Raw genomic sequence first — 57,671 nt, forward strand, 5'->3', positions numbered from 1 at the left:
GCAGGAACCCACCCTGCCGGGTGTACGAGGTACCCGGCCGGTCCGGATCCGGATCGTACAACTCCTCCAACGCCCAACCACGATCCGTGGGGAACTGCGAGACCGCGTCGGTACCCGACTCCACCAACCGCCACAACTCCTCCGGCGAGGACACCCCACCGGGGAAACGACAGGCCATCCCGACGATCACGACCGGGTCGTCCTCGACGCTCCCGGGCTCCGGCGTCGGGGCCTGCGGGGCGCCGCTCGGCGGCCCGGCCACCTGGGCCTTCAGGTAGCCGACGACCGCCGCGGTGGTCGGGTGGTCGAAGACCAGGGTGGCCGGCAGTCGCAGGCCGGTGACCGTGCCGAGCCGGTCGCGCAGCTCGACTGCGCTCAGCGAGTCGAACCCGAGCGCCTTGAAGGGGCGTTGCGGATCGACCCGATCGGCCGAGCCGTGGCCCAGCACGGCCGCCACCTCATTGCGGACCAGTGCGGACAGCGCCCGTTCCCACTCACCGTCCGGCAGTCCGGCCAACTGCTGCTCCAGCAGCGAGGTCTCGGGGGCCGCCAGGGGCGAACGGGCCGCCGAAGCGGCGGCCGGCGCGGCCGGGCCGCCCGCGCCGGCCCGGGGCAGCGGCAGCCGGACCAGGCTGCGCAGCACGGCCGGCAGGCCCGTCTCGATCCCCCTGCTGCGAAGCGCGTCCCGGTCGAACCGCACCGGCAGCAGGACGGGTTCCTCCAGTGTCCGGCCGACCCGCAGCAGGGACAGTGCCTCCGAGCGGTCCAGCGGCAGCAGACCGTCCCGGGTCAGCCCGGCCGGGTCGACCGGGTCGGGGCCACCGGTCGGGCCCGAGGGCTGCAGCCAGGGGCCCCAGGCCAGCGAGACCGCGGGCAGCCCGGCGGACCGCCGGTGCTGGGCCAGGGCGTCCAGGAAGCTGCTCGTCGCGGCATGGTGGGCCTGCCCCGCGGCGCCGAGGGTTCCGGCCACCGAGGAGAAGAGCACGAAGTCGGAGAGCTTCAGGTGCTTCGTCAGCTCGTCCAGGTGCAGGGCCGCGTCCACCTTCGACCGCATCACCCGGTCGAACCGGTCCGGCGTCAGCGACCCGGGAGCCCCGTCGTCCAGCACCCCGGCGTCCAGCACCCCGGCGGCGTGGATCACGGCGGTCAGCGGGCGATCGGCCGGGAGTGCGGCCAGCAGGGCGGCGACCGCGTCCCGGTCGGCGAGATCGCAGGCCGCGAGGGTCACCTCGGCTCCGGCGGCCCGCAGTTCGGTGGCGAGCTCGGCGGCGCCGGGGGCGTCGGCGCCCCCGCGGCCGGCCAGCAGCAGATGCCGGCGGCCGGGTTCGGCGGCGAGCTGCCTGGCGACGACGGCACCGAGATCACCGCTGCCACCGGTGATCAGGACGGTGCCGCCCGCCTCCCAGCCGGCCGCCGGCGCACCTCCGGTCGGCACGGCGGCGAGCCTGGGTATCAGCAACTCCCGCTGGCGGAGCGCTAGTTCCGGCTCACTGGAGGCGGCCGCGCGGGCCAGGCCCTGGAGCGAGCCCGGTTCGAGGTCGAGATCCAGCAGGGTGAACCGGCCCGGGTGTTCGGCCTGGGCCGAGCGCACCAGCCCGCGGACGGCGGCCAGCGCGAGGTCCGGCAGCCGATCGGCAGGGCCGGTGGCGACCGCACCGCGGGTCACCAGCAGCAGTCGGGAGCCGGCGAAGCGCTCCTCCGCCAGCCACTCCCGGAGCAGTGCCAGCGCCTCGGCGGTGGCGGTGCGGACCGCCGCCCCCACGGAGTCGGCCGAGCCGTCGTGAGCGGGTGGCGTGAGCGCGACCAGCACCACGTCCGGGCGGGCCGGAGCGGTGGCGAGCGCGGCCAGGCCCGGGTGGACGGTGACCCCGGAGGTCGCGGTGGTCAGCGCGGTGGACAGTCCGAGACCGTCCCTGCCGACCACCGCCCAGCGGGTGGAGGGGAGTTCGGCGGTGGTTGCGGGGAGCACGGTCCAGTCGAGCCGGAAGAGGGCGTCCGGTGCCTGCTCCCGGTGCAGCTCGGCCGCCGGGCGCAGGGTCAGCCGCTCGACCGTGAGGACCGGGCGGCCGGTGCCGTCCGCCAGCGCCAGCGACAGCTCGTCCGCGCCCCTGGGGGTGACCCGGACCCGAAGGGCGGTCGCTCCGGCCGCGTGCAGCTGGACGTCGTGCCAGTCGGCGGGCAGCCGGGGCGAGCCGTCGGCGGCGGGCACGACGGTGTCGTAGGCCCGCAGCGCGGCGTCGAGCAGGGCCGGGTACAGCCCGTACCGGGCGGCCTGCACCGCCGGCTCACCGGTCAGGGCGAGCTCGACGAAGACCTCCTCGCCGCGCCGCCACAGACCCGCGAGCTCCGGGGTGGTGGCCGGCTCGGGGACGGCACCGGCGGGCGGCCACGCCGTGAGGTCGACCCCGGCGCCGGACCCGGCCGGGGCGAGCCATCCGGTGGCATGCTCCGTCCACGGGCTCTCGGGCTCGGCGTCGGCCCGCCGGGCGTGCAGACCGAACGGCCGGCGGCCCGAGCGGTCGCCCGCCCCGACCACGAGCTGGACGTGCGAGTCCGCCTCGTCGGTGAGTACCCGAGTGGTCCGCAGGCTCAGCTGCTCGACCCGGGACGCGTCGGACAACGCACCTGCCTGGAGAGCGAGTTCGAGGATCGCGGAGCCGGCCAGCATCCGCGGCCCCGGGCCGGTCGGGTCGGCCGTCCAGGGGCCGTCCGCCGCCGACAGCCGGCCGGCGAGCAACAGTTCCCCACCGTCCGCCCGGGGTACCGCGGCGCCCAGCAGGGGGTGATCGGTGGGCCGGAGCCCGACCGAACCGAGGTCGCTACGGCGCTCCGGAGCCCGAAGCCAGTGACTCTCGCGCTGGAAGGCGTAGGTCGGCAGGGTGGCCCGGCGGGCGTCGGCGAGCAGCAGCGGGCTCCAGCTCACCGGGGTGCCCTGCACATGGAGGGCCGCCAGACAGGCCCGTACGGTGGCGGACTCGGATCGGCCGGCGCGCGCGGCCGGGACGAAGACGGCGTCCTCCCGGGTGACGCAGTCACGGCCCATCGAGGACAGCACCGCGTCCGGGCCGAGCTCCAGGTAGGTCGTCACGCCCTGTTCCTCCAGGGCGCGGACGCCGTCGAGGAAGCGGACCCCGGCCCGGGCGTGCCGGACCCAGTAGTCGGCCGTGCCGATCTCCTCGGCGGTGACCGGCCGGCCGGTCAGGTTGGACACCAGCGGGATCCTCGGCGCCCGGTAGGTCAGGCCCCGGGCGATCTCGCCGAAGGCGTCGAGCATCCCGTCCATCAGCGGCGAGTGGAACGCATGGCTGACCCGCAACCGCTTGGTCCGGCAGCCGCGCTCGCTCCAGCGCCGGGCGATCTCCAGGACGGCCGCCTCCTCGCCGGCCAGCACCGTCGACAGTGGACCGTTCTCCGCGGCGATCTCCACCCTGCCGGAGAACTCGTCGAGCTCAGAAGCAAGTTCGGTCGCAGCGAGTTGGAAGGACACCATGGCGCCACCGGGCGGCAGCTCCTGCATCAGCCGGCCGCGCGCGGCCACCAGGACAGCAGCGTCGTCGAGCGAGAGCACCCCGGCGACGTGGGCGGCCGCCAACTCGCCGACGGAGTGGCCCAGGAGGAGATCCGGAACCACCCCGAACCGCTCCAGCAGGCGGTACAGGGCCACCTCGAACGCGAACAGCGCAGGCTGGGTGTAGCCGGTCCGGTCGAGCAGCTCGGCCTCGGCCGATCCTTCGGCGGCGAACATCAGCTCCCGGAGCGGGCGGTCCAACCAGGGGTCGACGGCGGCGAGGATCTCGTCCAGCGCCGTGGCGAACGTGGCCGAGGACTCGTACAGCTCCTTTCCCATGCCGGCTCGTTGACTGCCCTGGCCGGTGAACAGGAAGGCCAGCTGGCCGGGCCGGACCCGGCCGGTCACCGTCTCCGCCGTGGTGTCGCCGGCGGCCAGCGCGCCGAGCGCGGCGGCCAGGCCGGCCCGGTCGTCGACGAAGGCCACCGCCCGGTGCTCGAATCCGGTCCTGGTGCCGGCCAACGCGGCGGCGAGCTCGGGGAGTTCCAGCTCCGGGTGATCCTGGAGGTGGCCCAGCAGCCGGTCCGCCTGGGCCCGCAGCGCCTCGGGGGTGCGGCCGGAGAGCAGGACGGGGAGCGGGCCCGGGGCGGTGGCCTCCGTGGCGGTGGTCTCGGTGGGTGCGGCCTCGGTGGGTGCCGTCCCCGTGGGTGCGGGACGCGGTGCGTCGGAGAGCACCAGGTGGCAGTTGGTGCCGCCCATTCCGAAGGAGCTGACACCAGCGAAGACCGGCTCGTCGCCGGCCGGACCGAACGGCAGCAGCTGCCCGTTCACCCGCAGTCCGAGCCGGTCCAGGGGGATCCCCGGGTTCGGGGTACGGAAGTTGAGACTCGGGGCGAGCGAGCGCTCGCGCAGGCAGAGCACCGCCTTGATCAGGCCGGCGATCCCGGCCGCACCTTCCAGGTGGCCGATGTTGGTCTTGACCGATCCCACCAGCAGCGGGGAGTCGGCGCCGCGGCCCGGTCCGAACACCGAGCCCAGTGCGGCGGCCTCGATCGGGTCACCCACCGGCGTGCCGGTCCCGTGGAGTTCGACGAAGCGGACGACGGCCGGGTCGACCCCGCTGTCGGCGTACGCCCGGCGGAGCACCTCCTGCTGGGCCGGGCCGTGCGGGGCGGTCAGGTTGTCGCCGCCTCCGTCGTTGTTCACCGCGCCGCCCCGGATCAGGCCGTGCACGACGTCGCCGTCGGCGAGGGCCCGCCGCAGCGTCTTGAGCACCACCAGGCCGCCGCCCTCGCCCCGGACATAGCCGTTGGCCCGCTCGTCGAAGGTGTACGTGCGCCCCTCGGGGGAGAGCGCACCGAACTTCTCGGCCACCGCGAAGCCCTCGGCCAGCAGGTTCAGGCTCACCCCGCCGGCCAGCGCCGTGACGGACTCGCCCGCCAGCAGGCTGCGGCAGGCCAGGTGCACGGCCACCAGCGAGGAGGACTGGGCCGAGTCCACCACCAGGCTGGGGCCGCGCAGGCCGAGCCCGTAGGACACCCGGTTGGCGATCACACCCCGGCTCAGCCCGGTGATGGTGTGGTTGGTCGCGAGCTCGGTGCCGTACTCGTGGGCGAGCTTGGCGTAGTCGTCCCAGATCGCGCCGACGAAGACGCCGACCTCCGTACCCGCCAGCTCCCCCGGCACCACGCCGGAGTTCTCCAGCGCCTCCCAGGCCAGTTCGAGCACCAGGCGCTGCTGCGGGTCCATCGCCGCCGCCTCCCGCGGCGAGATGCCGAAGAACTCCGCGTCGAACCCGTCCACCCGGTCGAGGAACCCACCGGGCCGGATCTCGCCCCGGCCCATCCGGCGGGGCCCGGCGACGGGGGCATCGGTCACCGCCTCCACACCGTCGCGGAGCAGCCGCCAGAAGCTTTCCGGGTCCGGGGCACCCGGAAAGCGGCAGGCGATCCCGACGATGGCGACAGTGCGGTCGGGATCCGGGTCGGCGGGCCCCCGGGAGGGAGTGGAGCCGGGTTCGATGACCATGATTCGGTGTTCTTCCTCTCGGCGGCAGCGCATGGCGGAGCCCTCCGCGGCGCGTGAATCGGCACTGTGCCGGCGGTTCTGGACCGTCCGGCCATCAACTCGACGGCGGTTACGGGTAGCTGTAGAAGCCCCGGCCGCTCTTCCGGCCGAGCAGCCCGCCCTCGACCATCCGCAGCAGCATCGGCGGCGGCGCGTAGAGCGGCTCCTTGAGTTCCTCGTACATCGCCTCCGCGATCGAGACGGTGGTGTCCAGACCGATCAGGTCGGTCAGCTTCAGCGGACCCATCGGGTGCGAGCATCCGCTGACCATGCCCTGGTCGATCACCTCGGCGGTGGCGATGCCCGACTCGACCATCCGGATCGCCGAGAGCAGGTAGGGGAAGAGCAGCGCGTTCACCAGGAAGCCGGCCCGGTCGGGGGACCTGATCACGGTCTTGCCCAGCACCTCCGCCACGAAGGTCTCCACCCTGGCCGACAACTGACTGGACGTCAGGATCGAGTCGATCAGCTCGACCAGGGGAAGGGCCGGGACGGGGTTGAAGAAGTGCACCCCGATGACCTGCTCCGGACGGCCGGTGGCGCGGGCCAGCCGGACGATCGGGATGGAGGAGGTGTTGGTCGCCAGCACCGCCTCCGGGTCCTCGACGATCTTGTCGAGGGTGGCGAACAGCTCCAGCTTCAGCGGCTCGTCCTCCTTCACCGCCTCGATCACGAACTGACGGTCCGCCAGATCGGCCAGCGTGGTGGTGAACTCCACCCGGCTGAGCGCCGCATCGCGCTGCTCCGGCGTGATCCGGCCCTTCGCGAGGCCCCGGTCCAGCGAGCGGGCGAGCCGCTGCGGGCCCCGGGCCAGCGAGTCGGCCGAGGAGACCGCCACGGTGACCGCCAGGCCCGCCTTGGCGCACAGTTCGGCGATGCCGAGACCCATGATGCCGCTGCCGACCACACCGACGCGCTCGATGGCGCCGTCGAGGCCGGTGCCGTCCGCAGGGTTCGTCCGGTCGTTCATGCGGCCCTCCAACGAAGCAGCGCGGAACCGATCGACATGCCGCCGCCGAAGCCGGCGAGCAGCACCAGGTCACCGTCCGCCAGCGCGCCCGTGCGGTTCGCCTCGTCGAGTGCGACGGGCACCGACGCGCTGCCGACGTTGCCGTACTGACGGAGCGTGCGGTGGGTGACCGCGTTCACCAGCCCGGCCCGCTCCACCACCTCGGTGAGCATCACGCCGTTGGCCTGGTGCGGCACGAAGTGGTCCACCCGGTCGAGCGGGACCCCGACCCGTGCCGAGAGGGACGCCAGCGCCGGCGGAACGTACTCCGCGACGAAGTCGCGGACCCCGCGCCCGTCCATCCGGAAGAAGTGCCGCCCCTGCGCCACCGTCTCCGCCGAGGCGGGCAGCCGGCTGCCGCCGGCCTCGACCCGGATCAGCCCGTGCGCGTCGCCCCGGCTGGCCAGGTCGACGCCCAGGATCCCGTAGGGCTCCGGCACCGAGCCGACCACCGCGGCCCCGGCGCCGTCCGCGAACAGCACGGCGGTGCGGTGGTCGGTGAAGTCGAGGATGCGCGAGTACAGGTCCGCACCGATCACCAGGGCCCGGGTGCCCGGGGTGACCGAGACCAGACTGCGGGCCAGCGCCAGCGCGTAGACGAATCCGCTGCACACGACGTTGACGTCGAAGCAGGCGGCCCGGTCGGCCCCCAGTGCGTCCTGGACCAGATAGGAGGTCGGTGGCTGCGGGAAGTCGCCGGTGGAGGTGGAGACGATCAGGTAGTCGATCCGGTCGGCCTCCAGCCCGGCCTGCTCCAGCGCGTTCCGGGCCGCCTTGGTGGCCAGGTCCGAGGTGGCCTCGTCGCCGGCCGCGTAACGCCGGGACCGGATCTGGGTCTTGCGCTCGATCCACTCCGCGGTGACGCCGGTCAGCGCCGCCACCTCCTCGTTGGAGACCTCCTCCTTCGGCAGGTAGGAGCCGGTCGCCAGGATCCCGATCTGTTCGGCCATCTCAGACACCTCCCACGGGTACGGCGGATCCGGCCGTCCCGGCGGCGACGTCCCGGAAGGGATTCAGTCGCTCCACGCCGATCCGGGCCCGCAGCGCCGGGTCGGTGACGCCCAGCCCGGGCTCGGGGGCCAGACAGAGCACCCCCACCTTCCCGACGTGGCGGTTCTCCTGGACGAGCCGCGCGGCCTCGGCCACCTCGGCCAGCGGGTACACCGAGGACAGCACCGGCGACAGGTGACCGAGCTGGAACAGCCGGTTGCACTCGGCCTGTTCCTGCAGGTTGGCCGCGTGACTGCCGATGATCCGCTTCAGGTTCATCCAGAGGTAGCGGTTGTCGAACCGGTGCTGGTACCCGGTGCTGGAACCACAGGTCACCACCACCCCGCCGCGGCGCACCACGAACACCGAGATGCCGAAGGTGGCAGCACCGATGTAGTCGAACACCACGTGCGGGTCCTCACCGACCTCGGCCCGGATCGCCCGGCCGAGCCGTTTGCCCATCTCGACGGTCCGCTCCGGGGTGAGCGGCTCGTCGCCGCCGAGCCCGATCTCGTTGCGGTTGATCACCACGTCGCAGCCGAGGCGGCGCAGCAGCTCCGCCTTGCTCTCCGAGCCGACCACACCGACCGGTATCCCGCCGGCGTTCTTCACCATCTGCACCGCGAACGCGCCCAGGCCGCCGGTGGCACCCCAGATCAGCACCACGTCGCCCTGCTTGATCCGGGCCCCGTGCTCGCCGACCAGCATCCGGTAGGAGGTGGCCGCGGTGAGCAGCACCCCGGCCGACTCCTCCCAGGTCAAGTGGGCCGGCTTGGGCAGCAGTTGACTGGCCCGCACCACCGCGTAGTGGGCCAGGCCACCGAAGTTGGTCTCGTACCCCCAGATCCGCTGCCCGGCCCCGAGCATCGCATCCCCGTGGGTGGCGGGCTCCTGGTCGTCCACCTGGACGCAGCTCACCACCACGTGGTCGCCGGTCCGCCAGCGCCGTACCCCGACACCCGCCCGGACGATCACACCGGCCGCGTCCGAGCCGACCACCTGGTAGGGGAGGTCGTGCCGGGCGGCGAACCCGCCCTCCCGGGCGTTGCGTTCGAGGAATCCGAAGGTCGGCACCGGCTGGAACGTCGCCGACCAGACCGTGTTGTAGTTGATCGAACTGGCCATGACGGCCACCAGCACCTCGTCCGGTGCCAGCTCCGGCATCGGCACCCGGCCCACTCTCAGCGACTTTCTGACGTCCGGGTCGGCGACCCCGTCGAACATGCCGACGTCCTCGGCCCGAATGTGCGCGGCCAGGTAGTCCCCGGGGATCTCCTCCTTCGCGAGCTGCTCCGGACCGGCGCCCGTCATCACAGCTTCCGCCAACGAATCCATGCCGTCCTTCCCTACTGAGCGATCGGGGCCCCGTCGAAAGGCGACGGGGAGCACGGCGGCATTCGGCAACCAGGGATCAGCGATCGGCAATTGGCCATCGACATTGATGACAGGCCGTCGTCCGAGGCCCACTGGGGTGTGCATGCGCCGACCCGGCGTCGGTAGGTGTCACCCGGTCCGCCCGGTCGGGGTGCCCGGCCGCTGACACTCACCGTACGCACACCCCCTGTACACCCCAACCCTTAACAACCCCCTAGTACGCCGCCTGCGCCGGCCCCACCCCCTGGGCACGGGGGCGGTCCCGGCCCCCTAACCAGCCCTCCCGAGGCCCCTGCTCGGCCCCGCACCACGGGAGGGGGAGGACGGGTGCCGCCGCCCGTCCGGAGGACGTCGGGGGTGCTCGGAGCCGGAGGCCGAGCGCGCCGGCGAGGCGGACGAGCACCTGCCCACGCGTCACCACCGAGCCGCGAGGCCGGTCGGTGACGCCGCCCGCTCGCCCTGGGCAGGCCCGACCCGGCCTCGCTCGGACCTGCTGCCGGCCCTCGCCGGCCGACTCACCGACGACGAAACGGATGTGGAACGAGGGCATCGAGTCCGGCGACGGCACGATCACGCCGGGGCGGCAACGGCTCGACGTCCGTCAGCGACGGCGGCGGACGTTGAGCCGGGCGGCCTGGCGCGTGAGGTGGTCGCGCTCGGCGAGGTTGGGTGCCCGCCGGGCCGCCTCGGCGTAGAGCCGGGCCGCCGTCGCCAGGTCGCCGTCGCGCTCGTGGAGGTACGCGGCGACCGCCGCGTGGCGGGGCAGGGAGTCGTCCAGTCCGGCGAGCACCGCCAGCCCGGCACGCGGTCCGTCGGCCTCGCCGACGGCGACCGCTCGGTTGAGCCGGACGACGGGACTGTCGGTCAGGAGCGCCAACTCGTCGTACCACTCGACGATCTGCACCCAGTCGGTCTCCTCGGCGGTGGCCGCGTCGGCGTGCAGGGCCGCGACGGCGGCCTGGGCCTGGTACTCGCCCAGCCGGTCGCGGGCCAGCGCCGCCTGGAGGATCTCGACGCCCTCGGCGATCGACCGGGTGTCCCACCGGCGGCGGTCCTGCTCGGCGAGCGGTACCAGGCTGCCGTCGGGTGCGGTCCGGGTGGCGCGCCGGGCGTGGTGGAGCAGCATCAGGGCGAGCAGACCCGCCACCTCGGGGTGGTCGATGACGGCCGCGAGCTGCCGGGTGAGCCGGACGGCCTCGGCGGCGAGGTCGACGTCGCCGGAGTAGCCCTCGTTGAAGACCAGGTATAGGACGCGCAGCACGGTGGCGACGTCGCCGGGCCGGTCGAGCCGGACGCCGGAGACGGTGCGCTTGGCCCGACTGATCCGCTGCGCCATGGTCGCCTCGGGTACCAGGTAGGCCCGGGCGATCTGGCGGGTGGTCAGCCCGCCGACGGCGCGCAGCGTGAGCGCGACCGCGGACGACGGCGTCAGCGACGGGTGGGCGCACAGGAAGTAGAGCCGGAGCGTGTCGTCCACGGCGGGCGCGGGCCCGGGCGGCGGCTGCTCCTCGACGAGGTCCTCGCGCCGGCGGCGGGCGGTGTCCGCCCTGGTCGCGTCCAGGTAGCGCCGCCAGGCCACGGTGATCAGCCAGCCCTTCGGGTCCTGCGGCGGCCCGGCCGGCCAGACCCGGACCGCCTCGACCAAGGCGTCCTGCACGGCGTCCTCGGCCGCCGCGAAGTCTGCTCCGCGGCGGACGAGGATCCCGAGCACGGCCGGCGTGAGGCTCCTGAGCAGGAGCTCGTCCATCGGGGAGGTCACTCCGTGACGGTCGGCGGCGCGGACAGGAAGGGGCGCAGTTCGAGCCACTCGTGGATCGGCCTCCCGCCGGCGCCCGGGGCGGCCGACAGTTCCCCGGTCAGCTCGACGGCGCGCTCGTAGCTGTCGACGTCGATCACCATCCAGCCTGCGATGAGGTCCTTGGTCTCGGCGAACGGGCCGTCGGTGACCGGCGGGCGCCCCTCGCCGACGTAGCGGACCCATGTCCCCTCGGGGGCGAGCGCCTGACCGTCGACGAACTCGCCGGTCCCTTCGAGCCGGGCCGCGAAGTCGTGCATGTACTGCATGTGGGCCGAGATCTCCTCCGGCGTCCACTGGTCCATGGGCACGTCGTTGACCGGAGCCGGGGCGCCGCGGTAGTGCTTGAGAAGCAGGTACTTGGCCATGGCGGTTCTCCTAGGTACTCGTGCGACCCATTGTGGTCGCGTTCACACCGGGGACGGAGCCGGCCACGGGATTTCGACGTCGCCGCCGAGAATTCCCTCCCGACCCTCGTGGACGGGCGTGGACGGGACGTCGCCGGCGGCTTCCCCGGGCCGCGGCCCCCGCCGGCCCGGCCCGCCTCACACCAGGTCGAAGCACCACTGGCGGTAGGTGCTCGTGTCGGCGGGGCCCACCTTGAGCGGGGAGCCGGAGGCGACCGCGCCACCCCCGTCGAGCAGCCGGCCGGTGGCGCGGTTGGCGACGGTGCAGACGCCGTGGCCGCCCGCGTCGGTGATCAGCCACTGCTGGCCCTTCCCACCGGTCCAGGGCTGCTGCTCGGGCCTGCCGCCGCCGGTGGTGCCGGTACCGTCCACGACCAGGCCGTTGGTGCGGTTGACCAGCCGGTAGTAGCCGGTGCCGAGGTCGACGGCGTGCCACTGCAGGTCGGTGCCGGCACCCGGGTCCAAGACCTTGAGGGCGGAGCCGGCCGGGACGTCGCCGCCGCCGACCAGCAGGGCGTTCTTGATGTTCCGGATCCGGAACCAGGCCGCGGGGTCGAGGGTGACCCTCAGCGAGGTGATGCGGTCGTTGGCGCCGGCGGTGCGCAGGTCGGCCGTGTCCCCGGCGAAGGTCCAGGAGGTGCCGGTGAAGTCGTCGCCGGAGTAGCCGACCACCCGGTAGCCGGGCGGGACCTGGAGCGAGGAGATGCTCGGGGCCGGCAGTCCGGCCGCCCGGAGCCGCGCCGCCGTGTGGCCGCCGAGCCGTAGTTCGGCGAGGGCGCCGCGGTGGTCGACGTCCTTGAAGGCGGTAACCCGGGTGGTCGGCCGCAGCCGCGGGATGCCGCCGGAGAAGGCGAGCCGGAGGGTGTACGCGGCGGCGGCGAAGGGGGCGGTGGCGGGCAGCGGGACGTGCAGGCCGTCGCCGTCCTGGGTCCAGCCGGTGAGGGCGGTGCGCCGACCGGCGTCCGGCCCGAGGAGCTCGACCGAGGCGAGGGTGGCGAGGTCGATCCGCCGGGAGGTGAGGGTGGTGCTGGTCAGTCCGTCCGCCGGCCAGCCGAGGGCCGTCGCGTACAGCACGGTGGCGGCCTTGTCGCGGGTGAAGCGGATGTCCTGCGGGGTGCCGAGGGTCGGTTGGAAGAAGGATCCGCCGCCCATCCTGGTCGGCCCCTCGCCGAAGTCCGTCCAGGCGCGGGTGTCGTAGACGGCCTCGCCGAAGCGGGCGAGGTGGTCGCCGATGGCGAGCAGGACGTCGCGCTGCCCCTGCGGGACGACGCCGTCGGCCGTCGGGGCGATGTTCAGCAGCACCGTCCCGTTCTTGCTGATCCGGTCGAACAGGGCGTGGGTGAGCTGGGCCGCGGTGTAGTAGCCGATGCCGGTGGTGTAGCACCAGCTGGAACTGCTGATGGAGTCGTCGGTCAGCCAGTACGGCTCCCGCAGGTCGGTGGGACCGCCGCGTTCGTAGTCGAACACCTCGCCCTGGTCGTTGAAGCCGTCCTTGTACGTGGCGACGACCTCCTTGCCCCAGCTCGCGGCTTGGTTGTAGTAGTAGGCGAGGAAGTTGAGGCGCTGCCGCTCGTCGACCGCGTTCAGCTTGAAGTCCTGGTAGACGATGTCCGGTCGGGAGCGGTCGACCACCTCCTTGAGCTTGTCGTACCAGAGCTGGTTGGAGGCCGCGCTGCCCAGCTGGCCGTACAGCTTCCTCAGGCTCGGGTCGGACTGGGCGGGGACGGAACCGTAGTAGCCGGCGAAGTTGTAGGCGTGGTGCATGGCGACCAGGAGCTTCATGCCCTGGCCGCGGATCGCGTCCGTGAAGATCAGTAGCAGGTCCAGTCGCGGGCCCCGCGCGGCGGAGTTCCACTCGTTGACCCGGCTGTCCCACATCGAGTAGCCGTCGTGGTGCTCGGCCACCGGACCGGCGAACCGCGCGCCGGCGGCCTTGAAGAGGGCCGCCCACTCGCCGGGGTCGAACGCGCCGCCGGCGGAGACCGGCCGGGGGGCGAACTGGTGGCGCCGGCCGGCCTTGTCCGTGCCGCCGTCGATGAAGTTGTGGTACGGCCAGGCCGCGGGTTCGCCGAAGGTCTCGACGTGGTGCGCGTGGGCGGCCGTCCCGGCCGTGTACATGTTGTGGGGGTACCACTCGCTGCCGAAGGCGGGGACGCTGAAGACGCCCCAGTGGAAGTAGATGCCGAACTTGGCGTCCTGGAACCACTCGGGGGCCGGGTCGTGCCGGTTCACCGACGCCCAGGTGGGCTGGTAGGGACCGGTGGCGGCCCGGGCCTGCCGGGGGTCGAGGACCTGCGCGAGGGATGTCGCGGCCACGACGGTTGCGGCCCCGGAGAGGAAGCCGCGGCGGGAGACTGCCATGAGCACACTCCTGATCGGACGGATGCCGGTTCGAACGGTGCCGGTCCCCGGTTCGGGCGCCTGCGCGGGCCGGGGCCGGGAGAAGCGGCCCGGCGCCGGGTCACGGGGTGACGCGGCGCCGGGCGCGAGGGGAGGGACGTCAGCTCGCGCGGACGGTGATGTCGTCGCACCAGCCGTAGCCGGTGCCGGTGCGGGCGTAGCAGTAGATCTTGGCGGTGGTGGCGTCGGGGCCGGTGGTGAAGGTGGTGGAGCGGTTGGTGAAGGTGCTGGTGGTGAAGACGGTGCTGGTGGAGCCGGTGGCGGCGTACTGCTTGGCGCCGAGGGAGAGTTCGGTGCCGCTCGCGGAGACCTTGCCCCAGCCGCTGAGGGTGTAGGTGGTGTTCGGCTTGACCTGGATGATCTGCTCGGCGGCCGCCTGGGCCGGGCCGACCTTCACGGCGCGGCTGCCCGCGTACCTGGTCGTGGTGTCGAGGGTGACGCCGCCGTAGCTGCTCCAGGGGTTGAGGGCGGAGTTCTCGAAGCCGGAGTTGCGCACCAGGTTGACCGGGGTGCAGGCGGTGTCGTCGAAGGCGGAGTCCTGGGCGAAGCCGCGGTCGCTGCGGCAGACCTGCGGCAGCGGGTTGCCGAAGTAGTCTCGGCTGCCGAGCGTGGGGATCGGGGCTCCGACGGCGCGGGCCGGGGACGTCGCGCCGAGCCGGTAGTCGTTCGGGGTGGTGCCACCGGCGTTGGTGAACTGCGGGTCGGTGGTCTTCTTCTCCGGGTCGGCGGGCTCGTTGACCGGGTGGTTGCCGTAGAAGGTGTTGGCGGCCCAGGAGAAGTCGGCCGGGTTGTAGGTGCCCTGGTTGTTCAGGCCGTCGAAGCCGCCGCTGCCCAGGTTGACGAACAGGTTGTTGGTGAAGCGGGCCTTGGTGGTGCCGTAGCCGTCCTGGACGATGTCCGCGGTGGAGCCGGACGGGAGGTAGACGGTGTTCTGGTAGAGGTCGGCGCTCGATTCGCCGGAGGCGACCAGCCAGCGGTCCTTGTCGTGGTGGCTCAGGTTGTAGCGCACCACCGTGCCGGTCGAGCCGGATCCCGCGCCGCAGGCGCCGCAGAACAGCATGAAGCCGCCCTCGTTGTCGTGGCTGTGGTTGAACTGGAAGACGGCGCGGTTGTTGCCGTAGTCGGAGTCGAAGGCCATGCCGTCACCGTTGTCAGCCAGTCGGCGGACGTGGTGGACCTCGTTGTACTGGATCAGGCTGTCGTCGGAGTTGATGGTCCAGATGCCGGCGTTGGAGCCCATCGGCCGCATCGCGAGGTCGTACGCGGTGTTGTGTTCGACCAGGCCGTGGTCGGCGGCGCGCAGCACGATGCCGTCGCCGCCGGTGTTGCTGATGGTGTTGCCGCGGAAGACCAGGCGGGTGCTGGGGCGCCAGTTGTTCTTGGTGCCGCAGTCGTCGCCGGTGCCGTACTGGGGTCGGCACATCCAGGTGGTGCGGTTGGTGAGGCCTTCGCGGTCGACGTTGTCGATGCGGGAGTCCTCGACGGTGACGTCGTCGAAGTTGGTGGGGGTGGTGGTGCCGGAGACGCGGAACTGGATGCCGTTGGACCACTTGGTGGCGTCGCCCCGGACGTCGTGCACGTAGACGTCCTCGACGCGGTAGTGGGTGCCGACGCCGTCGGGCAGGTCGGCGACCTCGACGAGCAGGCCGTTGCGCTCGCGCTTGGTCGCGTTCGCGTCCCGGAAGGTGATCTCCAGGTCGTGGATCTCCCACTGCTCGACGTTGTAGAGGTGGACGGCGGCCTTCTCGGCGCTGGTGCTGTCACCGGCGACGACGGGGCGGGCGGTGCCGGTCCCGTAGGCGGCGAGGGTGATCGGTGCGGCGGCGGTGCCGGAGCCCTGCGGCTTGAGGGTGCCGGTGCAGGTCGCGCCGCGCTTGAGGAACAGCTGGTCGCCGGGGCCGAAGACCTGGGCGTTGGCGGCGGCGAGGCTGTTCCAGGGGCTGGCCTGACTGCCGTCGCCGTTGGCGGCGGCCGAGCAGTCCAGGTAGCGGACGGTGCCGCCGGCGGCAGCGGCAGCCGTCGACGGGACCGCCGGAACCACGAGCGCGGCCACGGCCGCGGCCACGAGGCCCGCACGTCTGAAGGTGGGGGGGACGAGCATGGGGTACTCCCGAGGTGGGGGAGGAAGTGGGGAGGTGGGCGCCCGTCCGCACCATAGAACGGCCATCTGATCAGGTCAATCCATTGTGGTCGCTATTCGCACTTTTTGATCGAATGATCGCAGAGTGGGGGTGTGCCGGGAGGGCGCGGAGCCAGCTCGGATGGCGGCAGGAGGTGCGGGCGCGGTCAGCTCAGGCGGCGGGTCGGCTCGGGCCGCGGTCAGGTCAGGCGGCGAGAGGGACGGCGGGGCGCCTCGACCCTTCAGGAGCGGTGCGGCATGCGAAGTCCCGCCGTACGGCACCACCCTGACGGCGAGTTCGCTCAGGCGCCGGTCGCGTCGACCGGCTGCGTCAATCGGTCGCGTCGACCGACCGGCTCAGACGGCCGCGGCGCCGCAGGACTCCCGGACCTGCAACGTCGGCAGCAGCAGCACGTGGTGCACCGGAGCCGGGCCCTCACTGCCGAGCCGCCGCAGCAGCAGCGCGACCGCCTCGGACCCCACGGCCTGCTTCGGAGGGGCGACCGCCGTCAGCGGCGGAGCCCCGAGGGCGGCGAACACGTCGTCGTAACTCACCACGGCCAGCTGCTCGGGCACCTTGAGGCCGCGGGCGCGCAGCAGCGGCAACAGCTGGATCGCGTCCTGGTCGTTGTGGACCAGGACCGCCCGGACGCCACGGGAGGAGGCCTCGACCAGGCTGTTCGCCACCGCCTCGGCGTCCACCGTCGGCGTCACGATGTCGATCACCTGCTCCGGCGGCAGGCCCAGCAGTTCGCAGCCCTCGGCGTAGCCGCGGCGGATCTCGTGCGCCGTCCAGGTGTCCCGGCGGGCGACCAGCGCGACGGCCCCGTGCCCGAGCGCGGCCAGGTGCCGCAGCGCGAGGAGCACGCCGTGGCGGTGGTCGGAGGCGACCGAGTCGAGTTCCTCGGCCGGGCTCCCCGGCGCGGGCCGGCGCTCCACCAGGACGGCGGGCACCGGGAGGTCCTCGATCCAGGCCCGGCCGCCGGGAGCGTCCGCGGGCGTCCAGTTGGGCGCGAGGAGCAGTCCGTCGACGCCGGACTTCAGCAGCTGTTCCACCTGGACGTGGTCGGCGTTGGCGTCGTAGGAGGAGATGCCGAGGACGAGCTGGGCGCCCGCGTGTCCGGCGGCCGTCCGGGCTCCGGCGATGACCTCGTCGAAGTACTGGCCGACCGCGGGCACCAGCAGCCCGAGGGACGGCCCGCCGCCGGACCCGGAATCCCGCCGGTGGGCCGTCGTCGACACCGAACCGTGGACCCGGTGGAGGAGACCGGCGTCGGCGAGCGCCGCGACGTCCCGGCGCACGGTGACGGCGGGAATGCCCAGGCGCTCCGCGAGTTCCGCCACGCGAACCGACCCGAGGCCCTGCACCGCTTCGAGAATGCGGGTGCGGCGTTCGTCGGCCGAGATCGACATGTCACTCCCCTGCGCCGTGGTCCGGTCTGGGCGAGGCGTGCTGCCCGGACGGACAGGAATCTATCAGTCGGTCGGGATGCGATCACCGGTCGAGCGCCGCTTCGCACCGGACGTGGTGGACCGCTGCGGGGACGAGCCGGCACGGCGACCAGCCGCTGCGGGCGGCCTGCTCGGAACCGGCGTGATCAACCATCGACCGCCGGGTGGAGGAGAGCGAGGGCACGGCGATCAGGTGGTCAATCAATCGGCACACACCACGAGTCTTGGTCAACATTCGATCGAACGATAGTATTCGATCTGCTTGACGTAGACCTTGACGTAGACCTTGACGTCGACAGAGACCCGGGAGGGGCAGGATGGCCGCGGCAAGGGAAGAGCGCCACAGACTCATCATCACGGCGGTCGGCGATCTCGGTGGCCAGGTACGGCTGAAGGACCTGGCCGACCGGCTGGGCATCCCCGCGGTGACCGTCCGGAGGGACGTCGCGGTGCTGGCCGACGCGGGGCGGCTCAGCCGCTCGCACGGCTTCGTCTCGCTCGACCGCCCCGACACCGACCGGAGCACGGGCACCGGCGGAGTCCCGGCGGCCGGCCGCACCGTCGGTTTCCTGGTGCCGTCCGTGGGCTCCTACTTCGACGAGGTCATCTCCGGCGCCCGCGCCGCCGCCACCGCCGCCGGCGCCCGGCTGATCCTCGGCATCGCGCCGTACCGGGCGGGCGACGACCGGGTCCAGGTGGAGCGGCTGCTGGAGTCCGGCGCCGAGGGTCTGCTGCTCGCCCCGGGGCTGCTGCCCGGCCGGGCCTCCCGGGACTGCCGGTGGCTCGACGAGCTGCCGGTGCCCGCCGTCCTGGTCGAGCGCCGCTCGCCGACCCCGGACGGCGCCGGCTCGCTGCTCGACGCGGTCGGATCGGACCATCGGTACGGGGTCCTGCGCGCCCTGCGGCACTTCGTCGACCTCGGTCACGACAGCGTCCTCCTGGCCGCCCGCAGCGACTCCTGGACCGCCGAGGAGGTCAGGACCGGCTACCAGGAGGGCACCCGGCTGCTCGGACTCCCCCGGCTGCCCGTCCTGGACACGCTCTCCCCCGAGGGGGTCGCGACCGACGCCGACCTGCTGGCCGACCGGATCGCCGAGGCCGTCGCGAGCGGCACCCGGGCAGTGATCGTCCACAACGACCAGGACGCGATCCGGCTGCCGCCGCTGCTGCGTGCGCGAGGGCTCCGGGTGCCCGACGACGTGGGGCTGATCGCCTACGACGACGTCTTCGCCGCGCTGGCCGCTCCCCCGCTCACGGCGGTCGCGCCGCCCAAGCGCGCGGTGGGCAAGGCGGCGTTCGACCTGCTGCTGTTGCGCCTCGCCGGGGGCCCCGAGCGGCCGATCCACCGCACGGCGCTGCTGCCCGCCCTCCGTCTTCGCACCTCCTGCGGCGGCTGACCGCCCCGCCGCACGGTGGAGCGCCCGTTCGATCCTGTGATCGAACGGGCGCTCGGGTATCCGGGCGGGCCCGGGGCGCGGGCGGTGCTGCGCCCGCGCGGACGACCGGGCCGGCCTAGGGCCCGTCCTGACGGCGCGGCAGCGCCGCCAGGTGGCGGGCACCCGCGCCCAACCGCGGCGCCAGCGGGGCGGCGGCCGGGTGCCAGGGCGCTTCGTACTCCCAGGCGACCCAGCTGTCGCGGGGCAGCAGCCGCACGCAGGCGGCGAGCGGCAGCACCCCCGCGCCGAGTGCCAGCGGCGTGAGGTCCTCGACCGAGGCGACGTCCTTGACCTGCACGTAGCCCAGCCGGCGGGCGAGCACACGATGGGTCTCGGTGGGGTACTCCCCCGCCAGCCAGGTGTGCAGGAGATCCCAGAGCGCCCCGACGGCGGGGTGGTCGACCCGGTCGAGCACCCCGCCGAGCGCGGCGGCCGTCCGGTGCGAGTCATGGGTCTCGACCAGGATCCGCACGCCCAGCGACCAGGCGTGCCCGGCCACCTCGCCGAGCCGGTGGACCGCCCTGGCATCGGCGGCGGCGGCCGGCCCGGGCCCGCCGTGCGGAAAGACCCGCAGGTGGCGGCAGCCCAGATCGGCGGCCAGCCGCAGATGGGCCAGCAGGTCCGCGACCACCGGCTCGTCCGGCCCCGGCCCCGCGATGCCGACGTAGGAGGCGAGGGTCAGCGGTACGACCCCGGCCCGGGTGAAGAGCCTGGCCGTCGCCCGCCGTTGGGCCGGGGTGAGCTGGAGGCGGACCGGCTGGTCGGAGGCACAGCGCAGTTCCAGGCCGTGCCAGCCGTGGTCGGCGGCCAGTCCGACCACCCGGTCGAGCGGAGTGCCGGGCAGGCCGAGGGTGGACAGGGCCAGGGGCATGGCGGGCGCCTAGCCTTCTCGGCCGACGGAGACCGAGCCGGCCCCGATGCGCATCCGCGTGACCTGGCCGTCCGGCCAGGTGATCCGCAGCAGCGGGGTGTCCCCGGGCCGTACGGCCAGGTCCAGGGCGTCGAGCGGCGGCAGCCCGGCGGCGGCGGTGAGTCTGGCCCCGCAGACGAGCAGGTCCGAGCCGCCGGCGAGGACTCCGGTCAGGAGCGGGACGGCCGCCTCGGCGCCGAACGCGGTGCCGCCCGGAACCGCGGCGACCGTTGCCCCGGTGAAGCCGTGCAGCGCGCGGAGCTCGCTGCTGAGGCGCCCGTCCGCGCGGGCCGCCGCGCCGACGCCCGTCGTGCCGGCGCCGGCCCCGGCCTGCCGCCCCGCGACGGCCCAGCCGCCCTGGCGGACGGGGGTTCCGGCCGCCGCGCCGGTGACCAGGTGGACGCGGACCTCGTCCGGGCCGTGCGCGACGGTCACCGAGGTAACGGTGACCCCGGGCAGGTCACGGCCGCCGGTGCGGGGGTGCGAGAGGGAGGCCGCCCAGTCGGCGCCGGCGGCCAGCGGGACGATCCGGCCGCGTTCGGTGGGCTCGCCCCCGATCAGGAGGGCGAGGTGGTTGTCGGCCGGGCCCTCGTGGGTGGGGCCGGTTCCGGTGGAGTGGGCGAGGCGCGCGTAGTGCGGGTTGTCGGGCTGGACCAGGTCGGCGGGCTGGTCGTCGCTGCCGTGGTTGTGGAGGCGGACCAGGCCGTCGGCGGCGGTCGACTGGACCAGCCATCCGGGCCGGGCCAGCAGACGCACGGTGTCCCGGATCTCGGACGGGGCCGGCTGCTCGGGCTCCGTCCAGACGGGGTGGTCCGGCGGGAGCAGCAGGCCGAGGAAGCCGCTGCCCGCCCAGTAGGGGGAGGCGGGGCCGGAGTAGGGCTGGATCAGCCGGGGCTCGGGGCCGTGCCAGCCGAGGGTGAGCAGGCCCCGTTCGTCGACGGCGCCACGGTCGAGGAAGTACCGCAGGGCGCCGGAGGCGAGCCGGCGGGTGGTGCCGGGGCCGAGCGGGGTGTGGCCGGTGAGCGCGCCGACCCACAGCGGCGCGGTGGCGGCGAACCGGTAGGTGAGGGAGCGGCCCTGGTGGACGGGGGCGCCGTCGGCACCGAACAGGTGGGCGTAGTCGGCGAGGTGGGCGGCGAGCCGGGCACCGTGGTCCGCGAGCAGCTCCCGGTCGTCGGCCAGGTGGGCGTGCAGGACGGGGTAGAGGTGCAGGGCCCAGCCGTTGTAGTGGTCGAAGGCCCGGGGGCGGCCGTCGGTGTACCAGCCGTCACCGAGGTACATGCGGTCGATCTTCTCCAGGCCGCGCCGCACCGCGGCGCGCGCGTCCCGCTCCTCGATGCCCGCTTCGGCGAGGAAGCCGCCGACCGCCATGGGGAAGAGCCACCAGTTGTTGTCGTTGGGGGCGCGGTGCAGCGCGTCGACGAGCCAGCGGCCGACCCGGTCGCGGACGCCGCCGTCGAGGCGGTCCCAGAGCCACGGCCGGGTGAGGCGGAGCGCGAACGCGATCGAGGCGGCCTCGACCATGGCCTGTCCGCGGTCGGTGACCGGCGGCCAGGAGTCGCGGTCGCCGTCGGCGAGGTCGCGCTCGGCGCTGGGGCGGCGGGTGCCGGCGTCCAGGCCTGCGGCGTACCGGTCGAGCAGGCCGTGCGGGTCGCTGCCGCCGGCGCCGGCGATGCGCAGTGCGGCCGGCAGGAAGGTCCGGGCGTAGCCCTCCAGGCCGTCGGAGCGCCGGCCCGACCAGCTGGGGCGGGCGCCGGGGAGGTCGATGAGCGCGTGGCCGGGGCTCGCGTACGGGCGGACCGCGGCGAGCAGGTCGTCGGCCGCCGCTTCCCAGTGAGCCCTGGTCCAGCCGGTGTGGGGGCTGAGGCGTCGGTCCGCCGGGGGCAGTGGCATGAGGGCGTCCTTCACGGGTGGGTCCGGGGGCGGGTGGGTCCCTGGCCGGAATCTAGGGACCGGGCGATCATTCGTCAAGACATCCGATCAAATGAGCCGCTTGATCAGATTGTGACTTTGCCGGAGTTTCGCCGAAATCGCCACCATCACACCAGGTGAGAGCGGTACGAGCGGGACCGTGCAGCCGATCGCCCAGCTGATCAGGTCAGATCATTCGATCTGATTCTCTTGACTCCGATCCGCACGGTGCTCAGGATGGCAGCCAGTCGCCCCCCACCCCTCACGAGTCCGTCACCGGGCCGCCCACGGGCCGTGACATCCCCTTAGGAGCCGTGCCATGACCTCACCCGCGTTCTCCCGCCGCAGAGCCCTCCGCGCCACCGCCACCGCCACCGCGGCCGCGCTCTGCGTCACCCTTCTCGCCGCCTGCGGCAGCGACGGCGACAAGGCGGCCGGCGCCGACGACGGGAAGCCCGTCACCCTCTCCTTCTGGGGCTGGGCCAAGGGCACCAAGGACGTCGTGGCCGCCTTCAACGCGAGCCACCCGAACATCCAGATCACCTTCGAGGAGATCCCCTCCGGCAACGCCGGCGGCTACGCCAAGCTCTCCAACGCCGTCAAGGCCGGCAACGCCCCCGACGTGTTCAACGTCGAGTACCCGCAGCTGCCCGACTTCGTCAGCCAGGGCGCCGTCCAGGACATCAGCAAGCTCGTCGGCGCCGACCTGAAGGCCGAGTACCTGCCACAGGCCACCCAGCTCACCTCGCTCGGCGGCAAGACCTGGGCGCTGCCGCTGGACGCCGCGCCGCAGGCGTTCTACTACCGCAAGGACCTCTTCGAGAAGGCCGGCATAGCCGTGCCGAAGACCTGGGACGAGTTCCGCACCGCCGCCCAGAAGCTCAAGGCGGCCCAGCCCGACGCCCGCATCGCCACCTTCTTCCCGGACGACCCCACCGCCTTCGAGGCGATGGCCTGGCAGAACGGTGCCCACTGGTTCACCGCGGCCGACGACTCCTGGAAGACCGACCTGACCGCGCCCGAGACCAGGAAGGCCGCCGACTACTGGCAGAAGCTGCTGGACGAGGACCTCGTCCGCGTCCAGCCGTCCTTCAGCCAGCAGTGGACCGCCTCCCTGCAGAAGGGCGAGACCGCCGGCTACCTCGGCGCCTCCTGGGGCGGCGGCGTCCTGAAGGCGAACCTCGGCACCACGCCCGACGTCAACGGCAAGTGGGCGGTCGCCCCCATGCCCACCTGGGACGGCGCCCCCGCCAGCGGCATGCTCGGCGGCACCACCTTCGCCGTCTCCAAGGACAGCAAGAAGGCCAAGGCCGCCGTCGAGTTCGCCACCTGGGCCACCACCACCCCCGAGGGCTTCCAGGCCCGGATCGCCTCCGGCACCTCCTCCTCCTACCCCGCCGCCACCGCCCTCGTCCCCGTCGCCAAGCAGGCCTTCAACACCGACTTCTACGGCGGCCAGGACCTCTACGCCGTCTTCTCCGACGCGGCCAGGTCCATCAAGCAGGACTGGACCTGGGGCCCGGTCATGGGGGTCACCAACAACTCGCTGAAGGACTCCTTCGGCAAGGTCGCCGGGAAGACCGGCACCATCGACGAGGCGCTCACCGCCGCCCAGCAGGCAACCCTCGCCGAGCTCAAGAACCGCGGGTTGAAGGTCGCCCAGTGACGACCCGCACCAGGGCCGCCCGCGCCGCCACCGTCAGGCGGCGCGGGCGGTACGGGGCACCGGCCGTCCTGCTCGCCCCGTTCCTCGCCCTCTTCACGGCCTGCACCCTCGTCCCGGTCGGCTACGCGCTGGGGCTCAGCCTCTACACCGAACACAGCTCCGGTCTCGGCTTCGGCGGCAGCGAGAGCGTCTTCAGCGGACTCGACAACTACACCCGGGCCCTGGGGGACGAGGCGTTCCGCGACGGATTCCTCACCATCGCCCAGTACTGCGTGCTCTACATCCCGCTGATGACGGGCCTGGCCCTACTGCTGGCCCTGCTCCTGGACTCGGCGCTGACCCGGGCCAGGCGGTTCTTCCAACTCGCGCTGTTCATCCCGCACGCCGTGCCCGGCATCATCGCCGCACTGATCTGGATGTACCTGTACACCCCCGGCATCAGCCCGGTGCTCGACGTGCTGGACGCCCTCGGCGCCCAGCCCGACCCGCTCGGCCACCCGCTGCCGGCCGTGGTCAACATGGCACTGTGGCAGTGGAGCGGCTACAACATGGTCATCTTCTACGCCGCGCTCCAGGCCATCCCGCGCGAGGTCCTGGAAGCCGCCGTCGTCGACGGCGCAGGACCCCTTCGCACCGCCCTGAACATCAAGATCCCCCTGATCCGGCCCTCACTCGCCATGGTCGGCCTGTTCACCGTGATCGGTTCGCTCCAGCTGTTCACCGAGCCGATGATCCTGCACAACACCGCACCGGGCGTCACCTCCACCTGGACCCCCAACATGTACGTCTACACCGCCGCCTTCGAGCGGGGCGACTACGGCCTGGCAGCGGCCTCCTCCGTGCTGCTCGCGGTCGCCGCCGCCGGGCTCTCCTTCGTCGTCACCCGGGTGACGCGGTCCCGCTCCGAGCGCACCCCGGAGGCCCGCCGGTGAACATCCGCCGCCCCTGGACCCTCTCGAAGGGCGCCGTCAACGGCGCCCTCGTGCTGGCCACCGCCTACACCCTGCTGCCGCTGGGCTGGCTGCTCACCGCCGCCGCCAAGAACACGGCCGACCTGCTCGGCGGACGGCCGCTGACCGCCGCCAACCTCAACCTCGGGCAGAACCTCGCCGACCTCGCCACCACCGGCGACGGCATCTACTTCCGCTGGTACCTCAACTCCCTCCTCTACGCGGGGATCGGCTCCGTGCTCTGCGCGCTGGTCTGCGTGGCCGCCGGCTACGCCTTCCACGTCTACGCCTTCCCCGGCAAGGAGAAGCTGTTCGGCCTGGTACTGCTCGGCGTCCTTGTGCCCACCACCGCGCTCGCCCTGCCGATGTACCTGCTCGCCTCCGAACTCGGCGTCGTCAACACGTTCTGGGCCGTCTTCCTGCCCTCCCTGGTCAACCCGTTCGGGGTCTACCTCGCCCGGGTGTTCTGCGCCGGGTACGTCCCCGGCGAGGTCCTGGAGGCCGCCCGGATGGACGGTGCGGGGGAACTGCGCACCTTCTGGTCGATCGGGCTCAAGATGGTGATGCCCGGCTTCGTCACCGTCCTGCTGTTCCAGTTCACCGCCATCTGGAACAACTTCTTCCTGCCCCTGGTGATGCTCTCCGACAACGAGCTCTTCCCGGTCAGCCTCGGCCTCTACACCTGGAACACCCAGACCAAGGCCTTCCCCGAGTACTACCCGCTGGTCGTCACGGGCGCGCTGCTGGCCGTCGTCCCGCTCATCCTCGCCTTCGTCCTGCTCCAGCGGCACTGGAAGGCCGGTCTCACCGCGGGGAGCGTCAAGTGAGCAGCATCCGCCCCGCCCTCGCCCCGGAGACGCCCATGCCCGACACCCGCCCCGCGGGCACGACCGGCGGCGTCCACCGCCCCCGTGCCGTCCTCGCCATGCACCGGGACCTCGTCGGCCGACTGTTCGACGACCGCACCCTGGCCCGGCTGGCCGAGCTGGCCGACCTCGACCCCGCGCGGGTCCTCGACGACTTCACCACCCAGGAGGCCGTCACCTCCCTCGCCGAGGTCGAGGTCATCGTGTCCAGCTGGGGCTGCCCCCCGATCGACGACGCCGTCCTGGCCGCCGCCCCCCGGCTGCGCGCCGTGGTCCACGCGGCCGGATCGATCAAGCACCACATCACCGACGCCTGCTGGCGGCGCGGCATCCGGGTCACCTCCGCCGCCTGGGCCAACGCCCTGCCCGTCGCCGAGTACACCGTCGCCGCCGTCCTGCTCGCCAACAAGCAGCTCCTGCGGATCCGCGAGGACTACCGCAGCCGCCGGGCCCCGTACGACTGGCAGAGCGGCTACCGCGGCGCCGGCAACTACCGCCGGACCGTCGGCATCGTCGGCGCCTCCCGGATCGGCCGCCGGGTCATCGAACTGCTGCGCCCCCACGACCTCGACCTGCTGCTGCACGACCCGTACGTGGACGCGGTCGAGGCCGCCCGCCTCGGTGCCCGCGCGGTCGGGCTGGACGAGCTCTGCGCCGCCTCCGACACCGTCAGCATCCACGCCCCCGAGCTGCCGGACACCCTGCACCTGATCGACCGGCGCCGGCTCGCGCTGATGCGCGACGGCGCCACCCTCATCAACACCTCCCGGGGCGCCCTGGTCGACCAGGGCGCGCTGGAACGCGAACTCGCCTCCGGGCGGCTCGACGCCGTCCTCGACGTCACCGTCCCCGAGGTGCTGCCCGCCGACTCGCCGCTCTACGACCTGCCCAACGTGGTGCTCACCCCGCACATCGCCGGCTCGCTCGGCGGGGAGCTGCACCGGATGGCCGCCGCGGCCGTCGACGAACTGGCCCGCTACGCCGGCGGGCGGCCGTTCGCCCACCCCGTCCTCGCCGAGGACGTCCACCGCACCGCGTGATCCCCGCACCGCCCGATCGTGCGGTCCCACGCACCACGCACCACGCACCGGAGAACTCCCCGGCAGGACCCGCGGGCGGCCACGGCGACCACCGTGCCCGCCGGCGGGTCCTGCCGGCGTCTGCACGGTGTGGCGGTCCGGTCGTCCCCCCGGCGACGTCCGGGGGCGCCGCCGCGAGGGAGCCGCGTTCAGGCGGCTCGGGCCGGTTCGGGCAGGGCCAGGGTCCGGTGCAGCAGCTGTCGCCGCACGGTCGGGTCGTCGGAGGCCAGCAGCGCGCTGAGGACGGCGATGCGGGCCTGGCCCGCGCGGAGCGTCCCGGCCGGCAGCGCCCCCGCGGCGACCAGGTCGACCGCCCCTCCGTTGGTGTAGAGCTCGGCGACCGGGCCGCTCGGCACCCGGGTGGACAGGGCCACGAGCACGCCCTTCGCGCTCGCCTCGGCGACGGCCGCGACGAAGGCCGGGGTGGCGTTCCCGGCCCCGGTGGCCACCAGGACGACGCCCTGGGCACCGCCGGCGACCGCGGCCCTCAGCAGCATCGGGTCGGCGTCGCAGTGGTGCATCACCATGTCCACGCGCACGGGCGACCGGGTTGCCGCCGGCGGTGCGAGCAGGATCGGCTCGGACCTGATCGGGCGCCGGTGGAGAATGACGGTGTCGTCCCGGACCTCGCCGATCGGGCCCTCCTCCGGGTTGGCGAAGGCGTCCTGCGCGAGGGTGTGGAACTCGACCGTCCCGCGCGCGGCGAACAGCTTGCCGCCGAAGGCGACCAGGGTCCCGACACCGCTCACGGCGGAGGCGGCGAGCAGGGCGCCGCGCAGGTTGCGCGGCCCGTCGTCGCCCGGGAGGTCCAGCGGCTGCTGGGCACCGGTGAACACCACCGGGCGGGGGTCGTGGTGGTGGAGGTCGAGCAGGAACGCCGACTCCTCCAGCGTGTCCGTCCCGTGGGTGACGACGACCCCCTCCACGTCGGTCCGGGTGAAGAGCCGGCGGACGGCGCGCAGCAGGGTCAGCTGGTGGGCCGTGGTCATGAGCGGGCCGTCGAGGGTGCAGAGCTCGACGACCTCGACGGACATCCCGGGCGGGACCACCACCCTGGACAGGACCTCGCGCCCGCTCGCACTCGCCGCCCACCCTGTTTCGCGGCGGCGGGCGGCGATCGAGCCGCCGGTGGTGATGACGACGATCCGTCCCATGGTCCCCCCTGTTCCTCGATCGCCGGCCGGTCGTCGCTCGGGGACGGGGCCTGTCGAGAAGGCTAGATCCGACTCCCGCGATCCGACCCACCGGTTTGCCGCCACTGGCGGGAACCCGACCGGCAGCCGGATCAGGCGGGAAACCGGGTCGCGCTCAGCAGCCGACCGTCACCCGGGCCGTGCGCCCGCCGGTCGGACCGCCCCGGCGGGCACCCCGTGGCGCGAGCTCCACCACCCGGCATCCCCGCGCGCCTCCAGCTCGGCGACGACCGAGGCCGCCTCCGCCGCGTCCAGCGAGAAGACGAACGGCCCGGGCACCAGCACGGCGTCGATGACACCCGCCTCCGCCAGGCGCAGCAACCGCTCCCTCCCCGGGAGGCCGTCGGCGATCCGCAGTCCGTTGTCCAGGATCAGCAACGGCTCCGACACCCCGATCCCCGCCGCGACCTCCTGCAGGGCGCGCACGTGGCAGTCCATCCCCATCGGGTCGTAGGGGTAGCACCGGAGATAGATCGCCGGCCGCGGCTGCACGGCTCCGTCGACGCGTCGGCCGATCATGCTGTCCATTTCTCACCTGCAAGGTTTCGAACGGGGCGGGCGGAGGACTCGGATGCCTCCGACTGCTCCTCCCAGGTAATCCGCTCGGCCCGTAGGTATTCAATGAGGGCCACTACCCATCCCGCGGTATGTACGGATGGCCCGGTGGTCCGGGTGGCCCTGCTCCCGGTGGTCCGGGTTCCGGCGGGCAGTGTTCCGGCGGGCGGGGTCAGCAGGCGGGCGCCGGTCCGTGGTGGGCGCCGACGGCGGGCGCGTCGGGCGAGGCCGCCAGGACACGGCGCAGGACGGCTCGGCGCCCGGCCGGGTCGGGGGTGGCGAGCAGGGCGGCCAGCACGGCGATGCGCGCCTGGCCCGCGCGCAGCGTTCCGGTGGGAAGGGCGCCGGCGGCGACCAGGTCCACGGCGCCGCCGCAGGTGTAGATCTCGACCACCGGCCCGGCCGCCACCCGCGTGGTGAGGGCGACCGGGACGCCGCGTCCGGTGAGTTCGGCGACGGCCTCGACGAAGTGCGGGGTGGCGTTGCCCGCCCCGGTGGCCACCAGCACGATCCCCTCGGCCCCGGCGTCCGCCGCGGCGCGCAGCAGCAGCGGGTCGGCGTCGGTGTGGTGCATCACCATGTCGACCCTGAGCCGGGTGCGCGGCATCGGGGGCAGCGGCAGGGCCGCGGGCCGGGGCGACGGGTGACGGACCACCGCCCGGACGTCGCCGACCTCGCCGATCGGCCGGCCCGACGGGTCGGCGAAGGTGTCCAGGCGGAGGGTGTGGGTCTTGACGGTGCCGCGGGCGGCGTGCACCGTGCGGTCGAACACGACCACCGTGCCGACGCCGTCCAGGGTGGCCGCCGCGACCACCGCGTCCTTGAGATTGCCGGGTCCGTCCGCCTGCTCGGAGTCGGCGGGGAGCTGGGCCCCGGTGATCACGACCGGGCGGGAGTCGGCGTGGTGCAGGTCGAGCAGGAAGGCGGTCTCCTCCAGGGTGTCGGTGCCGTGGGTGACCACGATCCCGGCGACCTCGGGGCGCGCGAGTTCGCGGTGGACGGCGTGCAGCAGCGTCAGCTGGTGCGCCACCGTCAGGCGGGCGCTGTTCACGTTGAACAGCTCGGTCACGGTGACGGCGACGCCGGGCGGGAGCGGTGCCCTCGCCACCAGTTCCCGTCCGGGCGTGTCCGCGGCGTAGCCGGATCCCTGCCAGCGGCTGGCGATGGTCCCGCCGGTGGTGAGGACGACGATCTGCTTCTGCATGCGGCCGGGCCTTTCGCGTACCGGTGGGGTCGCCGCAACAGTAGGTGTTCGGGGCCGCAAGGCGATCGCCAGTTCTTCCGGGATCCCGCTGCTCCGTGGTGGAATATCGCGCCATGGACGAGATCGACAGACACATCTTGCGCGAGCTCCAGGCCGACGGGCGGCTCAGCAACCAGGAGCTGGCGCAGCGGGTCGGGCTGACCGCGTCACCGTGCATGCGCCGGGTCCGGCAGCTGGAGCAGGACGGGGTGATCGAGGGCTACCGGGCGATCGTCAACCCGGAGGCGGTGGGCCGGGGTTTCGAGGTGCTGGTCTCGGTCGAGGTACGGCGCGAACGCGAGTGCGTCGAGGCCTTCGAGGCGGCGCTGCGGGAGATCCCCGACGTGATCGAGGCCTACCGGCTCTTCGGCAGTCCCGGTTGCCTGCTGCGCGTCGCGGTCGCGGATCTCAAGGCGTACGAGCGGCTCTGGATCGAGCGGCTGACCTCGCTCGCCGGTGTGACCGAGGTGAACTCGCAGATCATCATGAAGCGGGTCAAGGAGTCCGCCGGCCTCCCGGTCTCCGCGGGCGCCCGCCGCAGCGGCTGATCCCGTCCCGTCCCGCCCCACCGGCTGGTTCCGCCCGGTCCCGTCGCGTCGCGGGTTCGCCGGCGCGGCCACCGGGCGCGCACGCCGGAGCGCCCGGCCCACCGTCCGCCGACGGCGGGCCGGGCGCCGACCACGGCACCCGCCCGGGCGGGGCGCTACCCGGCGGGCCGCACCATGATGATCGACTCCAGCTTGTCGGGGCTGTTCCACAGGAGTTCGATCCGGGTGCCGGTGTCGGGCACCCGGACGCTGCTGTACGGGTTCGCCGGGTCCCAGTACGAGCCGTTGTGGTCGTCGAACACCGGTACGCCCGGGGCGCTCGGAACGGTGGTGGGCACGTCGGCCCTCGGGAGGGTGATGCTCTCGGTGGCCTCGAAGCCGAAGGTCGAGTCGTAGCTCTGGACGCGGGTGCGCATCAGTGCGCCGTCCGACCAGCGCAGCGGAGCGGGGTGGGCGTCGACGGGGAGGACCAGGCCGCTGCCGGGGTGGTCGTAGACGTTGTCGTCCTCCTGCGAGCTGTCCCAGTACCAGATCAACAGGCCGTTCTGGTAGGGGAAGTGCTCCACCCGGTTCGGGTTCGCCTTGGACCCGAACACGTACGGCCCGGTCTTCAGGGTGGTGTCGTAGGAGGTGTACTGGCGGTTCTCGGCGAGGTAGTACTGCGGGTGGTCCTTGGTGAAGGTGCCGGTGGTGCGGGAGAAGCCCGCCGCCGTCCAGCCGTTGTCGCCCTGTTCGGCCCCGTCGGTGAAGAGGGTGGCGCCGTCCGCGACGGCGGTGAGTTCGTCGAGGGCGAGGCCCTTGAGGTGGGTGCTGCCGTCGGTCGTCACGTGGAACCGCACCTTGACGGTGTGCCCGGCGTACGCGTCGAGCGGGTAGGCGAGGGTGCCCCAGGCGCCCCCGGAGCTCCCGGTCAGCGCGGGGGTGTCGCTGGGGTTGGCAGGTATGGCGCTGCCGTTGAAGGTGCCGGCCAGTGCCGTCCAGGTCTCGCCGTCGTCGGCGGACGCCTCCGCGTACCCGTAGTCGAAGTCCTGCTCCAGGTCGTACCAGGCCTTGGCGGTGAGGGTGGCGGAGGCCCGCCCGGTGAGGTCGAGGTCGCGGGTGAGGGTGACGTTCTGGTTGTCGGCGCTGCCGCTCCACCACTCGACTCCGCCGGCGTACGGGTCGTTGACGTGGGTGGTGACGGTCTTCTTCGGGAGTTCGACGAGGAGTGCCTGCGGCAGCCGGGAGTTGAACTCGGCGGGGCCGGTGTGGTGGACGGAGGGCTGCCCGGCTGCGGCCTTGTCGTAGCTGAGCCAGCCGAGTTGGAGCTTGCTCCAGGCGTCGAGGTCGGCGGGCCGGTCGCCGATCTCGTCCTTCCCCTCGCCGAGCCAGGAGCCGGAGTTCATCAGCGACCAGTAGCCGACGGAGTTGTCGACGCCGTGCCCGCTGGTGTCGTAGAGGTCCGGCAGGCCGAGGTCGTGGCCGTACTCGTGGGCGAACACGCCGAGGCCGCCGTTCTCGGCCTGCATGGTGTAGTCGCCGACCCAGAGGCCGGTGTCGCCGACGGGGGTGCCGCCGAGCCTGTTGTGGGCCGGGCCGGTCTTGCCGGCGCCGGAGCCGTAGACGTAGCTGCGGTGGGCCCAGAGCGCGTCGCTCCCCTGGGCGCCGCCGCCCGCGGACTGGTCGACGCCGGCGTGGACGATCTGGAAGTGGTCCAGGTAGCCGTCGGGTTCGTTGAAGTCGCCGTCGTGGTCGTGGTCGTTGCGGTCCCACTGGTCGTACTGGGCGAGGTCGGCCTTGATCTGCGCGTCGGTCCGGCCCTTGGCCTTCTGGTCGGCTACCCAGGCTCCGACGGCGTCGCGGACGAGGTCCTGGGCGTTGGCGCAGACGGTGGCGCCGCAGTAGTCGGAGCCGTAGCGGGCCTCGTTCCAGGGCACCCTGACCCAGTCGGTGACGGTTCCGTCGACCGAGTAGCGGCCGGAGGACTGCTTCTCGTAGTAGGTCCGCAGGGAGTCCCCGGTGCTGTTGAAGTACAGGTCCTGGTAGTGCCGCCGGTCGTAGTCGGCGCGCCAGGCGGTGGAGTTGTCCCTGGCGCGGTCGGGCCGGGCGATCTCGTTGTGCGCCGGCCCCGGCGTACCGCCGTACTTGACGGTGCCGTCGGGGAGGGTGGTGGTGCCGTCGACCTGGTCGCCGAACTCCACCAGGACGGTGAAGATCCGGTCGGTGCGCTGGCGGGCGAGTTCGACGTACCGGCCGTCCCCGAGGCGCACCGAGCTGCCGGCGCCGTGCCGCTCCACGGTGGCGGTGCCCGCGACGAGCTGCTCGACGGCGGCCTTGCGGTCGGCCTCGGCCTTCTCGGTGAGCGGGCCGGGCAGGTTGTGCTCGGCGGACCGGGCGGGCGGCGCGTCGGCGGGGTCGTGCGGGGCCGGGGCGGCGGCTGCGCGATCGGCCGCCGCGGCGGCCGTGGCCGGGAGCAGGACGGCGCCGAAGGCGGCGGCGACCGCGATGGCGGTGGCCGCGGCGGTCATGGCGGATCTCTTCACGTGGGTGCGGTCCTCCGGTGATACCGGCGCGCGCGGTGCGCCGCCGGTGGCGGGATGAGGGACGGTGGCCCGAGCGGGTGGGGACGGGTGCGGTGCGGGCGTCCCGGTTCGCGTCCCTGCGGGACGGCCGGCGTGCGCCCGGTGGGGCCGGCCGGCCCGGTGTTCCGGGCCGGCCGGTGTCGGTGGGGCGTCGTCAGGACGCGGTGCAGAAGGTGATGTAGGTCTGCTTGGTGCAGCTGACGGTGGCGGTGGCGGTGCCGGTGGCGCCCCTCTTGTCGGTCACGGTGAGCCTGGCCGAGTAGGTGGCGGTCGCGGCGGGGTAGGTGTGGCTGGGCTTGAGGTCGGTGCCGGTGGTGCCGTCGCCGAAGTCCCAGCGGTAGGTGGCGACGCTGCCGTCCGGGTCGTAGGAGTCGGTGGCGTCGAAGCCGCACCAGGCCGCCGCGGTGCAGAAGCGGCTGAAGACGGCCACCGGCTTCTCGTTGACCGACGGGTCGGTGGCGCGCACGTAGGCGCTGTTGCCGCTGGTCCGGCCGGTGCTGTCGGTGACGGTCAACCTGGCGTTGTAGAGGCCGTAGTTGGCGTAGCTGTGGACGGGCTTGACGCCGGTGCCGGTGGTGCCGTCGCCGAAGTCCCAGCGGTAGGTCAGGCCGCTGCCGGAGGACAGGCCCGCGTCGAGGGTGCAGTTCCTGCCGGTGTCGTCGCAGGAGGCGGTGAAGGTGGCGTCGGGGCCGGCGGTGCCGCCGGCCGGGAAGACGGCCGGGTCGTGCAGGTCGAGGAGGGGCTCCTTGACGCCGTCGCCGGAGGTGTCGTTCCAGTTGGAGCTGCCGGAGTTGACGAGCCGGTCGCGGATGGCGAGGACGCCGGCCCGGTCGTGCGGCTTGGCCGCGCCGCGGGCCAGCCAGGCGGCGGCGCCCGCCACGTGCGGGGCGGCCTGCGACGTCCCGGAGTAGTTGGAGTAGCCGCCGTTCTTGAACGCGGACTGGATGCAGTCGCCGGGGGCCGCGATGTCCACGCCCCGGCCGAAGTTGCTGTAGTCGGACAGCGAGTCGTCGGTGTTCCGGTTGTTCTTGTTGCACCAGGCGAAGCTTCCGAGGCCGCCGGGCTTGCCGTCGGCGTCGCTGAGCGAGGAGACGGTGATCGCGTCCGGCACGTTCGCGGGGCTCTGGTTGGACACGTCGCGGTGGTCGTTGCCGGCCGAGACGACCACCACGACGCCCTTGGCGACGGCCCGGTTGACGGCGTCGACGACGGCCTGCTCGGTGCCGTCGAAACCGAGGCTGAGGTTGGCTACCTCGATCTCGTCGGAGTGCGCGGTGACCCAGTCGATGCCGTTGACGATCTCCTCGGTGGAGCCCTCGCCCTCGCTGTTGAGGACCTTGACCGACCACAGCCGCGCCCCGGGGGCGACGCCGACGTAGCCGATGCCGTTGTCCAGGCCGCCGATGATGCCGCCGACGTTGCTGCCGTGCCCGTTGTCGTCGGTACCGGCGTTCTCCACACAGGAGTTGACGCCAACGCAGTTGACGCGGCGGACGACGTTCAGGTCCGGGTGGTAGTAGTCCGTGCCGGTGTCGATCACCGCGACGTCCACGTCCGCGCGCTGGTCGCGGCCGTCACCGACCTTGAGGCCGGTGTTGGCGGGGGCGAGGGTGCGGCTGGTGCCGTTCGGGGTGGTCTGGCCGTCGGCGTGGCCGGTGGCCGACGCCTCGACGTACTTGACCGCCGGGTTCAACCGCAGGGCGGCGACCGCACCCGAACTCAGCTCCGCGGAGAAGCCGTTGAGGGCCGATCGGTAGACCGACCGGAGCCGGGTGCCACCGGTGTCGGCGGCGAGGGCCGCGGGATCGATCGTGCTGCCGTCCTTCAGGACGACGATGTAGTGGCTGGCGGGCTCCTGGGCGACGGCGGGGGTGACCGAGCCGAGGGCCGTGACCGCGGCCAGCGCGAGGCCGGCGAATATGGCGGTCCGCTTCATGCTTCCTCCTCGTGGGGGTGTGGGAAGGTGCCGAGAACACTAGGGGTTTGACCGTCTGACGTGGTGTCGGAAATGCGACCCTGGCGGCAACCCGACAGGCCGCCGGATCGAGTCCGGACAGCACGCCGCGCCCGGTCCGCCGGGAGGGCGGGCCGGGCGCGGCTCGGATCGAGGGAGGGTCGGGAGGAGCGAGGGTCAGGAGGCGGAGCAGAGCATGTAGTACGGGTACTTGGTGCAGGTCACGGTGGTGCTCGCGCTGCCGGTGCCGCCCTGGTCGTCGGTGACCGTCAGCGTCGTGCTGTACGTGCCGGAACTGCCGTACGGGAAGGTGTGGCTGGGCTGCGCACCGGTACCGGTGGTGCCGTCGCCGAAGTTCCAGCTGTATCCGGCGACCGTGCCGTCGGGGTCGTAGGACTTGGCGGCGTCGAAGGAGCAGTTGCCGTTGACGGTGCAGAAGGCGCTCACGACGGCGGTCGGCTTGTCGTTGTGCCCCGGCTCCAGCAGCCGGAAGGTGGTCCGGTTGCCGCTGGTGCGGCCCGCGCCGTCGGTGACGGTCAGCGCCACGCTGTAGGTGCCGTACGCCGCGTACGTGTGCGTGGGCTTGGCACCCGTGCCGGTGGTGCCGTCGCCGAAGTCCCAGCGGTACGTCGGGCCGTTGCCGGTGGAGAGCGAGGCGTCGAAGGTGCAGGCCCGCGAGGCCCGGTCACAGGCCGGGACGAAGGTGGCGTCGGGGCCGGCGGTGCCGCCGGCCGGGAAGACGGCCGGGTCGTGCAGGTCGAGGAGGGGCTCCTTGACGCCGTCGCCGGAGGTGTCGTTCCAGTTGGAGCTGCCGGAGTTGACGAGCCGGTCGCGGATCGCGAGGACCCCGGCCCGGTCGTGCGGCCTGGCCGCGCCGCGGGCCAACCAGGCGGCGGCGCCCGCCACGTGCGGGGCGGCCTGCGACGTCCCGGAGTAGTTGGAGTAGCCGCCGTCCTTGAGCGCCGAGCGGATGCAGTCGCCGGGAGCCGCGATGTCCACCCCCCGGCCGAAGTTGCTGTAGTCGGACAGCGAGTCGTCGGTGTTCCGGTTGTTCTTGTTGCACCAGGCGAAGTCACCGAGACCGCCGGGCTTGCCGTCGCCGTCGCTGAGCGAGGAGACGGTGATCGCGTCCGGCACGTTGGCCGGGGTCTGGGTGGAGACGTCCTTGTGACTGTTGCCGGCCGAGACGACCACCACGATGCCCTTGGCGATCGCCCGGTTCACCGCGTCCTTGACCGCCTGCACGTCGCCGTCGAAGCCGATCGAGATGTTGGCGACCTCGATCTCGTCGGAGTGCGCGGTGACCCAGTCGATGCCGTTGACGATCTCCTCGGTGGAGCCGCTGCCCTTGCTGTTGAGCACCTTGACGGACCAGAGCCGGGCGCCCGGGGCGACGCCGACGTAGCCGACGCCGTTGTCCAGCTCGCCGATGACGCCGCCGACGTTGCTGCCGTGCCCGTTGTCGTCCGTCCCGGCGTTCTCCACACAGGAGTTGACGCCCACGCACATCACCCGGCGGACCACGTTCAGGTCCGGGTGGGTGTAGTCGGTACCGGTGTCGATCACCGCCACGTCCACGTCCGCCCGCTGGTCCAGGCCGTCGCCGACCTTGAGACCCGCGTTGGCGGTCACCTGGGCCCGGCTCACGCCGTTGGGCACCGCCTGCGCGTCGGCGTGGCCGGTGGCCGACGCCTCGACGTACTTGACCGCCGGGTTCGACCGCAGCGAGGTGACCGCACCCGGTGTCAGGTCCGCCGAGAAGCCGTTGAGTGCCGACCGGTAGACCGAGCCGAGGCGGATCCCGCCGGAGCTCCGGGCGACCGCCGCGGGGTCGGCGGCCGTCCCGTCCTTCAACACCACGACGTAGCGGGCGCTCTCCGGCCCGGCGCTGCCGGCGTCCTGGGCCGCCGCCGGGCCCGGTCCCGTTCCTGCCACCGCTGCGAGCATCAGGCCGGCGAGTATTGCGGTGCGCTTCATGCTTCCTCCTTGTGGGGGTCGGGAAGATGCACGGAACGCTAGGGCTGACAGCCCGCCAGGTGGTGTCGGGAACCCCTCCCCGGCGGCAATCCGACATGATCGGCGGGCTCGGAGACCTACACTGGCCGGGCGGGCGGTCCACCGGTGGCGCCGCCCCGACGGGAGAGATGTCACGAGGTCCCGGGAAGACCGTGGCGGCCCGCGGACGCCGCGCCACCCGCCCCCGCGAGGTCCGCCGGCCGGGTCGATCCGGAACCGCCCCCACACAGGATCAGGAACCACTAGCGTGCTGGACGCCCTCGGAGTCTCCAAGCAGCAGGAACAGGTCTACCGGGCGCTGCTGCGCCAGCCGGAGCAGACGCTCGCCGAACTGGCCGAGGCCACCGGCCATCCGGTCGGCAGCCTGCGCCGGCACCTCCAGGAGCTGCGGACGAACGGCCTCGTCGTCAAGGCCCCGACCCGTCCGGCCCGGTACCGCCCCACACCCCCCGAGCTCGCCATCGACGTACTGGCCCTCAGCGTCCACCAGCGCGTCGACCAGGCCAAGCTGGCGGCGGCCGAGCTGGCCGAACTGTGGCAGCAGGGCCGCCTGGAGCAGGAGCCGCCGGTACAGATCGTCCAGGGCCCCGACGCCAACATCCAGTACTTCCAACAGGTGCAGCGCTCCACCACGCAGGAGGTCCTCACCTTCGACATGCCGCCGTACGTGATGGCGGGGGTGGCCGGCCAGACCGACGTGCAGCTGGAGCTGATGGCCCGCGGCGTCACCTACCGGACGATCTACGACCGCACGGCGCTGGCGGACGCCGAGCAGCTGGCCCTGGCCCGCTCCCTCACCCGGCAGGGGGAGAAGGCCCGGGTGGTGGACGGCCTGCCGATGAAGCTGCTGATCGCCGACCGCTCCACCGCCCTCGTCCCGTTCGTGCTCTCGGAGGAGCGCCAGACCCTGGTGCTCAAGGCGTCTCCGCTGCTCGACGGGCTGATCGCGCTGTTCGAGGCGCAGTGGCGGACGGCGACGCCGCTGTGGGGCGCCGGCGCCCGTGCCGACGCCATCAGCGAGGCGGACGCGCAGCTCCTCGGCTTCGCCGCCGCCGGGGACACCGACGAGATCATCGCCCGCAAGATCGGCGTCAACAAGCGCACCGTCGAGCGCCGGATGCGCCGCCTGATGGATCAGTTGGGGGCTCGGACCAGGTTCCAGGCGGGCCTGCAGGCGGCCCGACAGGGTCTGCTGGGCTGACCGCGGGCGAGGCAGGTGCGGACCCCGACGCCGAGGCCGGCGGGCCGCCACGCCCGGCGGGCGCTCAGTCGATCAGCCCTCGGCGCCCGGCCTGCAGCCCGGCCTGGAACCTGGTCCGGGCACCGAGGCGGTCCATCATCTGACGCATCCGCCGCTCCACGGTCCGCTTGCTCAGCCCGGTGGTCCGGGCGATCACCTCGTCCGTGTACCCGGCTGCCGCGAGGCCGAGCAGCCGCTCCCCCATCGGGTCCAGAATGTCCCCGGCCCGCAGCGACCACAGCGGGGTCGCCCGCTCCCAGAGGAACTCGAACACCGCCACCAGCCCGTCCAGCAGGGGCGAGCGGTCCAGCACCACGCTGTGCCGGACGTCCTCCAGGGCGAACGGGACCAGTGCGCTCGACCGGTCCGTGATCAGCAGCTTGAGCGGCACGCCGTCGTACACCCGCGCCTGCTCGCCGCCGCGGGACAGTTCGTGCGCCCGCTCGATCTGCCCGGGTTCGGCGAGCGACAGCCGGTCGTAGACCGTCCGGTAGCTCACGCCCTGCGCCATCCGCTCCAGTTGCAGTTGGTGCTGCGGGGCGATCCCCTCCGCCAGGTAGGGCGGCCGGTCCAGCATCAGCACCTCGCGACTGGCCGTCAGCTGCGTCTGCAGGAACCGCTGGGTGTTGACGTCCTCGCCCTGGATGACCCGGATCGGGGCCGCCAGCCCGGGCTCGGCGGCCCGTCTGATCCTGCCGAACTCGGCCGCCGCGAGCCTGGCCTGGTCGATCTGCCGGTGCCGGTCCAACGCCAGCACCTCGAAGGCGAGTTCCGGCGGAGCCGCGCGGTACCGCGCCGGGCGGTGCGAGGTCCGGTTCACCAGCCCCTTGTCCTCCAGCTCCCGCAGCCACCGGCCGGCCTGCGTCGCGTCGCACCCGCAGGACGCGGCCACCGCCCCGACGGAGCACTCGGACATCCGCAGCACGGACCGGTACGCCTGCTCCTCCCCCTCGGACACCCCGAAGGCACTCAACAGCACGGCGCTCCTCCTCTCCCGGTGACGGATCCGCTCCGACCCTAGGAGCAGCGCCACGCGCCGGAAACGACGGATTGCCGACACTGTCGGGAAATCCCACGGCCGACGTGCGTGAGCCGGCCGTCGCCGGCCCCGGCCGCCGACTCGCCCACCACCCCCTCCGGGGCACCCCCTCCTGCCCGGGAGGGGGCCGGTCAGCGACCGCCGGGGGCGAGGCCGGCGAACCAGCCGATCGTCATCGCCAGGCCCTTGTCGAAGTCGACGACCGGCTGCCATCCGAGCGCCGCCCGGGCCAGGGCGATGTCGGGTCGGCGCAGGGTCGGGTCGTCGCCGGGCCGCTCGACGAACTCGACCGGCGAGGCCGAGCCGCACAGCTCGCGGATGTGCTCCGCCAGCTCCAGGACGCTGAGCTCGACCGGGTTCCCGATGTTGATCGGCCCCTGGTGCCCGCTGGCGGCGGCGGCCAGGATGCCGCTCACCGTGTCGTCCACGTAGCAGATCGACCTGGTCTGCCCGCCGTCGCCGGCCACCGTGAGCGGCTGCCCGGCCAGGGCCTGGGTGATGAAGGTCGGCACCGCCCGCCCGTCGGTGGGCCGCATCCGCGGACCGTAGGTGTTGAAGAGCCGGACGATCACCGTGTCCACGCCCAGGGCGGTGCGGTAGGCCGTGGTCAGCGCCTCGGCGTAGCGCTTGGCCTCGTCGTACTGGCTGCGCGGGCCGACCGGGTTGACGTTGCCCCAGTAGGACTCGATCTGGGGGTGGATCAGCGGGTCGCCGTAGACCTCGGAGGTGGAGGCCAGCAGGAACCGGGCGTCCTTCCTGCGCGCCAGCTCCAGGGCGTTCAGGGTGCCGTGCGCGCCGGCCCTGAGCGTCTCGATCGGGTGCCTCGCGTAGTCGTGCGGCGAGGCCGGCGAGGCGAGGTGGAGCACCAGGTCGACCGGCCCCTCGACGTCGAACTCCTCCGAGACGTCGCTGAGGTCCAGGACGAACCCCGGGTCGTCGGCCCGGGCGGCCAGGTTGTCGACCGAGCCGGTCAGCAGGTTGTCGACGCAGACCACCGCGGTGCCCTCGTCCCGCAGCCGGTCGCACAGGTGCGAGCCGACGAAGCCCGCGCCGCCGGTGACCACCGCCCGGCGCACCCTGCGGCCCTCGTCCGGACCGCTCCCGCTCGGGCCCCCGCCCGGGGCGGCCCCGCCCGAACCGCCTTCGCCGGAACCGCTCCGGTCCATCTGGTCCTCCTCCTTCGTCGCACCGCGCGTCATGGTCAGGACTCCCGCAGGGAGCGGCCGGTCTTGGTGAGGAACACGTCGTCCAGGGTCGGGCGGTGCAGCTCGATGGTGGCCAGCTCGATCCCGGCGTCCGCCAGCGCCCGCATGATCTGCGGCATCGCCGTCTCGCCGACGTCCACCGACAGGCGCAGCGCGCCGTCCTCGCGCACCTCGGCCGAGCGCACGCACTCCTGCCCGGCCAGTACCTCGGACGCCTTCTGCGCGGTCTCGGCCTCGGCCACGCCGACGGTGACCACCTCGCCCGCGATCGAGCGCTTGAGCGCGGCCGGGGTGCCCTCGGCGACGATGCCGCCGCCGTCGATGATGCCGATCCGGTCGCAGAGCGCGTCGGCCTCGTCCAGGTAGTGCGTGGTGAGGAAGACGGTCATGCCGTCGCTGCGCAGCCGGCGGATCTCCTCCCACATGTGCGCGCGGCTCTGCGGGTCCAGGCCCGAGGTGGGCTCGTCGAGGAAGAGCACCCGGGGCCGGTGGATCACACCGAGGGCGATGTCCACCCGGCGGCGCTGTCCGCCGGAGTAGGTGCGGCAGTTGCGGTCGGCGTACTCGGTGAGGTCGAAGGCGTCCAGGGCGGCCACCGCCCGGCTCTGCGCCTCGGCCTTGCCGATGCCGTGCATCCGCGCCTGCATCACCAGTTCCTCACGGGCCGTCACGTCGTCCCAGGTGCCGCCGCCCTGGGCGATGTAGCCGATGCTCCGGCGGACCTCGGCCTGCTGGGTGCGCAGGTCGGCGCCGGCGATGACGGCCTCGCCGCCGTCCGGCCGCAGCAGCGTGGCGAGCATCCGCAGCGTGGTGGTCTTGCCGGCGCCGTTGGGGCCGAGGAATCCGTAGATCTCGCCCTCGGCCACGCTGAGGTCCAGACCCGCGACGGCGTCCACGGTGGCGGACTTCCGGCGGCGCCCGGTCTGGAAGGACTTCCGCAGTCCGCTGGTCTCGATCATCAGGGTCCTTGTCAGGTGGCGGGGATCAGTGCGGGTACGGGCGCGGGGGTGCGCACGCGTACGGCGGCGGGGGTGGGTGGAGGAGGCGTCGCGACCGGTACGAGTACGGGCATGGGTACGGGTACGGGCGTCAACGGACGGAGCGGGCGAACAGCCGGGCCGACCAGGTCAGCGCCGCCGCCGCCACGGCGGCCAGCAGCAGGATGCTCTGCCAGACCGCGGGGGCTCCCGGGTGGCCGGCGAACAGCGCGCGCATGCCGACGACGGCCCAGCTGAACGGGTTCCAGTCGGAGGCCCGGCGCAGCCAGAGCGGTGCCAGCGCGAGCGGCAGCAGGGTGCCCGACAGCAGCATCAGCGGCTGCGCCAGGTTGTTGACCAGCTGGCCGAGCACGTTCGGGTCGCTCACCCTGAGCGCGATGCCGTACGAGATCGAGGCGCTGCTCAGGGTGATCAGGGCCAGCAGCACGTAGGCGAGCAGCAGGTCCTGGATCCGTACGAAGAGTCCGAGCGGCATCGACAGCACGATGATGATGCCCGCCTGGATCACCAGCGTCACCACGTCCCGCAGGGCCCGGCCGAGCAGCAGCGCCACCCGGCTCACCGGCGTGACCCTGGCCCGCTCGATGACGCCCGAGCTCAGCTCGGCGAGCAGGCCGAAACCGACGTACAGGCCGCCGCCGAGCGCCAGGGCGACCAGCATGCCGGGTACGTAGATCCGGTAGGCGTCGGTCATCGAGCCGGCGCCCATGGAGGCCAGCGCGGGCTTGAGCAGCGGTGCGAACAGGGCCAGGTAGACGACCGGTTGGGCCACCCCCAGCACGATCGAGGCCGGGGACCTCACCATCAGCAGCAGGTGCCGCTGGAACACCAGCCAGGTGTCGCGGAGCGTCTTCACGTCGGTGCGCTTCCCATTCTTTCGGTGGTCCGGGTGGTGTTGCTGATCGGGGCGGGCCCGGAGAGCAGGGTCTCCAGGGCGGCCGCGGCGGCCGGTGCGCCCCCGGCGGCGGCGAAGGAGGCCGCCACCGCGCGTGCCGCGGCGCGGTAGGACGGGTCGTCGAGCACGGCCAGCAGGGCCTCGCGCAACGGGGTCGGCCGGACGCTCGCGAACCGGACCCGGAGGCCGGCGCCGGCCGCCGCGACCTGCGCGGCGTTGATCGGCTGGTCCCCCTTGATCGGGGCGACCACCAGCGGCACCCCGTGGGCCAGCGCCTCGCAGACGGTGTTCAGCCCGCCGTGCGAGACCACCGCGTCCAGCCGGGGCATCAGTTCCAGCACCGGCACCCGGGGGCGGACCAGCACGTTCGCGGGCGGGTCCGCCACCGTGCCGTCCGGCGCCGCGATGACGGCCTGCACGCTGTCACCGAGCGGGCGCAGCGCCTCCACCACCCGGGCGTGGAACTCCTGGGCGAGGTCGAGCGACAGGGTGCCCACGGTGACCAGCACGTGGCGTCGGCCGGGATCGAGCCAGTCCCAGGGGAAGGCGGTGTCCGGGGCCCTCGGCGCCAGTGCGGGGCCGACCAGGGCGGCGTTGGCGAGCCACTCCAGCGGGCCGGTCAGGGCCTCGCCGGTGAACCCGACCAGCAGGTGCGGTGAGAAGCGCAGGTCGTGCGGCGGCTCGCCGGGCAGCCCGGCCGCCGTCCACATCGCCGCCATCCGCTGCTGGAGCCACGCCTCCACCCGGGGCAGGGCGCGGTAGGGGCGGGTGAGTTCCATGGTGGTCGGCGCCATCGAGGCCCAGGGCAGTCCGGCCCGGTGGGCGGCGAGCGCGCCGGCTACCGCGTGCTGGTCCACCGCGAGGACGTCGGGGCGGAAGGCCGCCACCGCCCGTTCGATGCCGGGGAGCGTGCTCCGCGCGTGCGGGACGATGTAGCCGTCCCAGCGCGACTTGGCGGCGGCCATCCCCCGGTCGGCCTGGCCGCGGTGGGCCCGCAGCGGGATCGGGGCGATCGCCGCGTCCGGGCCGAGCAGCGGCCGCAGGAACGCCTCGGAGCCGGCCCAGAGCACCTCGTGCCCGCGTGCGACCAGCTCCCCCGACACGGCGGCCAGCGGGTTGACGTGGCCGGTCAGCGGCAGCGAGACGAAGAGGTAGCGCCCCATCAGGAACCGTCCGCGGCAAGCATGACGGGCGTACCGGACTCGCCCGGCGCGACCGGCCCGGTGGCCGGACCCGGCGTACTCGGCGCGACCGGCCCGGTGGCCCCGACGGCCGGACCGTCGCTGCGCCGGGCGGCCACGTGGGCCGCCACGTCCGCGACGGTCAGCGCGATGATCTGGTCGATGTCGAGCCCGGCCACGTGCGCCACCAGGTCGACGCCGTCCCCGTACTCGCGGCGCAGCGCCAGGTTCCAGGCGGCCAGCTCGTGGCTCTCCAGCAGTAACTCGCCGTCGATCCGGGTGTCCGGTCCGACGGCGTCCAGCCAGGCCCGGTCCTCGCCGACGACCTCTCGCAGGAGCTCGGCGATCCGGCGGAGGAGCCCCTGCTCGGCCGGGCTCGCGCTCATGACACCGGGCCGGGCTGCGGCGCCTGCGGGGAGTCCTGCGACGGCTTGACGGCACGCAGTGCGCCGTAGGTGATGACGCCGGTGTCGAAGCCCTTCTTCATCAGCGGCCCCGCGTGGAAGAAGCCGAGGACGTCCACGCCGCGCTCGCGGGCCAGGTCGCGCATCACCGTCCGGCCCCGCTCGAACTGCTGGATCTGTGCGAAGCCCGGGTCCCAGGAGTTGGCGACGGCGCCGCTCCAGTCCACCGTGGCGACGTCGGTGAAGCCGGCCGCGCGGGCCAGCCGCTCGTGCTCCTCCAGCGAGGAGAAGTCGGGCATCACCTGGTGCACCAGGATCTGCCGGACGAGCTCGCGCTCGTCGTCGTCCAGTTCGCCGTCGCGCACCGACCAGGTGGCGACGGCGAGCGTGCCGCCCGGGGTGAGCAGTCGCATCGCCTCGGCGAAGAAGGCCTCCCGGTCGGCGATGTGCATCAGGCTCTCCAGGGCCCAGACCACGCCGAAGGACTCGTCCGGGTAGCCGTTGGCGAGCGCGTCCAGCTGGTGGAAGCGGGCCCGCTCGGCGACGCCGGCGGCCTGCGCCTTCTCGTTGGCCCTGGCGGCCTGCGCCGCGCTGAGGGTGATTCCCTCGACGGTGCAGCCCAGCGCCCCGGCGAGGTGCAGGGCCGGCCCGCCGATGCCGCAGCCGACGTCGAGCACGCGCGATCCGGCGGGCAGGCCGGTGTAGTCGACCAGCTCGTGGACCAGCCGGTCGGTGGCCGCGTGCCGGTCCGCGCCGTTCAGGCCGGGGACCTCTCCCGGATCCCAGAAGCCGTGGTGGACGTGCTCGCCCCACAGGTCCTCGTACAGATCGAGGGTGATGTCGTAGTAACGCTCCACGGCCGAGTTCAGGCCGGAGTCGATGGCTGGTTCCACGTGATGCCGATCCTCGAAAAGTTGGCATGAATGCGTACAACAAGGCGGCTGAACAAGGCGGCGGAAAGGAAATCCACACCGCAGGATTGGACTGGTCCAATGCCGGTCGCGCCCGCAGAACCCGCCGCCCGAAAGTGCGCGAAAAGGCCGGCCACCTTGCAGCCTTGCCAAAAAAGATTGAACCGCCCGACCGGGCGGCGCAGGTTACTGACGGGTAGTTAGGGACTGGCAAAACCGCGCCGGATCACGGCAGTTGGCCAACCGGCGGCCACACTAGCGGGGGAGCGCTCTCTCGTCAATGCGCCAAACAAACCCGTCTTGCCATCACAACTTGAAGCCAGCATGCCGTGAAATACCTTGCAAGTTACAGGACTTGACATCAGGCAATTCAGAGTTGAAAGTTCGGCGTGGGAATTCTGTCAGCTCCTTTGGTCATGTACCTGAAAGAGGTTCTGGTTCTCCATGAAGGCTGCTGCCACAACTCCGCCGGGAGGCTTAGGAGCCCTCGCACTCGACCCCTCCTGGGTCGACGAGGTCCTCTTACAAGGTCCCGGAACCGAGCCCTGCCTGTTCTTCGACGAACCGGTCGACAGGGACCGACTGCGCCGTCTCGTCAAAGCCAGGCAGACCGCGCTCTCCGAGGCCGGCCTGCGCCGGGGCGGCTCGGTCGCCCTCCACCTGGCCCCCTCGCTCGCCCTGGTCGCCAACCTGCTGGCGGCCTGGCGGATCGGGGCCCAGGCCGCACTGCTCGACCACCGGCTCACCCCCTTCGAGACCGACCGGGCACTGGCCCGGCTGGCACCCGAAGTGGTGGTGACGGCCGCACAGCCGGTCGGCAGCGGCCCGGCCCGCGGCTACTACGAGCAGCGGGAGACCGTCACCGCACGCCCGGGCCGGCCGGCCCGGACCTCGCACGCGGTCGTCCAACTCAGCTCCGGCTCGACCGGCCCCTCGAAGATCATCGGCCGTACCGCGGCCGACCTGGTCGCCGAACTCGACCGGTACGCCCGGATCGACGGGGTGCCCCGGGCCGGCGAGCGGATCGTCTCGCTGGCCTCGATGGTGCACGTACTGGGGCTCGTCGGCGGCCTGCTGCACTGCCTGCACGCCGGGGTACGGCTCGCGCTCCCGCAGCGGCCGACGGCGGAGGGCATCCTCGCCACGGTCGCGGCCGGCCCGGAGCCGACCACCCTGCTCGGCGTGCCGTTCCACATCGAACTGCTCAGCTGGGTGACCGACCCGCCCCGGCTGCCCCAGCTCACCGGCATGACCACCGGCGGCGAGCTGGTCCGCGCCCAGGTGCACGACGCCTTCGTGGACCGCTACGGCGTCCGCCTCGGCAGCATGTACGGGATGACCGAGGTCGGCGTCATCGCCACCGACCTGTTCGGCGCCCACCGGCCCGAACTGACCCCGGCGCCCGGCCTCACCCTGCGCGTGGCCGACGGCGAACTGCTGATCGCCCGGGAGCAGTCGCCCTACCTCGACCCCGAGCCCACCGGCACCGGGGGGCCGACCGGCACCGACCCGGCGCGCACCGATCCGACCGACGGCGATCCGACCGACGGCGGCCCGACACCCACCGGCCCGACGCGCTGGGCCGACGGCTGGCTGCGCACCAAGGACGGCGGCACGGTCGACCCCCGCACCGGACGCATCCGGGTGCTGGGCCGGCTGGACTCGCAGGTGTCGATCGGCGGCCTGAAGGTCGACCTCACCGAGGTCGAGCACACCCTCGCCGCCCTGCCCGAGGTGGCCGCCGCGGTGGTCGTCTTCGGGACCTCGATCGAGGCGTACGTCGTACCGCACCGGGCCGGCGACACCACGGCCCGGATCGAGGCGCGGATCGAGGCGCAGCTCGCCGAACGGCTGGCGGCCTACAAGCGGCCCCGCCTGATCCACGTGGTCGACCGGCTGCCGCGCACCGCCACCGGAAAGCTCGTCCGCGACCGGACCGCCCTGAGCGACGCCGGCCGCACCCCGCAGTGACCCCCCGTCCAGGAATCACCGTCCACCCGAAAAGGAAGTACCAGCGATGTCCACTGAGGCGATGTCCACCGAGGAGATCCGCGCGTTCGTGCTCTCCTCGCTGAGCGCGATGAACTACGACATCACCGGCGTCGACGACGACACGCTGCTCGGCCCGGCCGGCGCCGACCTGGAATCGCTCTCCCTCGCCGAGCTCGGCGTCCGGGTCGAGGAGCGGTTCGGCGTCAGGTTCGACGACGACGAGGCCGAACTGCTCGGCACCATGACGGTCGGCGAGTTCGGTGCGGCCGTGGCGGCCCGGATCCAGTCCGCGCCCGCCGCGGGCCTCTGAGGATGTCGGCCGCACTCGGGCGGGACGAGGTCGTCGCGATGCTCGCCGGCTTCGGCGACCGCACGCCGCAGGAGGTGCCCGAGGGCATCGACTCGATGGAACTGGCCTGGCTGGTCCACCAGATCGAACAGCGCTACGACCGCCACCTGGACGACGACACCCTGGCCCGGATGACCACGGTGTCCGCCGTGGTCGAGGTGCTCGGCGGCCTCGGCGAGCTCCGGCCCGACCGTGCCTGACCCGCACGCTCCGGGGCGCGGCCCGGTTCGCGCTCCGGAACGTGAACCGGCACGCGAACAGGGCGGCGAACCCGGACCCGCTCCGGGACACCGGCAGGGCAGAACCAGTGATCCGACTACGGCCGCGCGAGCGAACGCGGCGACAGGAACGAGGTGAGCGAGGGTGACCGAGAGCGTCTCGGCGGCCAGGCGCGGCCCCCGCTCCGTGGTCGTCACCGGGGCCGCCGTGCTCAGCGCCCTCGGCCGGGGCGTCCGGCCGCTGCTGGCCGCGGCCCTCGACGGCGCACCGGCGTTCGCGCCGGTGCGGCGCTTCGACGTGACCGGCCGGCGGGTCGACCGGGCAGCCACCCACCCCGGTGCGCCGGTGCTGGTCGACGAGCTGCACCGGGCCGTCGGTGAGGCCTGCGACGAAGCCGGGCTCTCCACCGCCCGGCGCGCCGACTGCCCGCTGCACCTCGCCGTGCACGGCGACCCGGAGCTCGCCCGGGTGCCCGTGGCGCAGCGCCCCGCGCACGGCGCGGACGCGTTCGCGGCGGCAGTCGCCCGGCGCGCCGGACTGTCCGGCGCCTCCCGCGCCTACACCTCCGCCTGCGTGGCGTCGAGCACCGCCGTCGCCGACGCCGCCGCGGCCGTCGCCCACGGGCAGGCGGACCGGATCGTGGTGGCGGCCGGCTACCTGGTCGAGGCCGACCAGTTCGCCGTCTTCGACGCCGGCCGGGCACTGGCCCGCGACGGACGGATCCGCCCGTTCAGCTCCGGCCGCACCGGGCTGCTGCTCGGCGACGGCGTGGTCGCCGTGGTGGTCGAGGCCGCCTCGGCGGCCCGGGCCCGCCGGGCCCGGCCGCTCGCGGTGCTGGCCGGCTGGGGCCGGGCCGGCGACGCGTACCACGTCTGCAAACCACGGCCGGACGGCGCCGGGCTGGCCCGGGCCGTCGTCGACGCCCTGCACCGGGGCGGGGTCGGCCCGGAGCGGGTCGGCTACGTGAACGCCCACGGCTCGGGCACCCCGATCAGCGACACCGCCGAGGCCGCCGCGCTGCACCGGGCACTCGGCGACCACGCCTCACGGGTGCCGGTGAGCTCCACCAAGTCGGTGCACGGCCAGGCGCTGGAGGCCGGCGCCCTGCTCGAACTGGTCGTCACCATCGCGGCGCTGCGGGCCGGGAGGCTGCCGGTGAACGCGGGCTACCTGGGCCCGGACGAGAGCTGCCCGCTGAACCTCGTCCTCGACCGGGCGGTGGACACCGGCTCCGACCACGCGCTGAGCCTCACCTCGGCGTTCGGCGGAGCGAACACCGCACTCCTGGTGGGTACGCCGTGAACCGGACCGCCACCGTGCCGGACGTCTCCGGCCCCGACCGCACGGGCACGCCCGCCGCCGTCCCCGGCCCCGTACCTGCCGACGCCCCTCCCCACGTCCCCGCCCCGACGCCGGCCGCCCCGGCGGCTGAGTTGTCGGCGGCGGCCTCCGGGACGGGCCTGCGGGTGCTGGCCTCGGCGGCGTGGCCGGAGTCCGCCGAGGACGGGAGCGCACCGGCGATCGCCGGGTTCGTGGTGTCCTCGTTCAGCCCGATCGTCGCCGAGACGGGCCGACGCTGCCTGCTGCGCCGGCCCGGCCCGGCCCGGGCCGAAAGCCCCCCGGCCGGCGCCGAACGGCCGGTCACCGCCGTGGTGGTGGTGAGCCCGCTCGGCGACCTCGCCGGCGCGGTGCACGTCGCCGAGGCAGTCGACGGCGGCCACCGGCTCGGTCCGTTGCTGTTCTTCCAGGCCGTCCCCAACGCCGTGGCCGGGCACCTGGCCGCGCAGTGGCGGCTCACCGGCCCGGTGGTGTGCGTCGGCGACACCGCCGCCGGGCTGGCCGTCACGTCCCTGCTGCTCGCCGACGGGGACGCCGACGAGGCCCTGCTGATCCGCGTCGACCAGGCGTACGGCCCCGACGGACTCGACAGCGCCGCTGCCGTCCTGCTCGGCCCCGGCCCGCAGCACGATCCGCACCCCGGCCCGCTCGGCCCGGACACGCAGCCCGGCCCGGAACCGCGGAACGGTCCAGAACCCCGGCTCAGCCCGGACCGACCGCGCAGTCGAGAAACGCACGGCCGAGAACCGCACGGTCGAGAACCGCAGCACAGCCGAGAACCGCAGGACCACGAGGGAGAACAGCCGTGAGCGAAGCGCGCCACCGCACCGCCGGACGAGCGCACGTCGTCGTCAGCGGGATGGGCCTGGTCACCCCGGCGGGCTCCAGCGCCGACGAGGTCATGGCGGCGATGTGCGAGGGCCGGTCCGGGCTGGCCCGACCGGATGCCGAAGGGCCGCTGGCCGGATCGCTGGAGGTGGCCGGGTTCGCCCCGCCGATCGACCCCGCGTCGGTGCTGCCCGCCCCCGAGACCCGGCTGGTGGACCGCTACATCGTGCTGGCGATGAAGGCCGCGGCGGACGCCCTGGCCGACGCCGGGATCGAGGTGGGCCGCGACGTCGACCCGTACCGGATCGGCGTGATCCTGTCCGGGAACGGCGGACTGGCCACCCTGGAGGCCCAGGTGCTGGTCCGCGCCGCGCGCGGCCGACTGGGCGTCAGCCCCTACCTGCTGCCCGCGATGCTGCCCAACATGAGCGCGGCCCGGGTCGCCATCCGGCACGGCATCCGCGGCTACAGCTCCGCCATCAGCACCGCCTGCGCGGCCGGGGCGCAGTCCGTCGGGGAGGGGCTGCGGCTGCTGCGCGCGGACGAGGCCGACGTGGTGGTGGTCGGCTGCAGCGAGGCGCCGCTGTTCCCCACCCTGGCCGACACCTTCGGCAACGCCCGTGCCCTGGCCCGTGGTTGGAGCGACGATCCGACCGGCGCCAGCCGGCCCTTCGACCGCCGCAGGAACGGTCTGGTGATGGGCGAGGGCGCCGGTGTGCTGGTGCTGGAGCGCGCCGAGCACGCGGACGCGCGCGGCGCGGCCGGGTACGCCGACGTGCTCGGCTGGGGCGCGACCAACGACGCCCACCACCCGACCACCCCGCACCCCGACGGCGAGGGCGCCGCCGCCTGCATGCGGCAGGCCCTGCGCAGCGCCGGGATCGAACCGCGGGACGTCGGCTACGTCAACGCGCACGGCACCAGCACCCGGCTGGGCGACACGGCCGAGGCGGTCGCGATCCGCAAGGTCTTCGGCGAGCACTCCCCGCCGGTCAGCGCGACCAAGGCCGTCACCGGCCACCTGCTCGGCGCCTCCGGGGTGGTCGAGTCGGCGGTCTCCGTCCTGGCGCTGCGGCGCGGACTGCTGCCGCCCACCCACAACCTGGACGACCCCGACCCGGCCTGCGAGCTGGACCACGTCCGCAAGGGCCCGCGGCCGGCACCGGGGATCACCCACGTCATGTCGAACTCGTTCGGGTTCGGCGGGCACAACATCAGCCTGGTCTACGGCCTGCCGAGCACTCGGCTGGCCCGAACCGTCTAGCCCGGGCCCCGGGCCGCTGCCCAGGGGACACCCCCGGGTTCGCCCCCGGGCCAGCGGCCCCGGCACAGGCCCCCAACGGCACCGAGCGAACAGAGAAGGAACGGCTACCGCAAATGGACTTCCTCGGCGTCGATCATGTCGAGTTCTACGTGGGTGACGCGCGCCAGGCGGCGTTCGTCCTCTGCTCCGGCTTCGGCTTCCGCCTCCACGGGCAGGGCGGTCCCGAGACCGGCCTGCCCGGGCAGCGCAGCCTGCTGCTGGGCCAGGGAGACTGCCGGGTGCTGCTGACCACGGGCCTGGCACCGGACCACCCGGCGTCGCAGTACGTGGCCCGGCACGGCGACGGCGTCGCCGTGATCGCCTTCGGCACCCGGGACGCCGCAGCCGCCTACGCCGGGACGGTGGCCGGCGGCGCGACCGCGGTCGAGGCCCCCCGGACGTACGCCGGCCGGGGCGCCTCGGTGGTCACCGCCACCGTCTCCGGCTTCGGCGACGTGGTGCACCGGCTGGTCGAACGGCACGGCCCGGACGGGGAGTTCCTGCCCGGCGCGATCGAGATGCTGGACGTGCCCCCGCCGGACTCGCCGGAGCTGCTGCAGAGCATCGACCACGCGGCGGTCTGCGTGGCGGACGGACAGCTCGACGCCACCACGGAGTACTACCGCAAGGCCTTCGGCTTCGAGGTGATCTTCGAGGAGTACATCGAGGTCGGCAAGCAGGGCATGTTCTCCCAGGTGGTGCAGAGCCCCGGCGGCGGCATCACGCTCACCCTGATCCAGCCGGACCTGAGCCGCTCCCCGGGCCAGATCGACGACTTCCTCGCCTGGCACGGCGGCCCCGGGGTGCAGCACCTGGCCCTGAACAGCGTCGACATCGTCACCGCCGTCGACACGCTGGGCGAGCGGGGCGTCGGCTTCGCGCTCACCCCGGACGGCTACTACAGCTCGCTGGACGGCCGGTTGGGGCCGGTCGACCTCCCGGTGGACCGGCTGCGCGGGCGCGGAATCCTGGTGGACCGGGACCACTGGGGCCAGATGTACCAGATCTTCGCCACCTCGATGCACGTGCGGCGCACCTTCTTCTGGGAGCTGATCGAGCGTCACGGCGCCCGCACCTTCGGCACCAGCAACATACCCGCCCTCTACGAGGCCAAGGAAAGGGAGCTCGCCACCGTGCGGCCGTCCGTCCAGATCCCCCACACCACCGAGGCGGGCCACCGATGACCGCCACCCCCACCCTGCGGTTCGACCTGACCGACGAGGAACTGGCACTGCTGCCGGATGCCGACGACGTCGCCTTCTACGCCGAGCACGGCTGGTACCTGACGAAGAAGCTGTTCACCGACGAGGAGGTGGACGGGCTGGCCGCCGCCGCCGAGGGCTACTACGCCGGCGACCGCAGCCGCACCCTGCCGGTCCGCCCGCCCAGGCTGGCCGCCTGGCAGCCCTCGGACGGGCCCGTGCAGCGCCACAACGACTACGTCCACTACGAGAGCGACCCGATCGCCCGGGTGCTCTGCAAGCCGCTGGTCGGGGCGGTGGCCGCGCTGCTGGCCGGGGCGGACGAGATCCGGGTGTTCCAGTCGACGCTGATCCTCAAGCCGGCCCTCGCCGGCGAGCCCAGCAACATCGTGCCCTGGCACTTCGACAAGCACTACTGGTCCACCTCGACCTCCGAGCGGATGCTGACCGCGTTCGTCCCGTTCCACGACTGCGACGAGGAGATGGGCACGCTCACCGTCGTGGACGGCAGTCACCTGTGGCGGGAGACCGGTCGCCAGGACTCGATGACCAGGCACTTCGCCGACCGCGACCGGGACGACCTGGAGCGGGTGCTCGCCGAGAACGCCGCCTACAACGGCGCCGAGATCCGCAAGGTGCCGCTGGTCATCCCCAAGGGCCACCTGAGCTTCCACCACTGCCGGACCTACCACGGCAGCGGCGCCAACCGCAGCGACCGCCCGCGCCGCGCGATCTCCTTCCACCTGCAGGACGGCGCCAACGAGTACCGCGACTTCGCGCTCAGCGACGGCAGCACCGCGGCCTACAACCACGACGTGCTGGTCCGGCGGCTGCCGGACGGCCGCCCCGACTACGCGGACCCGGCGTTCTGCCCGGTGCTCTGGCGGGCCGAGGGCGCGGCCGGCCATGGCTGAGCCGGCGGAGAACCCGGCCACCCGGACCCCGCCCGTCCAGGAGCCGCCCACCCAGGACCGGACGGCCCCGGACGGGACGGCCCCCCTCGACGGGACGACCGCGCCGGACCACTCGGCCGCGCTGTACCGGACGGTCGCGCTGATCCGCGGCTTCGAACAGCGGGCGATCGAGCTGGTCAGGGCCAAGGTGGTGCTCGGCGGCATCCACCCCTACACCGGCCAGGAGGCGATCGCCGCGGGCACCTGCGCGGCGCTGCGACCCGACGACGTGATCACCAGCACCCACCGGGGCCACGGCCACGTACTGGCCAAGGGCGCCGACCCGGCCCGGATGATGGCCGAGCTGGCGGGCCGCACCACCGGGCTGAACCAGGGGCGCGGCGGCTCGATGCACGCGGCCGACTTCGGCGTGGGCGTGCTCGGGGCGAACGCCATCGTCGGCGCGGCCGTGCCGATCGCCGCGGGCGCCGCCTGGGCCCTGCGCCGGGCGGGCTCCGACCGGGTCGCGGTGACCTACTTCGGGGACGGCGCGGTCAGCCAGGGCGTGGTGCTGGAGGCCTTCAACCTGGCCGCGCTGTGGCGGGTGCCGGTCGTGCTGGTCTGCGAGAACAACGGCTTCGCGACCTCCATGCGCACCGCGGACACGGTGGCCGGCAGCATCACCGGCCGGGCCGCCGCCTTCGGCATCCCGGCCCGCACCGTGGACGGGTCCGACCCGCAGGCCGTCCTCGACGCCACCGCCGAGGCGGTCGCCCGGGCCCGGGCCGGCCGGGGGCCGAGCCTGCTGGAGTGCGTCACCTACCGCTTCGACGCCCACCACACCTGGGAGCACACCGCACGGCCCCGCTACCGGACCGACGCGGAGGTGGCCGCCGGCCGGGCCCGGGACCCACTGGAGATCCAGGGCGCCCGGATCCCCGCCGCCACCCGCGCCGCGATCGACGCGGAGCTCGGGGAGCTGCTCGACCGGGCGGTGGAGTTCGCCTGCGCGGGCCCGCACCCCGACCCGGCGACCGCGCTGGACCACCTCTACGCCACCGGCATGCGCGCCAGGGCGGGGGCGCTCTGATGCCCAACGTCTCCTACCTCAAGGCGCTGAACCGCGCGATCGGCGACGAGATGGACCGCGACGAGGCGGTCTGCGTGTTCGGCGAGGACGTCGGCGTCGCCGTCACCCACACCACCGCCGGGCTGCTGAAGCGCTTCGGACCGGACCGGGTACTGGACACGCCCATCTCCGAGCAGGCGTTCACCGGTTTCGCCACCGGCGCCGCGATGGCCGGGCTGCGACCGCTGATCGAGTTCCAGATCCCGGCGCTGCTGTTCCTGGTCTTCGAGCAGATCGCCAACCAGGCGCACAAGTTCTCGCTGATGACCGGCGGCCAGACCCGGGTGCCGGTCACCTACCTGCTGCCGGGCTCGGGATCCCGGGAGAGCTGGGCCGGCCAGCACTCCGACCACCCGTACAGCCTGTTCGCCCACGTCGGGGTGAAGACGGTGGTGCCGGCCACCCCGTCCGACGCCTACGGGCTGCTGGCGACGGCGATCAGGGACGACGACCCGGTCGTGGTCTTCGCCCCCTCCGGCGCCCTCGGGGTCCGCGAGGACGTGGACCTCGCCGACCTCGCGCCGGTGCCGCTGGGGGTCGGCCGGATCCACCGCGCCGGCACCGACGTCACCGTGGTGGCGGTGGGCCACCTGGTCCACGACGCCCTGGCGGTGGCCGAGGAACTGGCCGGCTCGATCTCGGTCGAGGTCTTCGACCCGCGCTCGCTGTTCCCCTTCGACTGGTCCGGGCTGGCCGCGTCGCTGGAGCGGACCGGGCGGCTGGTCGTCGTCGACGACTCCAACCGGAGCTGCGGCATCGGCGCCGAGATCGTCGCCACCGCGGCCGAGGAGATGCGGCTGGTCGCGCCACCGCGCCGGGTCACCCGGCCGGACGGCGCCGTGCTGCCCTTCGCCCGGGCGCTCGACCTGGCCTGCCAGCCGACCCGGGCCCAACTCAGGGCGGCGGTCGAGAAGGCGGTCGGCGCCGGATGACCGGACACCCACGGCGGCGCGGGCGGCCGGCCGGACACCCGCACGGAAACCCCCCAAGGAGCGCAGAGTGACGGGAAACGACAGCAGAGTGACGGGCACCAACATCAGGGCGCGGCTGGCCGCCGACCCCGGCCTCGGCGCGGGAAACGTGCTGCACAAGCTGTTCGAGCACGGCGCCGACCCGGACGGGCCGGGCGCCGCCTTCGACGTCCCGGTCGACGGGTACCCGGCCGGGCAGGAGCTGACCCTCGGTCTGCTCCGCGAGCGGGTGGCGGCCCGGGCCGCCTGGTGGCACGGGCAGGGCGTCGGCCCGCGCGACCCGGTCGCCGTCTACGTGTCCGGCTCGGCGGACTGCCTGCTGAACTTCCTGGCGCTCACCTGGCTGGGCGCGATCCCCGCGCTGATGAACCAGTACATCCCCGGCGACATCGCCGCCGAGTACATCCGGCGACTGCGCGGCGTCGCCCTGCTCACCGACCCGGAGCACCGGGCCCGGCTGGCCGGCGAGGACCTCGGGGTGCGCGTCCACGGCGACGCCGCCGAGACCGGCACCGGGGACCCGACGCTGGCCCCCGCGCCGTACCGGCACCACGACGACGACCCGATCGCCATCACCCACTCCTCGGGCACCACCCGGATGCCCACCGCCGTGGTGCACTCCAACGCCAGCCTGTTCGCCGCCACCCGGCTGTTCCGGCTGGCCGCCCCGCGGGCCCGGGGCGCGGCCCGGATCCTCAGCGCGCTGCCGGCCGCCCACGCCGCCGGCATCTCGGCGCTCAACCTGGCCCTGTGCAACCGCAGTGAGCTGCTGTTCCTGTCCACCCAGAACGACGGCGCTGCGGTGGTGGACGCCATCGAGCGCTGGCGGCCCACCGGGGTCTTCGGCTTCGCGGCCACCTGGGCCCAAATGGCCCGCCACGACCTGGGCAGCCGCGACCTGGACTCGGTGGCCCTGTGGTTCAACACCGGCGACTGCGCGCACGAGCCGCACATCCGCCACCTGGTCGCGGCCGGCTCCCGGGAGACGGTCACCCGCGAGGGCGTCCGGCGCGTCCCCGGATCCAGCTTCGTCGACGGCCTGGGCTCCACCGAGATGGGCCACTCCGCGTTCCACATCACCCACAGCACCGGCACCGAGCGCTACGGGCGCTGCGTCGGCGTGCCGCACGGCTTCGCCGAGGTGGCGCTGCTGGACCTCGCCACCGGCCGCGAGGTCCCGGTCGGCACGGTCGGCCACTTCGGTCTGCGGGCGCCGACGCTGGCCCCCGGCTACTGGAACGACTCGGGCGCCACCTACCGCAACCGCCTGAACGGCTACTACCTCACCGGCGACCTGATGTACCGGGACGAGGAGGGCTACTACTTCCACGTCGACCGGGCCGTCGACGCCGTGGACCTGGGCGGCGGCGAATGGCTCTACACGGCGATGAGCGAGGAGCGCGTCCTCGCGAACTGCCCCGACGTGCACGACTGCACGGTGGTGTCGCTGGAGGTCGACGGCCGGGTCGTCACCGACGTCCTGCTCGCCCTGCGCGCCGGCGCCGACCCCGACACCGACCGTACGCCGGCGGTCCGCGCCGCGCTGACCGACGCCGCCGCGGCCACCCTGCGCAGGGTGGTGGCCATCTCCGAGGAGGAACTGATCGTGGGACCGACCGGCAAGGTGCGCAAGTTCCTGATGCGCCAGCGTCACCGCGCCGAGACGGCGGTGGCCTGAATGGGCGGCGAGCAGCAGGTGGCGGCGCAGGAGCCGGCCGAGCGAGTGACCGTCGACTTCACCGGGGACGGCGCCGGCGTCGACGAGATGTCCTGGGGGATGTGGGAGATCTGGCACGCGATCGTGGACCAGCGGAGCTCGCTGCCCATCGGCGGCCGGATGGCCCTGCCCGCCGGGACGGCCGTCGCCGACGTGGCCGAGGAACTGCGCTACCTGATGAGCCGGTTCCCCTCGATGCGGACCCTGCTCAGGTTCGACGCGGCGGGCTGGCCCACCCAGGAGCTCTTCGGCTCCGGCAGCACGACGCTGGAGGTCTACGACGCCGGGGACGCCGACCCCGACGAGGTGGCGAACGCGGTCGAACAGCGTTACCGGTCCGTCGACTTCGCGTACGCCACCGAATGGCCGGTGCGGATGGCCGTGGTGGTGCGGGACGGCCACGCCACCCATCTGATCAGCATCATGAGCCACCTGGTCACCGATGCCATCGGCGGGGCGATCATGCTTCGCGAGGTGCAGGAGCGGTCGACCGCGCCGGTCACCGGCCTGCAGCCGCTGGAGCAGGCCGGCTGGCAGCGCTCGCCGGCCGGGCAACGGCAGAACGACAAGGCTCTGCGCCACTGGGAGCGGGCCCTCAGGACGATCCCGGCCCGCCGGTTCCCGCCGTCGGTGGAGCAGGGCAACCCCCGGCACCGGGTCGGCCTGTTCGAGTCCCGGGCCCTGCGGCTGGCGGTGCCGCTGATCGTCGAGCGGACCGGTACCGACACCCAGATCGTCCTGCAGGCCCTGTACGCGATCGCGCTGCGGCGGATCGTCGTCACCGGCCCGGTGGTGGTCCGGCCCGTCGTCAACAACCGCTTCCGGTCCGACCTGAGCGACGTGGTGTGCATGGTCGCCCAGGCCGGCATCTCGGTGCTGGACATCGGGGACGGCACCGTCGACGAGGTGGTCGAGCTGACCCGGCGCGGCGCACTGGCCACCTACAAGCACGCCTACTTCCACCCGGAGAAGCTGAACGAACTGATCGCCAGGGTCTCCGCGGAGCGGGGCGAGCGGGTCGACGTGCAGGTCTTCCTCAACGACCGCACGGCCAACCGGCCGCGGGAGGACGGCACCGCGTCGGACCCCGAGGAGCTGGCCCGACAGTTGCGGAAGGCGCGGGAGGACAGCGGGTTCCGGTGGATTCACGAAAGCGACGAGCAGGTCGACGCGTTCTACGTGGCCTTCGACGACCTCCCCGACGCGCTGTTGATGGAGATCCAGACGAACACCCGCTACTTCTCCTCCGACGACGCCGAGGCACTCGCCCTCGGCGTGGAGGCGCTCGCGGTCGAGGCGGCCCTCGACCCGGGCACGCGCACCGGGCCGCTGGTCGCCGCCGCGCCGACGGGGCAGCAGCCGGTTCAGGACGCGGAGCAGCCCCGGTGACCGCGCTGCTGGCGGTGGCCGACTACCTGCCACCCGACCGGGTGCCGATCGAGCAGCTCGGCGAGGAGTTCGGGCTGGACCCGATGCAGGTCAAGATCTTCCGTCGCTACCACAAGCTCGGCGAGGTCGGCCGCGATCCGGACGGCAGCCTGCTCGACCTGCTGCGCGGCGCGGTCGCCGGCCTGGACGCCCTACGCGGCCGGGAGCACCGGGTCCGCTACGTGCTGCACGCCCGCACCTTCCCGACCGTGGTGCCGTACCCGCACAACCCCGTCCGGGAGCTCTGCCGGGAGCTGGGCCTGGACCGGGCGACGGTGTTCGCGGTCGGCCACCACGCCTGCGCCTCGGGCCTGCTGGCGATCGACGCGGCGGGCCGGCTGCTCGCCGCCGACGGCGATCCCGCAGGCCTCGCACTGGTCCTGGCCGGGGAGAAGGCCTTCACGCCCGAGGCCGGGATGG

46 protein-coding genes (1 of these 46 running past the window's edge) are annotated in these 57,671 nt (G+C 73.5%); 21 read left to right on the forward strand and 25 right to left on the reverse strand.

The window, feature by feature from the left end; translation table 11 throughout:
- The 10 genes from ACFTWP_RS25025 to ACFTWP_RS25070 all read right to left on the reverse strand — a co-directional run.
- A partial coding sequence (locus ACFTWP_RS25025; RefSeq protein ID WP_380266999.1) for an SDR family NAD(P)-dependent oxidoreductase occupies positions 1-5,536 on the reverse strand: 5,536 nt, incomplete at its 3' end.
- Positions 5,537-5,645: 109 nt separating this feature from the next.
- Positions 5,646-6,545: a 3-hydroxybutyryl-CoA dehydrogenase gene (locus ACFTWP_RS25030; RefSeq protein WP_380267000.1), complete on the reverse strand. Its 900-nt coding sequence runs from the start codon at positions 6,543-6,545 to the stop codon at positions 5,646-5,648.
- Entirely contained in the window at positions 6,542-7,534 is a 993-nt protein-coding gene (locus ACFTWP_RS25035) for a 3-oxoacyl-ACP synthase III family protein (RefSeq protein WP_380267001.1), read from the reverse strand. Before ACFTWP_RS25035 ends, ACFTWP_RS25030 begins: the two co-directional genes overlap by 4 nt.
- Position 7,535: 1 nt before the next feature.
- A complete protein-coding gene (ccrA, locus tag ACFTWP_RS25040) occupies positions 7,536-8,909 on the reverse strand; it encodes a crotonyl-CoA carboxylase/reductase (protein WP_380267002.1) in 1,374 nt (457 codons plus the stop codon).
- A gap of 640 nt (positions 8,910-9,549) precedes the next feature.
- Positions 9,550-10,695, reverse strand: coding sequence for an RNA polymerase sigma factor (locus ACFTWP_RS25045; protein ID WP_380267083.1), 1,146 nt, complete (start codon positions 10,693-10,695; stop codon positions 9,550-9,552).
- A gap of 8 nt (positions 10,696-10,703) precedes the next feature.
- Positions 10,704-11,111: a YciI family protein gene (locus ACFTWP_RS25050; RefSeq protein WP_380267003.1), complete on the reverse strand. Its 408-nt coding sequence runs from the start codon at positions 11,109-11,111 to the stop codon at positions 10,704-10,706.
- 177 nt (positions 11,112-11,288) lie between these two features.
- Complete coding sequence (locus ACFTWP_RS25055) at positions 11,289-13,517, reverse strand: alpha-L-fucosidase (RefSeq protein WP_380267004.1); 2,229 nt, start codon at positions 13,515-13,517, stop codon at positions 11,289-11,291.
- Positions 13,518-13,650: 133 nt separating this feature from the next.
- Positions 13,651-15,651 carry a carbohydrate binding domain-containing protein gene (locus ACFTWP_RS25060; protein WP_380267005.1) on the reverse strand — a complete coding sequence of 667 codons (2,001 nt, stop codon included), beginning with the start codon at positions 15,649-15,651 and terminating at the stop codon, positions 13,651-13,653.
- A gap of 375 nt (positions 15,652-16,026) precedes the next feature.
- The gene (locus ACFTWP_RS25065; RefSeq protein ID WP_380267006.1) at positions 16,027-17,082 is read right to left on the reverse strand and encodes a substrate-binding domain-containing protein; all 1,056 of its coding nucleotides are present in this window, start codon (positions 17,080-17,082) and stop codon (positions 16,027-16,029) included.
- 82 nt (positions 17,083-17,164) lie between these two features.
- Positions 17,165-17,335: a hypothetical protein gene (locus ACFTWP_RS25070; RefSeq protein WP_380267007.1), complete on the reverse strand. Its 171-nt coding sequence runs from the start codon at positions 17,333-17,335 to the stop codon at positions 17,165-17,167.
- A 103-nt stretch (positions 17,336-17,438) separates the two neighbouring features.
- Here ACFTWP_RS25070 and ACFTWP_RS25075 point away from each other — a divergent pair, with 103 nt between their 5' ends.
- Positions 17,439-18,518, forward strand: a complete 1,080-nt coding sequence (locus ACFTWP_RS25075; protein WP_380267008.1) for a substrate-binding domain-containing protein — start codon at positions 17,439-17,441, stop codon at positions 18,516-18,518.
- 115 nt (positions 18,519-18,633) lie between these two features.
- Here ACFTWP_RS25075 and ACFTWP_RS25080 read toward each other — a convergent pair whose 3' ends face one another.
- Complete coding sequence (locus ACFTWP_RS25080) at positions 18,634-19,428, reverse strand: sugar phosphate isomerase/epimerase family protein (protein ID WP_380267009.1); 795 nt, start codon at positions 19,426-19,428, stop codon at positions 18,634-18,636.
- Between the two features lie 9 nt (positions 19,429-19,437).
- Complete coding sequence (locus tag ACFTWP_RS25085) at positions 19,438-21,360, reverse strand: DUF2264 domain-containing protein (RefSeq protein ID WP_380267010.1); 1,923 nt, start codon at positions 21,358-21,360, stop codon at positions 19,438-19,440.
- Between the two features lie 337 nt (positions 21,361-21,697).
- Between ACFTWP_RS25085 and ACFTWP_RS25090 the strand changes: the two genes are divergently transcribed.
- The 4 genes from ACFTWP_RS25090 (at position 21,698) to ACFTWP_RS25105 (ending at position 25,900) form a co-directional block, all read left to right on the forward strand.
- Positions 21,698-23,044 carry an ABC transporter substrate-binding protein gene (locus tag ACFTWP_RS25090; protein ID WP_380267011.1) on the forward strand — a complete coding sequence of 449 codons (1,347 nt, stop codon included), beginning with the start codon at positions 21,698-21,700 and terminating at the stop codon, positions 23,042-23,044.
- Entirely contained in the window at positions 23,041-23,976 is a 936-nt protein-coding gene (locus ACFTWP_RS25095; protein WP_380267012.1) for a carbohydrate ABC transporter permease, read from the forward strand. Before ACFTWP_RS25090 ends, ACFTWP_RS25095 begins: the two co-directional genes overlap by 4 nt.
- Positions 23,977-23,978: 2 nt before the next feature.
- Positions 23,979-24,821 carry a carbohydrate ABC transporter permease gene (locus tag ACFTWP_RS25100; protein ID WP_380267084.1) on the forward strand — a complete coding sequence of 281 codons (843 nt, stop codon included), beginning with the start codon at positions 23,979-23,981 and terminating at the stop codon, positions 24,819-24,821.
- A 98-nt stretch (positions 24,822-24,919) separates the two neighbouring features.
- Positions 24,920-25,900, forward strand: a complete 981-nt coding sequence (locus ACFTWP_RS25105) for a hydroxyacid dehydrogenase (RefSeq protein ID WP_380267085.1) — start codon at positions 24,920-24,922, stop codon at positions 25,898-25,900.
- A 188-nt stretch (positions 25,901-26,088) separates the two neighbouring features.
- Here ACFTWP_RS25105 and ACFTWP_RS25110 read toward each other — a convergent pair whose 3' ends face one another.
- The 3 genes from ACFTWP_RS25110 to ACFTWP_RS25120 all read right to left on the reverse strand — a co-directional run bounded on the left by ACFTWP_RS25110 (position 26,089) and on the right by ACFTWP_RS25120 (position 28,891).
- Positions 26,089-27,093 carry an asparaginase gene (locus tag ACFTWP_RS25110; protein ID WP_380267013.1) on the reverse strand — a complete coding sequence of 335 codons (1,005 nt, stop codon included), beginning with the start codon at positions 27,091-27,093 and terminating at the stop codon, positions 26,089-26,091.
- 168 nt (positions 27,094-27,261) lie between these two features.
- Positions 27,262-27,660, reverse strand: coding sequence for a hypothetical protein (locus tag ACFTWP_RS25115; protein ID WP_380267014.1), 399 nt, complete (start codon positions 27,658-27,660; stop codon positions 27,262-27,264).
- A gap of 199 nt (positions 27,661-27,859) precedes the next feature.
- Positions 27,860-28,891 carry an asparaginase gene (locus tag ACFTWP_RS25120; RefSeq protein ID WP_380267015.1) on the reverse strand — a complete coding sequence of 344 codons (1,032 nt, stop codon included), beginning with the start codon at positions 28,889-28,891 and terminating at the stop codon, positions 27,860-27,862.
- Between the two features lie 113 nt (positions 28,892-29,004).
- Between ACFTWP_RS25120 and ACFTWP_RS25125 the strand changes: the two genes are divergently transcribed.
- The gene (locus ACFTWP_RS25125; RefSeq protein WP_380267016.1) at positions 29,005-29,478 is read left to right on the forward strand and encodes an Lrp/AsnC family transcriptional regulator; all 474 of its coding nucleotides are present in this window, start codon (positions 29,005-29,007) and stop codon (positions 29,476-29,478) included.
- Positions 29,479-29,633: 155 nt separating this feature from the next.
- On the opposite strand, the gene ACFTWP_RS25130 is transcribed toward ACFTWP_RS25125, so the two are convergent.
- From ACFTWP_RS25130 to ACFTWP_RS25140, 3 genes are all read right to left on the reverse strand, one after another.
- Complete coding sequence (locus ACFTWP_RS25130; RefSeq protein ID WP_380267086.1) at positions 29,634-31,985, reverse strand: immune inhibitor A domain-containing protein; 2,352 nt, start codon at positions 31,983-31,985, stop codon at positions 29,634-29,636.
- Between the two features lie 208 nt (positions 31,986-32,193).
- A complete protein-coding gene (locus ACFTWP_RS25135) occupies positions 32,194-33,975 on the reverse strand; it encodes a S8 family serine peptidase (RefSeq protein WP_380267018.1) in 1,782 nt (593 codons plus the stop codon).
- 195 nt (positions 33,976-34,170) lie between these two features.
- Complete coding sequence (locus ACFTWP_RS25140) at positions 34,171-35,970, reverse strand: S8 family serine peptidase (protein ID WP_380267020.1); 1,800 nt, start codon at positions 35,968-35,970, stop codon at positions 34,171-34,173.
- A 286-nt stretch (positions 35,971-36,256) separates the two neighbouring features.
- Between ACFTWP_RS25140 and ACFTWP_RS25145 the strand changes: the two genes are divergently transcribed.
- Positions 36,257-37,210, forward strand: coding sequence for a helix-turn-helix domain-containing protein (locus ACFTWP_RS25145; protein ID WP_380267021.1), 954 nt, complete (start codon positions 36,257-36,259; stop codon positions 37,208-37,210).
- Between the two features lie 64 nt (positions 37,211-37,274).
- Here the strand turns inward: ACFTWP_RS25145 and ACFTWP_RS25150 are convergent, their stop codons facing one another.
- The 7 genes from ACFTWP_RS25150 to ACFTWP_RS25180 all read right to left on the reverse strand — a co-directional run bounded on the left by ACFTWP_RS25150 (position 37,275) and on the right by ACFTWP_RS25180 (position 43,864).
- Positions 37,275-38,228 (reverse strand): helix-turn-helix domain-containing protein, encoded by a 954-nt coding sequence (locus ACFTWP_RS25150; protein ID WP_380267022.1) that lies wholly within the window; start codon positions 38,226-38,228, stop codon positions 37,275-37,277.
- A 191-nt stretch (positions 38,229-38,419) separates the two neighbouring features.
- Positions 38,420-39,454, reverse strand: a complete 1,035-nt coding sequence (locus ACFTWP_RS25155) for an NAD-dependent epimerase/dehydratase family protein (protein ID WP_380267087.1) — start codon at positions 39,452-39,454, stop codon at positions 38,420-38,422.
- Positions 39,455-39,489: 35 nt separating this feature from the next.
- On the reverse strand, positions 39,490-40,452 hold the full coding sequence (locus tag ACFTWP_RS25160; RefSeq protein WP_380267023.1) for an ATP-binding cassette domain-containing protein: 963 nt from the start codon (positions 40,450-40,452) through the stop codon (positions 39,490-39,492).
- A 130-nt stretch (positions 40,453-40,582) separates the two neighbouring features.
- Positions 40,583-41,347: an ABC transporter permease gene (locus ACFTWP_RS25165; protein ID WP_380267024.1), complete on the reverse strand. Its 765-nt coding sequence runs from the start codon at positions 41,345-41,347 to the stop codon at positions 40,583-40,585.
- Positions 41,344-42,549, reverse strand: a complete 1,206-nt coding sequence (locus ACFTWP_RS25170; protein ID WP_380267025.1) for a glycosyltransferase — start codon at positions 42,547-42,549, stop codon at positions 41,344-41,346. Before ACFTWP_RS25170 ends, ACFTWP_RS25165 begins: the two co-directional genes overlap by 4 nt.
- Positions 42,549-42,953, reverse strand: coding sequence for an acyl carrier protein (locus ACFTWP_RS25175; RefSeq protein ID WP_380267026.1), 405 nt, complete (start codon positions 42,951-42,953; stop codon positions 42,549-42,551). The genes ACFTWP_RS25170 and ACFTWP_RS25175 overlap by 1 nt, the downstream gene beginning before the upstream one ends.
- Positions 42,950-43,864, reverse strand: coding sequence for a methyltransferase domain-containing protein (locus ACFTWP_RS25180; protein ID WP_380267028.1), 915 nt, complete (start codon positions 43,862-43,864; stop codon positions 42,950-42,952). The genes ACFTWP_RS25175 and ACFTWP_RS25180 overlap by 4 nt, the downstream gene beginning before the upstream one ends.
- A gap of 26 nt (positions 43,865-43,890) precedes the next feature.
- Here ACFTWP_RS25180 and ACFTWP_RS25185 point away from each other — a divergent pair, with 26 nt between their 5' ends.
- The 14 genes from ACFTWP_RS25185 to ACFTWP_RS25250 all read left to right on the forward strand — a co-directional run.
- A complete protein-coding gene (locus ACFTWP_RS25185; protein WP_380267029.1) occupies positions 43,891-44,082 on the forward strand; it encodes a hypothetical protein in 192 nt (63 codons plus the stop codon).
- A 244-nt stretch (positions 44,083-44,326) separates the two neighbouring features.
- A complete protein-coding gene (locus tag ACFTWP_RS25190; protein WP_380267030.1) occupies positions 44,327-45,853 on the forward strand; it encodes a class I adenylate-forming enzyme family protein in 1,527 nt (508 codons plus the stop codon).
- A 46-nt stretch (positions 45,854-45,899) separates the two neighbouring features.
- Positions 45,900-46,184 carry an acyl carrier protein gene (locus ACFTWP_RS25195; protein WP_380267031.1) on the forward strand — a complete coding sequence of 95 codons (285 nt, stop codon included), beginning with the start codon at positions 45,900-45,902 and terminating at the stop codon, positions 46,182-46,184.
- Between the two features lie 2 nt (positions 46,185-46,186).
- Entirely contained in the window at positions 46,187-46,423 is a 237-nt protein-coding gene (locus tag ACFTWP_RS25200; protein WP_380267032.1) for a phosphopantetheine-binding protein, read from the forward strand.
- 163 nt (positions 46,424-46,586) lie between these two features.
- Positions 46,587-47,744, forward strand: a complete 1,158-nt coding sequence (locus ACFTWP_RS25205; protein WP_380267034.1) for a beta-ketoacyl synthase N-terminal-like domain-containing protein — start codon at positions 46,587-46,589, stop codon at positions 47,742-47,744.
- Entirely contained in the window at positions 47,741-48,589 is an 849-nt protein-coding gene (locus ACFTWP_RS25210) for a hypothetical protein (protein ID WP_380267035.1), read from the forward strand. The genes ACFTWP_RS25205 and ACFTWP_RS25210 overlap by 4 nt, the downstream gene beginning before the upstream one ends.
- Positions 48,586-49,872 carry a beta-ketoacyl-[acyl-carrier-protein] synthase family protein gene (locus tag ACFTWP_RS25215; protein ID WP_380267036.1) on the forward strand — a complete coding sequence of 429 codons (1,287 nt, stop codon included), beginning with the start codon at positions 48,586-48,588 and terminating at the stop codon, positions 49,870-49,872. The genes ACFTWP_RS25210 and ACFTWP_RS25215 overlap by 4 nt, the downstream gene beginning before the upstream one ends.
- 113 nt (positions 49,873-49,985) lie before the next feature.
- Complete coding sequence (hppD, locus tag ACFTWP_RS25220; protein WP_380267038.1) at positions 49,986-51,095, forward strand: 4-hydroxyphenylpyruvate dioxygenase; 1,110 nt, start codon at positions 49,986-49,988, stop codon at positions 51,093-51,095.
- A complete protein-coding gene (locus ACFTWP_RS25225; protein ID WP_380267039.1) occupies positions 51,092-52,027 on the forward strand; it encodes a phytanoyl-CoA dioxygenase family protein in 936 nt (311 codons plus the stop codon). Before hppD ends, ACFTWP_RS25225 begins: the two co-directional genes overlap by 4 nt.
- Entirely contained in the window at positions 52,020-53,096 is a 1,077-nt protein-coding gene (locus ACFTWP_RS25230; protein WP_380267040.1) for a thiamine pyrophosphate-dependent dehydrogenase E1 component subunit alpha, read from the forward strand. Before ACFTWP_RS25225 ends, ACFTWP_RS25230 begins: the two co-directional genes overlap by 8 nt.
- A complete protein-coding gene (locus ACFTWP_RS25235) occupies positions 53,096-54,067 on the forward strand; it encodes an alpha-ketoacid dehydrogenase subunit beta (protein WP_380267041.1) in 972 nt (323 codons plus the stop codon). Before ACFTWP_RS25230 ends, ACFTWP_RS25235 begins: the two co-directional genes overlap by 1 nt.
- A 67-nt stretch (positions 54,068-54,134) precedes the next feature.
- The gene (locus ACFTWP_RS25240) at positions 54,135-55,784 is read left to right on the forward strand and encodes a class I adenylate-forming enzyme family protein (protein WP_380267042.1); all 1,650 of its coding nucleotides are present in this window, start codon (positions 54,135-54,137) and stop codon (positions 55,782-55,784) included.
- On the forward strand, positions 55,785-57,212 hold the full coding sequence (locus ACFTWP_RS25245; RefSeq protein WP_380267043.1) for a condensation domain-containing protein: 1,428 nt from the start codon (positions 55,785-55,787) through the stop codon (positions 57,210-57,212).
- Positions 57,209-57,671, forward strand: partial view of a 3-oxoacyl-[acyl-carrier-protein] synthase III C-terminal domain-containing protein gene (locus ACFTWP_RS25250; protein ID WP_380267044.1) — the beginning only. The gene runs 467 nt beyond the window's last position; 463 of the gene's 930 nt are visible here — the first part of the coding sequence; the start codon lies at positions 57,209-57,211; its stop codon lies beyond the right edge, outside the window. The genes ACFTWP_RS25245 and ACFTWP_RS25250 overlap by 4 nt, the downstream gene beginning before the upstream one ends.

Origin of the sequence: Kitasatospora sp. NPDC057015 (genome assembly GCF_042673745.1) — a bacterium.
Taxonomy (GTDB): domain Bacteria; phylum Actinomycetota; class Actinomycetes; order Streptomycetales; family Streptomycetaceae; genus Kitasatospora.

Bases quoted from the DNA above. Each gene is read 5' to 3' on its own strand.
- ACFTWP_RS25030 (WP_380267000.1), bottom strand. From the start codon at position 6,545: ATGAACGACCGGACGAACCCTGCGGACGGCACCGGCCTCGACGGCGCC.
- ACFTWP_RS25035 (WP_380267001.1), bottom strand. From the start codon at position 7,534: ATGGCCGAACAGATCGGGATCCTGGCGACCGGCTCCTACCTGCCGAAG.
- ccrA (WP_380267002.1), bottom strand. From the start codon at position 8,909: ATGGATTCGTTGGCGGAAGCTGTGATGACGGGCGCCGGTCCGGAGCAG.
- ACFTWP_RS25045 (WP_380267083.1), bottom strand. From the start codon at position 10,695: ATGGACGAGCTCCTGCTCAGGAGCCTCACGCCGGCCGTGCTCGGGATC.
- ACFTWP_RS25050 (WP_380267003.1), bottom strand. From the start codon at position 11,111: ATGGCCAAGTACCTGCTTCTCAAGCACTACCGCGGCGCCCCGGCTCCG.
- ACFTWP_RS25060 (WP_380267005.1), bottom strand. From the start codon at position 15,651: ATGCTCGTCCCCCCCACCTTCAGACGTGCGGGCCTCGTGGCCGCGGCC.
- ACFTWP_RS25065 (WP_380267006.1), bottom strand. From the start codon at position 17,082: ATGTCGATCTCGGCCGACGAACGCCGCACCCGCATTCTCGAAGCGGTG.
- ACFTWP_RS25075 (WP_380267008.1), top strand. From the start codon at position 17,439: ATGGCCGCGGCAAGGGAAGAGCGCCACAGACTCATCATCACGGCGGTC.
- ACFTWP_RS25080 (WP_380267009.1), bottom strand. From the start codon at position 19,428: ATGCCCCTGGCCCTGTCCACCCTCGGCCTGCCCGGCACTCCGCTCGAC.
- ACFTWP_RS25085 (WP_380267010.1), bottom strand. From the start codon at position 21,360: ATGCCACTGCCCCCGGCGGACCGACGCCTCAGCCCCCACACCGGCTGG.
- ACFTWP_RS25090 (WP_380267011.1), top strand. From the start codon at position 21,698: ATGACCTCACCCGCGTTCTCCCGCCGCAGAGCCCTCCGCGCCACCGCC.
- ACFTWP_RS25105 (WP_380267085.1), top strand. From the start codon at position 24,920: ATGCACCGGGACCTCGTCGGCCGACTGTTCGACGACCGCACCCTGGCC.
- ACFTWP_RS25110 (WP_380267013.1), bottom strand. From the start codon at position 27,093: ATGGGACGGATCGTCGTCATCACCACCGGCGGCTCGATCGCCGCCCGC.
- ACFTWP_RS25115 (WP_380267014.1), bottom strand. From the start codon at position 27,660: ATGGACAGCATGATCGGCCGACGCGTCGACGGAGCCGTGCAGCCGCGG.
- ACFTWP_RS25120 (WP_380267015.1), bottom strand. From the start codon at position 28,891: ATGCAGAAGCAGATCGTCGTCCTCACCACCGGCGGGACCATCGCCAGC.
- ACFTWP_RS25125 (WP_380267016.1), top strand. From the start codon at position 29,005: ATGGACGAGATCGACAGACACATCTTGCGCGAGCTCCAGGCCGACGGG.
- ACFTWP_RS25130 (WP_380267086.1), bottom strand. From the start codon at position 31,985: ATGACCGCCGCGGCCACCGCCATCGCGGTCGCCGCCGCCTTCGGCGCC.
- ACFTWP_RS25135 (WP_380267018.1), bottom strand. From the start codon at position 33,975: ATGAAGCGGACCGCCATATTCGCCGGCCTCGCGCTGGCCGCGGTCACG.
- ACFTWP_RS25140 (WP_380267020.1), bottom strand. From the start codon at position 35,970: ATGAAGCGCACCGCAATACTCGCCGGCCTGATGCTCGCAGCGGTGGCA.
- ACFTWP_RS25155 (WP_380267087.1), bottom strand. From the start codon at position 39,454: ATGGACCGGAGCGGTTCCGGCGAAGGCGGTTCGGGCGGGGCCGCCCCG.
- ACFTWP_RS25160 (WP_380267023.1), bottom strand. From the start codon at position 40,452: ATGATCGAGACCAGCGGACTGCGGAAGTCCTTCCAGACCGGGCGCCGC.
- ACFTWP_RS25170 (WP_380267025.1), bottom strand. From the start codon at position 42,549: ATGGGGCGCTACCTCTTCGTCTCGCTGCCGCTGACCGGCCACGTCAAC.
- ACFTWP_RS25175 (WP_380267026.1), bottom strand. From the start codon at position 42,953: ATGAGCGCGAGCCCGGCCGAGCAGGGGCTCCTCCGCCGGATCGCCGAG.
- ACFTWP_RS25185 (WP_380267029.1), top strand. From the start codon at position 43,891: ATGAATGCGTACAACAAGGCGGCTGAACAAGGCGGCGGAAAGGAAATC.
- ACFTWP_RS25190 (WP_380267030.1), top strand. From the start codon at position 44,327: ATGAAGGCTGCTGCCACAACTCCGCCGGGAGGCTTAGGAGCCCTCGCA.
- ACFTWP_RS25195 (WP_380267031.1), top strand. From the start codon at position 45,900: ATGTCCACTGAGGCGATGTCCACCGAGGAGATCCGCGCGTTCGTGCTC.
- ACFTWP_RS25200 (WP_380267032.1), top strand. From the start codon at position 46,187: ATGTCGGCCGCACTCGGGCGGGACGAGGTCGTCGCGATGCTCGCCGGC.
- hppD (WP_380267038.1), top strand. From the start codon at position 49,986: ATGGACTTCCTCGGCGTCGATCATGTCGAGTTCTACGTGGGTGACGCG.
- ACFTWP_RS25225 (WP_380267039.1), top strand. From the start codon at position 51,092: ATGACCGCCACCCCCACCCTGCGGTTCGACCTGACCGACGAGGAACTG.
- ACFTWP_RS25230 (WP_380267040.1), top strand. From the start codon at position 52,020: ATGGCTGAGCCGGCGGAGAACCCGGCCACCCGGACCCCGCCCGTCCAG.
- ACFTWP_RS25235 (WP_380267041.1), top strand. From the start codon at position 53,096: ATGCCCAACGTCTCCTACCTCAAGGCGCTGAACCGCGCGATCGGCGAC.
- ACFTWP_RS25245 (WP_380267043.1), top strand. From the start codon at position 55,785: ATGGGCGGCGAGCAGCAGGTGGCGGCGCAGGAGCCGGCCGAGCGAGTG.